Genomic DNA, 55,403 nt, shown 5'->3' on the forward strand with positions numbered 1-55,403 from the left:
TCAGGACTTGGGTCATGGTTCTATCATAACTTCCGCATTCCTCCCGACACTGACCCTACGGGTACAGTGCGGGGCTCCTGCGATTTCTAGCTGAGTTGCCTGAATGGCAGAGGAAATCCGTCAAGCAGATCCTTGCACCTGGAGTTAATCTGGAAGCCGTGGCGCTTCCGTTCCTGTCTCGAGGTCTGGCCTTAGTGTGGGCGGTTTATCCCGGAGGCTTATGTACACCAATCCCGATGAAGTCTTCCGCAAAGATGTCTGGTTGGCCCTCTTCACGTGGGGGATCCTAGAGTTGGCTTGTTTCGTGATTATCCCCTTTACCGGAGCCTACGCATTCTCGCAAGTGGAGGCTTGGCTGTGGCCCTCTTTGGTTTTGGGGCCGGTGGGGGCGGTGGTGGTGGCTTTTTGTTCTAAAGTGGTGCTGGCTGCCAACAACATCCCGGATCCCAGGAGAAAACAAGCCCAGCGGCAAGTGGCTCAGGTGGTCAGTCTTTTTGGCTTTCTGGGCTTGGCATTGCCCCTCCTTCTGGCAGGATGGGTATTTGGCCGAGAGATTTTGACGACCGACTGGCAGAATAAGTTCACCAACACCAATAAGTAGAAGCTAATCTCCGACGCCCTTGCCCTCTGGGGTCGCGTCGCCCCGTCAGCGTTGCGGTTCCTCTGCACAGGCCTAGCAAGAGCGCTGCGGAACACGATACATTGGGATGCAATCACGTCAACGTTGCGCAGCAGTCGTGCTCTGGCTTTCGTAAATCCCCGGTTTTGACGGGGATCCCATCTTCTCTGGGGATTCTTGCCTGCAGCATTGCGGGAAGGTATTTCGGATGGCTAACTACCCGATGCGAGGCCGTTCTTCTCCTACTTCTGGCGGTTTTCCCTTGGGCACCTTGGTGGTGGTGAGTGTCTCGGTTGGGGCTCTGGCCGCCTTGGGTTGGCAGTTGTGGCAGCTCGTCGCCCCCATGTTGGCCCCCCCTGCCCCGCCTCAATTTCCGCAGGCCGTGCGCTTGGATCCCTTGCCCCGCCCAGCCAGTTTTCCCTCTCCCCCCTCTGGCCCTGCTGCAGGCACTGTTGACCCTGAGGGATTTCCCCCCGGCAGCCGTGGGCGGGTGATCGAGCCAATTGGCCTGGCAATCCGCAGCCAACCTTCTGCCGATGGAGCCTACCAAGGGGGAATTGTGGTGGGGGAAACGGTGACGGTGTTGGAGTACAGCGCCGATGGTCGTTGGCAGCGGGTGCGGCGGGAGTTGAACGGACAAGAGGGCTGGGTGCGCGCCGGCAATTTGGGCCCTGTGGATGGTGTTTCAGCCTCAACTTCTCCAGCTCCCACGGTTGAACCCAACCCTGAATCAACTCCTTTGCCGACTCGACCCCCCACGGCAGCAGTGGTTTCCCCAGGTGAGCGGGGACGGGTGATCGAGCCCATTGGCCTGGCGCTGCGGGCCACTCCAGAGCGGGAGGGAACCTACATTGGCGGTGTGCCTATGAACGAGGTGGTGACGGTGCTGGGCCTCAGCGAAGATGGCCGTTGGCAGCGCATCCGCCGTCAGAATGGGCAGGAAGGTTGGGTGCGGGCGGGGAATCTGGCGCAGGAGTAGCCCTTGCCATAGGCATAGCCCTACAGATGCCCTGGTGGGGGATTGTAACACCAGGGAAGCCTGTGTTTCGGTAGAGCAGTGCCGTTTGCGTCATCGGGACCGAGTCCTTGGCAGGGGAACTGGTGAAACACACTCCATTTCGGCTTAGTGCTTCAACAAGGGATCCCTGGGGCAAGGGGTTAGCTTTACCCTTTCTGGCCCTTGGGTTGGCCTTCTCTCTAGGCGCCTGCCGACCGGCTTCTAACGCTGGAGCGGAAAAGGTCAGGCAGGAAGCACCCCTAGCCCAAGCAAAGGCAGAGATGGGTACTCTGGAGTTTTGGGCCAACGGCGAGGACTTCATTCGGGAGGGGTTTGTCTCCAAAGACGGCTGGGAACTGAGCTTTGAGCACGTGTACGTGACGCTGGCGGACATAACCGCCTACCAAACCGATCCGCCCTTTGATCCGGAAGGAAATGCAGATTTGCTGGCACGGGCATTGGTCAGCCTCTCCGGCCCCATCACGGTTGATTTGATCACGGCTCCCCCGGCGGAGCGGGCCTTACTGGGATCCCTAGAGGCACCCCCTGGCCACTACAACGCCCTGGGGTGGCGGCTGGTGCCAGCACTGGAGGGGCCGGCAAAGGGCTATTCCCTCTGGATCGAAGGCCAAGCCCGACCGATAAAGGAAGGGGCTGGGGAGATGCCGTTTGTGCTCAAGTTCAGCCCTGAGGTGGCCTTCACCTGCGGAGAGTATGTGGGGGAGGAGCGCAAAGGCTTTGTGCGCGTCGGCCAGGTGGCAGATCTGGAGGTCACCTTCCATTTCGACCACCTGTTTGGAGATGGAAGCTTGCCCCCCAACGACAGCCTCAATCAAGCAGCTCTGGGGTTTGCCCCTTTGGTGAAGTTGGATCCTGTCTCCCTGGAGCAGCGGCTGGCCACGTCAGCGGCGCGGAGCACTGGGGGGGGATCCGACCTTCTGGAAGTGGACTGGGGGGATCTGCAGGAGGGATCCCCTGCGGCTAAGGCCGTATTGGAGATCCTGCACCACTTGGGCCATGTGGGGGAAGGCCACTGCCGCGCTGCCTCTGGCCCTGCCCAGACAGAGTCTTCGCCCTGAAGTCTTGGCTTTTCTAAGACCGGTCGCCTGCAGAGCGTAGAGATTGTCGTCTGTCCTCAGCTAACCAATGAACCGAGTCTGGCCAAAACTTTGGATCCCTTCCTGCCGACTGAGCCTGATTGCGGCGTCGCGTCAGCGATGCGGAGCACGGTTGAGCTTGCTGGCTTTCGGCCTGCTCCTGTCTGCTCCCGCTTGGGGCCACGGGGTGGAGGCCTCTTGGCGGGCAGTTCCCGCTTTTGAGATCCAGGCCCGCTACGATTCTGGGGAACCGATGGGATCCGCCCGGGTGACGGTATTTGCGCCAACGGATCCCACTACCCCTTGGCAGGAGGGACAGACGGATGCGCGGGGACGATTTCTGCTGCAGCCGGATCCCAACCTGACGGGCCTCTGGCAGGTGCGGATTCGCCAGGCGGGGCATGGGGTGTTGGTCAACGTGCCGGTGGGCGAGGAGTTCCCTCAGACAGAAGGGATCCCCAGCGCTTCCCCACCCTTTGGGCCTTTGCAGCGGGGGGTTATGGCCGCCTGTGTCATTTGGGGCTGTCTGGGCACAGCTCTGTTCTTCTCCAGGCCCCGTCAATCTGGTTACGCAGCGGTGGAGAGCCCACCGGTTTCGGGATCTCCAGGGTCAGGAATCTCAGGCTCCCAGGCTGGCTCCTCTGCTCTGGAGTAGGACTGACCATGCACATCAGCGATGGCATTTTGCCAGCACCGCTTTGGCTAGGGGGTTATGGCATCACCGCCCTGATCACCAGCTACAGCTTGCGGCTTCTCCGTCGCGCCGGCGTTGCCGAGCAATGTCCTTGGTGGGAACGGGATCCCCGCCATATTGCTACGCAACGCTGTCGCGACCAGTTGCCCAAAGCGGCTTTGCTCACGGCTGTCTTTTTTGTGGCCTCTTCGATTCACCTGCCCTTTCCCCCGGCCAGCCTGCATCTGGTGCTGAACGGGTTGATGGGTCTGATGTTGGGGGCTTTGGCCTATCCGGCGATTGTAGTGGGCTTGTTTTTTCAGGCGGTGGCCTTTGGCCATGGGGGCCTGACCACATTGGGCATCAACGCCGCCATTATGGGGATCCCGGCGCTCCTGGCCGGTGGGATTTTTCGGGCAGGCCGTCGGGTGATGGGGGCCGGAGTGTCTGCCTTCTTGGCGGGAGCGGTTGGGGTGGGTCTAGCAGTGCTGTTGTTTTACGGGGTGGTCATGGCTGCTGTGGTTGACGCTGGCAGCGGGATCCTCTCCACAGAAGCCGGTCGTCTGGCTCTTGGGAGCTTGGTGGTGGCCCACATCCCCCTGATGGTGGTGGAGGGGTTGTTCGCCAGTTGGGTGGTGCTGTTTTTGCAGCGGGTACAACCGGCGCTGCTGGGAGAGTATGGCAAGAGATGAAGCCGGCTCAGGGATCCCTTGCTGCTGGCGCGGTCAACAATCCCATCCTCACCCCTCCAAACCCCTTTCCTGGCTGCACCGGTGGCAACCTCTGCCCAAGGTGCTGGGCCTGATGGCGCTGATGGCGGCTTTCGCCTCGGTGAGGTGCCTGGCCCTCTTGCCGCTCATCTGGGCGCTGGTGGCTGGACTGTGGAGCCTGTCGGGATTGCCTTGGAGCCTCGGGCTGAGGCGGCTGGCAGCCCCAGGGCTGTTGGTGGCAGGGTTGATGGGGATCCTTCCCTTCTGGGCGGGGGAAACCATCCTGTGGCGCTGGGGATCCCTGGCTCTGCGTTGGGAGGGGCTGCAGATGGCGCTTCGCATTGGGGGGAGAGGGCTGGCCCTATTTGCCCTCACGATGCTGCTGCTGGAGACCACCCCCACATCGGAACTGTTGGCAGCTTTGCGGGCCCTGGGGATCCCAGACCTCCTGCTGGAACTGGCCTGGCTCACCCAGCGCTATTTGCAGGAGGTGGCCGCTCAGTGGCAGCAGATGCAACGGGCAGCCCGGCTGAGGGGTTGGCGACCGCGGGGATCCCTGTGGCGTCCTGGGCCGTCTCTAAGACAAGATCTACCCTTCCTGGCTGCTTCGGTGGGCACCCTGTTGGTGCGCAGCTACGAGCGCTCGCAGAGGGTTTATCAGGCTTTGCGCCTGCGGGGCTATGGACAAGCGCCTCTGTTTCCGACGGCGGCTGGCGGGGATCCCTGGAGCTGGGCGGCCAGCGGCCTGGCAGTGGTGGTGTCGGTGGGCTTGGTGTGGACGCAATTTTAGGACTAGCCGCTTGGGCTTAGAAACAGAGGGCCATCTGCTGCCCCCCTGCAAAAGCGAGGGGAAATCCAACTGGGACTAGAATAGGAAAGCCCCATCGATTGTTGTCCGTTTCTGCCAGCTTCTTGGCCTCCTGATGAACCGGTTAGAAAGCACCCTGCCTACGCCCTTCCGCAGCCCCTCCCGTTTGGCGCCGGAGGCCCCGGCCGTTGCCATCTTGCACCTGGGCTGTGAGAAAAACCGGGTGGACACCGAGCACATGCTGGGCCTGCTGGCCCAAGCGGGCTACCGGGTGGATGGGGACGAAGAGAGCGCTAACTATGTGATTGTCAACACCTGTAGCTTCATCGAGGCAGCGCGACGGGAGTCGGTCAGCACCCTGATGGAGCTGGCGGTACAAGGCAAAAAGATCATCATTGCCGGCTGCCTGGCGCAGCACTTCCAGGAGGAGCTGCTGCAGGAGATCCCGGAGGCGGTGGCTATCGTGGGTACGGGCGACTATCACCAGATCGTCCAAATCATCGAGCGGGTGGAGCGGGGAGAGCGGGTCAATGCCGTTACTTCTAGCCTGGATTACATTGCCGACGAGACCGTACCTCGCTATCGCACCACCCATGCGCCGGTGGCCTACCTGCGGGTAGCTGAGGGCTGTAACTACCGCTGCTCCTTCTGCATCATTCCCCACTTGCGGGGCGACCAACGCTCTCGCTCCATCGAGTCCATCCTCCGGGAAGCAGAACAACTGGCCGAAGAGGGGGTGCAGGAGCTGATTTTAATTTCCCAGATCACCACCCACTACGGGATCGACCTCTACGGGGAGCCGCGGCTGGCAGATCTCATTCGCGCCCTGGGCCAGATCCCCATCCCCTGGATCCGCATGCTCTACGCCTACCCCACCGGCATCACGCCTGCAGTGGTGGAGGCCATCCAAGAAACTCCCAATTTCTTGCCTTACCTGGATTTGCCCCTACAGCACAGCCATCCTGAGATCCTCAAGGCCATGAATCGCCCCTGGCAAGGGCAGGTCAACGACCGGGTGATCGAGCGGCTGCGCCAGGCGTTGCCCAATGCCGTGCTGCGCACCAGCTTTATCGTCGGCTTTCCTGGGGAGACGGAGGAGCACTTCCAGCATCTATTAGACTTTGTCCAGCGCCATCAGTTTGACCATGTGGGGGTGTTTACCTTTTCTCCCGAAGAGGGCACCCCTGCCTACCACCTCCCCCATCAGGTTCCAGAGGCTGTCAAACAAGAGCGCCGCGCCCGTCTAATGCAACTGCAGCAAGGCATTGCCTTCCGCCGCAACCGCGAGCAAGTGGGCCGAGTGGTACCTGTACTTTTGGAGCAGGAAAACCCCAGAACCGGCGAGTGGATTGGCCGCTCCCCTCGCTTTGCCCCCGAAGTGGACGGGGTGGTGTACGTGCGTGGGGAGGGCTCTCTGGGATCCCTGGTGCCGGTGCAGATCACCCACGCCGAGCCCTATGATCTCTTCGGTCGGGTGGTGGCAGCGCCGGAGGGTTTTAGCTGGAGCGGGCGGTAGCGGTGCAAAGCACTTTGGTAGGATCTTCATCCACGGGAGAGGAGCTGGGAATGACTACCCTTGGCGGCAGCGGGACCGAGTCTTTAGATGAGCTGAAACAGGCGGCAGCCCGAGCTGCAGTTCAAAAGGTGCAGTCGGGAATGGTGGTGGGGCTGGGCACGGGATCCACAGCCGCCTTTGCTGTCAGCGCCCTAGCAGAGCGGATGCAAAGCGAGGGTCTGCAGATCCTCGGTGTGCCCACCTCCGAGCGCACGGCTGAACAGGCCCGCTCCCTGGGGATCCCGCTGGCCACCCTGGAGGAGCAGCCCCGCCTGGATCTGGCCATCGATGGGGCCGACGAGATTGAAGTGGGATCCCTGAACCTGATCAAAGGGGCAGGAGGGGCCCTGTTGCGGGAAAAATTGGTGGAGGCCAGCGCTGCCGAGCTGATCATCATCGCCGATGCCTCTAAAAAAGTCCCGCAGTTGGGCATTCGCTTCCCGGTGCCGGTAGAGGTGGTGCGCTTTGGCTGGAAAACCACCTTGGCGCGGGTAGAGGCTCTGGGGTGCACAGCCACCTTACGGCGGAATGCCAACGGGGATCCCTACTTGACGGACGAGCAGCACTACATCCTCGACTGCCAATTCGGCCCCATGGCGGATCCTGCCAAGATCGCCGATCAACTCAAAGGGACGGTGGGGGTTGTGGAACATGGCCTGTTCATCGGCATGGCCAAAGAGGCCATCATCGCCCTCCCGACTGGGATCGAAACGCTGCAGCCAGGCTGTGAGGAGAGAGGAGTGAGGAGAGAGAAGTGAGGAGTGAGGATACTTCATACTTCCTTCTCACCACTCGCTGCTCTTTTCTCGTTTCTCTTTTCTCACTTCTCACTGTGGGCTCTAGACCAACCTTCTGCCCCATGCTGACTCTACAAACTGTGGCCGACCTGCTGCAAACTCCTCTGCAGGGGGATCCCTGTCTGCTGCGGTTTCCCATTCGGGCCATTTGCACCGACAGCCGCCAACTCCAGCCAGGCTCAGTCTTTGTGGCGCTGCGGGGGGAACGGTTTGATGGACACAACTTTATTCCACAAGCTTTGGCAAGGGGGGCCGTTGCCGTCATCAGCCAGCGTCCGGTGGCTGGGCCCCATTTTCAAGTCTCAGATACCCTAGCTGCCTACCAGCGCATTGCCAGAGGCTGGCGGGAGCAGTTTCCCCCCTCCGTAGTAGCCATCACGGGCTCAGCAGGCAAAACCACCACCAAGGAAATGCTGGCGGCTGCCCTATCCCGCTACGGCACAGTTCTCAAAAGTGAGGCCAACCACAACAACGACATCGGGGTTGCTCAAACCCTGCTCCAGATGCGACCGGAGCATCAGTTTGTGGTTCTGGAAATGGCCATGCGAGGCCCCGGAGAAATTCGCCGCCTGGCTCAGATGGCTCAGCCCACCCACGCCTTGATCACCCATATTGGCACCGCCCACATCGGCAGACTGGGATCCCGCGCGGCCATTGCTGCTGCCAAGTGCGAGCTGCTGCAGGAGCTAGGGCAGGGGGTGGCTCTGCTGAATGGAGAAGATCCCTTGCTGTTGTCTACCGCCGCCAGCCTGTGGTCGGGACAAACCCTTACCTATGGTCTGGATCGGGGGGACTTACGAGGAGAATGGGATCCCCAAGCCCAAACGGTAACCGTGGAGGGCCTAACGCTGCCGGTGCCCTTGCCGGGAAGACACCATGCCCTCAACTGGATGGGGGTGCTGGCTGCTTTGCGCAGCTTGGGGCTGGATTGGGAGCGGCTCCGAGAACCCATCGCCTTGCCTACCCCTCTGGAGGGGCGCAACCGCCATCTCAAGCTGGCAGGAGATGTGGAAATCTGGGACGAAACCTACAACGCCTCGCCGGAAGCGATGATCGCGGCTCTACACCTGCTGGCCCAAACCCCGGGAAAACGGCGCTGGGCCATTCTCGGCCCGATGCGGGAGTTGGGAGAGCATGCGCCTCAGCTCTATGCAGAGGTGGGTCGGGCGGCTGCCCCTCTGGGGCTGGATCGGATCTTGCTCTTGGATCCCGAAGGAGAAATGCAACCGCTGCTCGACCAAAAACCGGCAGCCCAGACAGAACGCTGCGAGGAGGTATCCGAACTGCTGGAAATCTTGCTCCATCACGTGCAAGCCGGGGATCGGCTGCTGTTCAAGGCAGCGCGGGCTGTTGAACTGGAGCGGGTGCTGCGCCGCTTTTTGCAGGAGTGGCAGGCATAGGCTAAACTGAGGGATATATCGATGGAAAGCCCGCGTCCCTCGGTTGAGAGGAGATCAATCCAAGCCGAGTTCATTCCTCGTCGATAACTGCCCTTTTTCCGTACGGCATGTACTACCACAATCCCTCTCTGCGCGAAGAGCCCCGCGATCAACCGCCAACGGTGGTGCCCTCCCCCAGCAGCCTTTCCATTCTCGATTGGTTGCGCAAAGAGGGCCGGTTGATTGAGCAGCCTATTGAAGTCCCTGAGATGGCTTTGGAAGAAGATATCGATGATATCGACGATTTGATCGGGGACGACTACGACGAAGACTTCGAGCCGGAAGAAGAGTAAGCACAACTGCCAGGATTATTACGAGCTCGTTAACTCATTTATCCCTTTGCTCGGCACCGTGAGGGTGTTATTTTTTGTGCTGCCGCTGGATAGACAGCTCGAGCAAACAAAACAGTACAGTCGTTTCAGGTTAGAGTGAGACGCCTGAGCTACCAAGAAAAGTCTTCCAGCCCCGCGCATTCAACGCTTCAGGTGTGGGTGCAGCGTTTTAGTTTGAATCAGAATGACTATAGATGCAGACAAACGTAACTGATCCCTCAGCCTCAAGGGATCCTTTTTCAGCCTGTTTTGGATTGCTCACCACCACCCTGCGATGATTGTTGCAAATCTAACCTTAGTGGAAGATACCCCCGCAGCCTTTGTAAGAAAGCATCTTGGGGCAGTAGAAACATCTTTTTCGGGGACTTTTTTCGATTTCTCACTTACCATGCAGTGCCCGGCAAAGTTCTCTCCACCTCTTTGGAAGCTGGGGAAGTGGTTACGGTCGAGGGATCCCCTGTGGAAATCTCTTTGGCTGATGGTGTCAAGGTCAACGATGCTAATGTGGTAACAGCCGACATTGAAGCTTCCAACGGTGTCATCCACGTGATCGACAAGGTGATCTTGCCTCCACAAGGGCGACCTACCAACGCCATGGATTCTAGGCCCTTCAGGGTCTAGCCCTCTGGCAGCCCCTGCTCTGGTGGCGGGGGTTTTGTATTGGGATCCCCAGCTATTCCGTTCTTTGGGCAAGGGATCCCCAATTTCATAGGTCGATGCCAACGCTGGAAGCGTAGATCGCCTCCACCGACACGCCGGACACCCGTTGAGGACGCACGATCATGTACTCATTGTCCATTTGCTTGGGCAAGGTGATGAACTCTTCGCCGCCCACCATGAGGTTGTTGATCAACTCCGTGTATTCTCTGGCTTCTTTGACCCGTACCTGCATGGTTTGTCCACCTTCCAGCATGATGTGGACAAGATATCCGTCGGGTTTTCTGGCCATGGATGCTCCTGCTGGGTGAACCGAAGGACGAGACGAGGGGTGTTCTTATGAACATTATTCCCCCTTTTGAGACCCCTAACCAACCCCTGACTCTTCCGTGAAATCTGGAATTGAGCTGCGCCAAACCGAATTCCAAGCCGTAGCATAGTGAAAGTGAAATGTGCTCATTTTAATCTTCCTCGCGCTCCATGCCCCATTTGCCTGATGTTTCTGCCGCCCACCGTGAGCTGGAGTGGAATGGAGTTCCTTCCACGCCGACAAACGACGCCCAACCCCTAAGCCGCCCTACTGTGAAGGATCCCATCACCGCCCGTTCCGACATCATCGCCGTCGGGGGAGCAGAGGACAAGGAAAATGAGCGCCACATCCTTTGGGAATTCTTCCGCCGAGCGGGGGGAAAGTCTGCCCACATCACCATCGTGCCCGCGGCTTCTGGGATCCCGGCGGTGCTGGGGGAGATCTACGCCAACATTTTTCAGCAGATGGGGGCAGCCAGCCTCCAAGTTCTGGATATCCGCAGCCCGATGGAGGCAAGGGATCCCGATAACGTTGAGAAAATCCGCTTCTCCACCGGCATCTACTTTACGGGTGGGGATCAGGAGCGGCTGGCGGAGGTGCTGGCCCACAGCGAGCTGATGGAGGCCATTCGACAGCAGTGGCAGCGGGGGCAGACGGTAATTGCCGGAACCAGTGCCGGAGCTTCTGCGTTGGGGCAGCAGATGATCTCCCGCGGCTACAGCGGAGAACCGCCCACGCCGGCAATTGTAACGGTGAAGACAGGCCTGGGCCTTTTGCCTCGCGTCATCATCGATCAACATTTCCATCAGCGCAATCGCCTGGTGCGGCTGGTCACGGCGGTGGCCCACTATCCCCAATGTTTGGGTATCGGCATTGATGAGAATACGGCGGTGGTGATCCAGGCCGACGATGTGATGGAGGTGATCGGCTTGGGGACGGTGACGATTGTGGACGGGACGCAACTGTACTCGACCGTTCAGGAGGCGGCAGCGGATGAGTATTTTCGGCTGCACAATGCCCGCATTCACTTTTTGCCGCCGGGATCCCGATTCGATCTCAACACCTTGTCTCCGCTGTGACCGGTGAAAACTTTGTCCTGCCGAGGCGGCTGGACTGGCGCAACCTCAACACCCTCTGGGGATCCCTATTGGCCGAAACCTTGAGTCGGCTGGGTTGCCGTTTAGCGGTGGTGTCTCCGGGATCCCGCTCAGCCCCCCTGACCTACGCCCTGGCCCAGCACCCCAACATCGAGGCGATCCCGGTGCTGGATGAGCGGTCGGCAGCCTTTTTTGCTCTGGGGTTGGCCCAGCAAACCCGGCAGCCCATCCCCCTGGTGTGTACTTCCGGCAGCGCTGGCGCTCACTTTTTCCCAGCTCTCATCGAGGCGGCAGAAAGTGGCTGGCCGCTTTTGGTTTTGACGGCGGATCGGCCCCCGGAGATGCGCCACTGCCGCGCCGGCCAAGCGATTGACCAGGTGAAGCTCTACGGCCATTACCCCAACTGGCAGGCGGAGTTGGCCCTGCCCAGCGCGGATCCAGAAGCCCTGGCCTACTTGCGCCAGACCCTGGTTCACGCCTGGGAGCGCACCCTTTACCCCTTCCCCGGCCCTGTGCATTTGAATGTGCCCTTCCGGGATCCCCTGGCTCCCATTGCTGACGGCAGCACTGCGCCGCTGCTCCATCTACAGGAAGATCCGGAGTTTGAGAAGACCTTTTTTCGTGGAGTTGTTCCGCCATGCACCGGCTCTTCCTTGCAGGCGGTGCGGAGCCCTTTTCAGACGGAGACGGTTTCTTTTTGGCAGGAGTGGCGCAGCTGTGAGCGGGGGGTGATCTTGGCGGGGCCGGCTCAACCGGCGGATCCCCAGCGTTATGTGGAGGCAGTGGCCCGTTTGGCGACGGCTTTGGGGTGGCCGGTTCTGGCCGAGGGGCTCTCTCCCCTGCGCAACTACGCTTCCCTCAACCCCTATCTCATCACCACCTACGATCTCATCCTGCAGCGGGATCGGCCCCAGCTTTGGCCGGAGCAAGTCATCCAACTGGGATCCCTGCCCACCAGCAAAGCGCTGCGGCAAACCCTGGCCAAGGTTGCTCCCCGCGTTTGGCGGTTGGATCCCCGCCCTGAGAATGGGGATCCCCTGCACAACCCCACCACCCACTTGCCTTTCGCCGTAGAGGAGTGGGTCGCCGGGATCCCGGAAGCGCCGGCCAAGCGAACAACTTTTCTGCAGGGCTGGCTGACAGCCGAAGCGCAAATCCGTGCTGCCCTAGACCAGGCCATGACTGACCTATCGGAGTGGTTTGAAGGCAAGGTTGCCTGGTGGCTGGCCCGCCACCTGCCGCCAGAGACGCCGCTATTCATTGCCAACAGCACGCCGGTGCGGGATGTGGAGTGGTTTTGGCCCCCCAACGACCGCCGCATCCGGCCCTACTTCAACCGCGGCACCAACGGCATCGATGGCATTCTCTCTACCGCCCTTGGGGTGGCCCACGGCTCTCACAAACGCCCAACGGTGCTGCTAACCGGGGATCTGGCCTTTTTGCACGACTGCGGCGGCCTGCGGCTTGGCCCTCACCTGCAGGGATCCCTGACCATTCTCCTCATCAACAACCAGGGGGGTGGGATTTTCGAGCTGCTGCCCATTGCTGAAGTGGGCCGTCAAGGGCCAGATCCGCCCTTTGAGCCCTACTTTGCTACTCCCCAGTCGGTGGATCTTGCCCTCCTCTGCCAAGCCCACGGCATTCCCCACCGGCGGGTGGAAAGCTGGCAGGAGCTGGCCGAAGCTCTGGATCCCTTACCTGCCCAAGGGGTGCGGGTGTTGGAGATCCTTACGGATCGAAAAGCCGATGCTCAGCGGCGGCGGGACTGGTTTCAACAGTGGTCGGAGCTGCCATCCAAGCCTTGACCTGCTTCCAGATCTGCTCCGGCAAATCCTCAGCTTCGCAGTCCAGCCACTGGATCCCTGGCAGGGCCCGGAACCAGGTCATCTGCCGCTTGGCAAATTGGCGGGTGCGCCGCACAATCAGGGGCTGCAGCTCGGCTTCCGGGATCCGCCCCTCCAGATAAGCGCCGATTTCCGCGTAGCCCAAAGTATTCAAAAGGGGCAGGTGGGGCCCATAGCGCTCCCGCAGGGTTTTCACCTCCTCGATCCACCCCCGCTCCATCATCTCCGCCGTGCGCCGGGCAATGCGTTGTTCCAAACGGGGCATTGGGCAGCGCAGCCCCAGGATCAAGATGGGGTAATGGGGGGGATGAGCCCGCCTTAGGCTGGAAGCCGGCTTCCCAGTGGCGTAAACGATCTCCAAAGCCCGCAGCGTGCGCACCGCGTCATGGGGATGAATGTGCTGGGCGGCAACGGGATCCAACTGCTGCAGCCAGGCGTAGCGGATCTCAGGGGGCCAAGTTTCCAGTTGTCTTCTCAGTTGGGGCTGCGGGGGTACAGCAGGGATCCCCAGGCCGGAGGTTACCGACTGGATGTAGAGACCGGTGCCCCCCACCAGGATGGGAGTCTGTCCCTGCCGATGGGCCTCGGCGATGCGGGCTTGGGCCGCCTGCTGAAACTCGGCCACCGTGTAGGTGTGGCGGGGATCCACAAAGTCAATCAGCTCGTGGGGCCAGAGAGCCCGCTCAGCAGGGGTAGGCTTGGCTGTGCCGATGTCGAACTCGCGGTAGACCTGGCGAGAGTCCGCATTCAACAACGGGGATCCCAGCCGTTCGGCCAAAAGCAGTGCCTGTCGAGATTTCCCGGTGGCCGTGGGGCCGGCAATGACGATCAATCCCGGCCATTCTGTCCGGTCAGAAGCTGCTGCAGCGGGAATGCCATTCTCGAGGGTAATGCGCATTCGCTACCCAAACCATCGGCAGGGCAGACTGGCAAGCAACTTTCCTCAGAGACCAGATTAAGATTCTCGAAGAACCTTGTCTCTTTGGGTTAGGATCGGTTACTTGCTACCCTGCTTTTTTGCTGTGCTGATCTCATCCTACATTCCTGCTTCGACGGTTTTGAGGGGCAATGGGCCACAGCCGCAGCCAGTGGCGCAGTTTTTACCTCTCCGGCTAGAGCTGTTCGCAAGGCGCGGCCTCAGCCAGATTGGACGGGCAATTGGAACAGGGTTGCTGATGGCTATGCTCATAGGTGTCCCTTGCCCGGCGCTGGGGGAAACCTTGGTGCTCAAGCAGGGAGAAGTGCGCACTCTGCCCCTGTTGCAAACCCGGGCTCGGCTGCCCTTGCAAATGGAAATGCTCTATCTGGGCATGGTCGAGGAGCGCTTCTTGAGCTACGCCCGCGCCAACAATTGGGAGACCCTTTCTAGCGAGCGGGAGGATCCCCGCTGGAGCCGCTGGCAACTGCGCCCTGGGGGGGAGGCTCTTTATCTGCCCGATTCTCCCCCGTCCCAGAATTCCTCGGAGCCGCCCATCTACGCCCGTGGGTTTTATGTGCAAGCCTATTTTGTCGGCGGGCGCCTGGCGGGAATGCACCTGATTCGCAACCCTGAAGAGCCGGGCTTCAACTTGAAGGCCCTGCAAAGGCTTATCCGCGCCTGGTTTCCCGATAATCGCCTGATGTTGCATTACCAAATACTGCCAGAGGATCCCGAGCAGCAGGTGCTGGGCGCCTATCTGGGCACCATTCCTCCCCCCTACCTTGCCGATATTCGGCGCAACCGCGTGCCTTTTTGTCAGACTTTTCTCAGCCCCACTTTGCCCCAGCCGATCCTCCCCCCCTCCGTCGATGGGCCTCCCCATTGCCTGGGCACAACTGCCGTCAACAGCGGGACGGGGCCTTACGCTGCCCAGAAAGGGGCTGCTGCTTTGCGCTAAAGGCACGTGAGGAGTTGGCTCAGCGCAGCGCTGGGGTCAAGCCGGATTTCAGTAAGGGAGCAGTTTCCTTCAAAATGAACTGTCACCTTAAACTGTCACCAGCTCGGGACGGCGGCTGTTGCGAATGCTGCGAATGGTTTCGGCATAGTCTTTGGCTTTGAACACTGCCGAACCGGCCACAATGGCGTTGGCTCCTGCTTCAATCACCTGCCAAGCGTTGCTGGCTTTGATGCCGCCATCCACCTCGATCCAGGGATCCAGGCCCCGCTCATCGCACATGGCCCGCAACTGACGAATTTTGGGCACCACTGCCGGAATGAAGCTTTGCCCGCCAAATCCGGGGTTGACGCTCATGATCAGCACCAGATCCACCAGCTCCAGCACGTATTGGATCAGCTCCAGGGGGCTGGCCGGATTGAGCACCACGCCCGCTTGCTTGCCCAGATCCTTGATTTGGCTGAGGGTGCGATGCAGGTGGATGGTGGAGCTGGACTCTGCGTGCACGGAAATAATGTCGGCCCCTGCTTTGGCAAAATCCGCCACATAGTTCTCCGGCTCTACAATCATCAGGTGGACGTCCAGGGGCTTGGACGTCACCGGGCGCAGCGCTTCCACCACCAACGGGCCGATGGTGATGTTGGGCACAAAGCGGCCATCCATCACATCCACATGGATCCAGTCGGCCCCCGCCTCATCCACTGCCCGTACTTCCTCCCCCAACCGGCTGAAATCGGCTGAAAGGATGGAAGGGGCGATCACAATCGGCTTTTGCCCAGAGGTCGCTGACGGCTGCACCATGGTGAGTCCTGGGGATTGAAAACAGAGAAACGGAGAAACCTGCTCCTCTATGGTACGGGGTTTGATCCCCTTTGCAAAGCGTCATATCCCCTCTCAGCTTGGCACTCAAGGCTCCAGGGGGGACGTGGACTCTGGCGACAGGATCCCGTTCGCGTTGGCGGAACGGAGTCCTTTCAAGCTCGCATCGCCGGGCCACAGACCCTGCAAGACTTGGGCAACACGACGCCAGGGATCCAGCCGTTCCGCTCGCGGAAGCAGGACGGAGTCCTGGCTGCTTTGAGGCTCTGGAGAAGACTGCTCAGAGGGGGCGGGATCCCTTTCCTCCAGCCTCAGGGAAAGCTGCTGCAACTGCATGTAGATGCTGTTCACGGCCAACATGGCCAAGACCGTGCCGAAAAACTTGGTGCGGGATCCCATAGGTCAACCCCTGTGCGAAAACAAAGATACGGTTGTCGCGGGTGCGCTAGCTCCACCTTAGCTTACGGGTTTGGCTTGCCGTTCGGAGAAAATATTGATGTTCGCGTCGGCCTTGCAAAGCCCCACGGTCAAGATTTCCCAACAAGACAATGACTGCCCCCCAAAAGCCAACCTATCATCACCTGCACACCGCCCTTTGGGTGAGCGATCTGGCCAGAGCCGAACATTTTTACGGAACGGTGCTTGGGATCCCCAAGGTGGAACGGTTTGCGTTTAACTTTCCCGGCGCTTGGTATCAAGTAGGTTCCTCCCAAATTCATTTAATCGTGGCCGAGGAGCTGATGGATCCACGGCAGCGAAGCGGAACGGGATCCTCAAAGTGGGGGCGTAATCCCCATGTGGCGCTGGGGGTAGATGACTTGGAAGCGGTGAAGGCTCGCCTGCGGCAGGAAGGGTATGAGGTGCAACCGAGCGCTTCCGGGCGGGCGGCTGTGTTTGTCCGGGATCCGGATGGGAATGTGATAGAGCTAAGCTCGATTAGCGCAACTTAGCCATGAGCCATCTCCCCTCAGCAATGCCGCCGGTTGCAACAGCGTTGCGTAGCGATATGGGTTCTCGTTGCCAGTTCGATCCGGCCATCAGCTTGGTTAGTTCCGCGCAGATGCAGCGCATTGAGGAGCAGATCTTCTCTGCCGGCATGCCCGTTGCCGCTCTGATGGAGAAGGTGGGGCTGGCCGTTGTTGCTCAGTTGCAGAAGGATTTTCCGCAAGCCCAGCGCATTGGCATCCTCTGTGGGACAGGGCACAACGGTGGCGATGGGTTGGTGGTCGGGCGGGAGCTATGGCTGGCCCAAAAGTCGGTGAAGGTGTGGCTGGGCAAGCCGGATCTCAAACCCCTGACGGCAGACCACGCCCGCTATCTCAAGGCGCTGGGGGCAGAGTTTGTGGAGAGTCTTGAAGAGCTGGCCGATTGCGATTTGTTAATTGATGCCCTGTTTGGGATCGGTCTGAACCGGCCTTTGGGGGAGCCTTGGGCGGGGGCGGTGGGGTGGGCCAATGGCAGTGGGATCCCCATCCTCAGCCTGGATTTGCCGTCTGGCCTCAACGACCAAACCGGGGAAGTCTGGGGCTGCTGCATTCGCGCCAGCCATACCTATGCCCTTGGCCTTTGGAAACGGGGGCTGTGGCAGGAAGCGGCTCTGCCTTGGGTGGGACGGCTGCGCCGCATCGAGTTCGGGATCCCCCCTTGGGCCTACCCAGAGGTGGAGGTTCCCCGGTTGTTGCTGCGGCCTTGGCAGCACTTTCCCGCGGATCCCCCTTTGGATACCCACAAATACCGCCAGGGATCCCTGCTAGGGGTGGCAGGCTCGGCGGCCTATGCCGGGGCGGCCCTGTTGGCGGGGCTGGGATCCCGCGCCAGTGGGGTGGGTATGGTGACGATGGCGGTGCCGGCGGAGTTGAAAGGAGTGATCCACAGCGCCCTGCCGGAAGTCTTGGTCTATGCCTGGGAGGGGATCCCCGCTTTGCCCCAGGTGGCTGATCGCGACAGCGGGACGAAGTCCTTGAAACCCTTTCAGGCGGTGGCCGTGGGGCCGGGCTTGGGAGAAACCCGCTTACCGCTGCTGGAACTCCTGCTGCGGGATTGGGCCGGGATCCCCTGGGTTATCGATGCCGATGGCCTCAATGCTCTGGCGGAGATGGGGGTAGAGCGCCTGCCAGAAAACGGGATCCAGGCCATCCTCACCCCCCACCTGGGGGAATTTCGGCGGCTTTTTCCGGGGATCCCGCTTGGGGATCGCATCGAGGCAGCCCAAAGGGCGGCAGCCCAGAGTGGAGCAGTGGTGGTTTTGAAAGGGGCGCGGACGGTGATCGCCTCTCCCACTGGGGAATGCTGGGTGAACCCGGAAAGCACACCGGCTTTGGCCCGCGGTGGCAGCGGCGATGTCTTGACCGGTTTGATCGGGGGCCTAGTGGCGCGAAGAAGAGCTCAAGCCGGTCAACCTTTGGACGCTCCCGCCCTGCTCAGTTGCGCCTGTGCGGGGGTGTGGTGGCATGCTCAGGCGGCTGTCCATCTGGCGCAAGAACGCGGCCTAACGGGAGTGGATCCGGCACGGCTGGCGGAGCATTTGCCCCAGGCGCTGCAAGCTCTTCAACAGGAGGAAGTTGTTCATACCGTGTCGCAGGCGGGTGAATAAATACTCTAAGTCATAGCCCAAGCCTTCCTGCTTGCTCCTACCCTCCACTAGGGGTCACCCGGTAAAGGGCACAGGAATAGAATTCTGGCTGGTTACTCGAAAGCCTTGGACAGGCCACCAAACCAAAGCCCGCATCCTCCACCACTATCTTCTCCGGCTGCAAGCTAAAATCCTGCGGGATCCGGAAAATCGGACTCAGGGATCCCTGAGGGGACACCCGTGCCAACCCACTGCGCCAAGACCCTTCTGCATCTTCCAAAAGACGACTCTGCCCCAACAAAGCCACTAAGTTGGCTCCTTGTAGGTCAATATCCCGGATGGGTACAGAATCTCCACCATTTTGTTCTCGTATCACCCGCCCATCCACCACTACCGCTAGCCCCTGACTGGGATTGGCCTTGAGAATACTTGGATCCCCTTGGTTATTGGCCAGAAAATAATACTCCTGCCCGACGAGCTTGGTTGCGGAGTCATCCGAGATAAGCGAAAACCCAGGCGGGAAAAAAGCACTCAAATCCATCACCTGAGTGGTTTGCCCTGTGGCATCCACCTGCAGCAACTCCTGACCACAACAGGAACGCAGCCAATCCCGACTTTGCCGAGCCGTAATCACCGGGAAGCTATACCGGGTGAAAACGACGCTATTGCCCACCTGAACGAGGTTGGATAGGTATTCTACAGTTCCTCTTCCGAAGGCCCCAAATGGGAGATCATCCACAAACGTCGAGACTTGGCCCTGGGCATTCACTTTGTTCAAAACCCCCACATTCCGGGTTCCAACCCCTGCATCAAAGCTCCGAGTGCCTTTCAGCAGCATCACCCCATCTTCAAATGCACCGATTCTGCGGAACCACTCTGAATAGCCTGGCCATTCATTTTTTTCTGCCTCCAGCACTGGAATTACCCCTCCAAAAGGGGTGATACGACTCACTCTCTCCCTCCTATCCACACATGTATTGAATGAAAATTGATTACAAACTTCTTCCAGTACCCAATAATCGGAGCCAGATTTCACCAAGTCTCTGACTCGCCCGACACTGGCCAAGGGAGTGAAGGTATAGCCATCGGCCTCAGTGGTTCGATAAGTGCCCCCATACCCGGCCACTGCCTCTCCACCCATAATGGCAACATCAAAAATGCAATCTTCCAAGCTGAATCTTGGGTGCAACTGGATCCCAGAATCCCGACAGATGCGCTCTGCTCCTATGCGTTGGCTTGGGCTAATCTCCGCAAAGCCACTGGGAAAAGACCGGTTACTCAGGCTCTCGCTGCTCTCTCCGGGGCCATAGTCAAACAAAGACTCAGCAGGACTGACCCGCCAACTGTCACCGAAGACTGGGTAAAGCCCGTTAAAGTCCGTCTCGGAGACTAGCTGTCCACTGCGGCTTTGCAGGTCATTGCTGGGGTTGTAGTCGTAGTTGCCCAACAGGCCGCGTACTCGTCCCAAGTATTGGGGGGGTAGCTCCAAGGTAAAACTCAGGTGAGCAAAGGCTGCAGAGTTGGGGAAGTAGGGTTGAACGGTGAGTGTTTCTCCTTCTGGCCAGTTGAGGATGTACTCACCCTGATGGCCACGGAAGAGTTCGTAGCCGTAGCAGCCGCCGGGGGTACAGTTGGGGTCGGGGGTTTCCCATGCAGAGTCTTCGTCTTCTGGGTCTTGGGGCGGGCGTTCGGCTAAGGCGAGGAGCAGGTAGCCACCGGGGGGTAAGTCGGTGAGTTGGCCATCTATTCTCAGTTCCGGGGCAGGGGTGGTGTAGATGGCAACACGATGGGATCCCATTTGGGTGGCGATGGCACGAGTCATGCTGGCGACAGTGCTGCTGCCGAAGGGGCGGAAGCGCGCTTGCAGTTGAAAGTCCAGTTCGGGTACGACACTCTGGCTCAGGATATATTCTCCTACCCCGTGGAAGTCGTAGCGCAACCGGTCCAGGGTGTACAAATGCGGATCCCCTACCCCATCTGCTTTGCCGGCATCAGGATTCGCCTGGGAGGGATCCGGATCGCAATTGGCCCCCGGAGGACAGTATCCCCCGCCTGAGCCACCAGAACCCCCTGAGCCACTAGAGCCGGAACCAGAACCGCCTGTGTAGTTCAACTGTTTGCTGTCTGTGGCAACAAGGGGATCCCCGATGGGCCGACCTTGTGCATCCTTAATTTGGTATTCGGCCCGCGCATCAACTTGCATGTAGACCCGTCCTCCCTGGATGGGCCTGTCCAGGTTGAGGATGGTGGCTTGGGTGGTGAACTCGCCTTTTTCATCCGTTTCCCCTTCTGCGGGGTCAAGCTCACCATTGGTGATGCTAGGGAAGGTGATCTGCACGGGAGGTCGTTTGCCGGAGGCATCTTCTACAACTCGACCGCGGGCATCCAGCAAGCGGACTTTCAGTTTCAAGTTGGCTTGCCCTGTAGAGGTTGCAGGAGGAATGAATTCCATTTCCTCAATCTCAAGGTCTAAGCACTGATTGCTTGTGGGATTGAGAGTTTCTGCTGCATCCCCCAGCATTTGGAATATTTTCCGGCGAGCCTCGAAGTTCCGATTGAGGTAAAAGTTGTCAAATCTATGACCGTCAAGAGGTAGAGCATCAGGGCCAAGAGGAGGCACAAGCCTAACATTCCAGTCCAAAGGTTCAAGTAAAGATCTGGATAAGACTGGATTACCCTGAGCATCAGAGATTCCACCAGAGGCTCGAGCAACCTCTCTAACCAAATTGACCACTCTATCTTCATCAAAGGTGACATACAGAGGAATGTCATTGAGGCTAGAGATTGTGGATCCCATCATGTGGGCAACTTGAACCCCACCAAAGAAACAACCTGCAATCTTCTGAGAGGTTGCATTTGCAATTGTCCGCTTGGCAGCATCGACAAATATTGTTCCCTGAGAATTAGAGATAGTTAAGACATGATAACCATCTCTGGCATCATCCAAGGCTGGCCAAATGAAATTGTCGTAGAGAGAAGCTATAGTATTTCTTCGAATCATATCCAGATGTTGGTCGGCAATTCTATCCCGAATTTTTGACCAAGAAGATTAATTAGAGTTTCTTGGACATTAAACCTTTGCAATAGTGGCCTTAGAATATCATTTGCATTTGGGGCTTTTAGAAGAACACGAGCATATTGCCACGCTTGAGGGTCTGACAGTTCTGGCAGTGCTTCCCGAATCTTGAGTGCAATGGATGCAACGATTTGAAAGGTTGGGTTGTCTGCTGCTTGAGTTACATTTCCAGACGCAGTTATTCCTCCCAAAGCCATGTTGTAAGCAAGCCGATAGTTTGCGATGTCTTGCTCGAACCCAATGTTGTCTTTGAGTCGGCTCAATACATTCTCTTCGTTTCCTCCAATGGCAGCAATGATTCTATCACGATTATCCTCAGCGTCACGTATTTCAGTTGCCAGTCCGTTAATATAGTAAATTTTAGACTTGAGGACAAGTGCAGCGGTATTGAAGCTGAAATTGGGAGAAATAACTGAGTGAATATTTGGTCTGTTTGGTAATGAGCAAGACTTGAGAATCAGTACAGACAGGCAACAGCACAATAAAACAACAAGACGAACAGTATTTCGACCGAACATCCATTTATCCTCACTAATCTAGCGAATTGGGTCAGTACATGTCGATTCTTCTGCGCCAACGACTTGTCCAGAGAACTTGGCATCAACAGTTAAATCTGCAATAACTCTTTCCTGGGTGTTAAGCATTTGAAATTGCACTTCCCTTCTTGCTTCAGCAACTTCATCAATCAGGTCGAATTCATTTGCCCCGCCAAATGCTAACCGCGCACATCGAATTGCTCGGAAAACATCAAGCACTCTTGCACGCACCTGGTCTCGACTATCCCTGTCAACATTCACGATGCTTGCCTGTAAAGCTTTGGCGTATCGCAGCATGGCCTTCCGCTTCAGCTCATCATTGGGATACCGGCGGTAAATCCAGCGCTGCACATCATCACGCACGCCATCTCCATCGGCATCAATCCCCTCCAAAGTTTGCTTGCCCGCCTCCCCTGGATCCGGTGGCAAATTCGGAAACAATCTATCCAGTTCATCGACCGGGATCATATCTGGAGAGGGATCCTCACCCGGATTTTCTGGCACAAATCCAGTAGTGGGATCAAGATTGGGCTCTTCTTCTGCACTGGGGGCAGAACCTCCCCCGCCACTGCACCCACACAGCAACACCAACACAGAAGAGAGCATCAACATAAGCAGTATCCTGAGGCCGTTCATAATCGCCTTGGTTCTAGCAGTTCAAGTGGCACAAGTGACCCCCACAGGGATCCGGCAATCCTTCTATTGGAGCTACAAGCAACACAAAATTAGGGCAGGGATCCCTAGAAGGAACTCTCTCAGGAGGATCTACCGTTCATCACCCGACAAGAGCAAGACTGGATTTGCAGCCTGATGCTCAAGCAGAAACTAACATCTGCTTCAACAAAGTGCAAGTGCGCTGCAACACACGGGCTCAATCTTTAGATTCGTCAGCGTATGATACGGAGCCCTTTTTTGAAGGGGAGAACCTTTAATGGCTGAATCCATCAAGCCAGGTGGTGAGGTCAATCAACGACTGGAACTCCAGCAAGGCTAGACCCAGCTCTTCTAAGCGTTCCACTGGCAACGCGCGAATCTGACTTTCCACCTCCTCAGGCAGGGATCCCATTTTGCCAATCTTCTCAGTGGGAAAAGCAGCCAGAAAGGAGTGACCACCTCAGGGATCCCCGTGGATTGTAGTTGACTGAGCTTGATTAGGGTCTTAGGAACCCCAGCGCTAAACCCAAGATGATAAACAAGCCAAAGCCAATCCGATAAAAGATGAACAGCCAAGTGCTGCTGCGCTGCAAAAACTTAATCAGCCAATCGATAGAGAGATAAGAAAAAACAAAAGCAGAGAGAGTGCCCAACCCTTGCGGCAGCAAAGCCTCCACCTCAAAATCCGAGACAAACTCCAGTACCCCAGCCAAAAATAAAGCCGGGATCCCCAGCAAGAAGGAGTAGCGGGCAGCAACCGAGCGCTGCAAATTGAGGAACAAACCGGCAGTAATGGTGGATCCCGATCGCGATACCCCCGGAATCAGGGACAAAGCTTGGGCCAGCCCTACCCAGATCCCATCCCAAATACCTAAGCTGTGAAGGTCTCGCTGGCGTTTGCCCGTTTGCTCTGCCCAGCCCAACAACAAAGCCAAGCCAATGGCTGCAGTGGCGATCACCCACAACTGGCGGGGTGGGGATCCCCAAATGGCCTTGATGGCCCAGCCGGCAACCACAATTGGCACTGTTCCCACCAAGATCCCGACCGACAGCCGCCAAGGCTCCTGCTGAAAATCTCGTTCTCGCCAAGCCTTCCAAGAGCCGAGGATCAACTGGCGCAGGTCAGAGGCAAAGTAGATCAGCACCGCCCCCAAACTGCCCAACTGGATCACCGCCGTAAACGAAGCGCCCGCATCCGGCCACCCCACCAAAGCCGGAAACACCCGCAGATGGGCCGTGCTGCTAATGGGCAGAAATTCGGTGATCCCTTGCACCATGCCCAAAATCAGAGCTTGCCACCAATTGGGATACCAGGTGTCAGCAAGCAACAAGGTAAACACTCCCCCACCCAAACTTGCCGGATTTGCACAATCCCCATTCTTAGAAAAACTCAGAACTCCGGCTTTTTCCAGCAGCCCATACCACGGCGAACAAACACTTGCAGAGGGATCCCACCCCAACTGGCCGGGAACTTGGGTGTCGCTGTCCCAGACCCGCAAAAGGGCTGTGCCTATAGGATCGCCGCAAAGATCAACAGTAGGTCAGATCATCGGGTCAATAGATCAGAAGCCAATCCGCTCTGGGTCTTCAATGGTAATCAGCCAGTTGCCCACATTCCGGAAGAGGGGGTTGGGTTCCGTACCCCGTACCCGCGCCTCCACACGGTAGATACCGGCAGATGAAGGGTTGCGCACGTTGGAGAGCACCAGACGGATCTCCTGACCGGCAGCAATGGGTTGACGGGCCACCACCTCTAGAGAGCGAAACTCCTCGTTCCAGTACACTTGATCCAGCTCTACAGGCCGGCCTTCTACCTCCAGGCGGACACTTTCCGGATCGATGCGGCCATCGAAATTCCTGTCCCCGTTGATCTGCACTTCTGCCACCGCCACATTCTGGGGGGGAATGGTCAGGCGATAGCGATCCAAACGACTGCGAACCCCGCCAAAATCGAGCCGATAGCTGAGGACAGGTACCCCTTCACTGCCGGTGATCACCAAACCCGACTGCGCCTCTGCAGAATGGGGCACCATCAGGGATCCCAGGCTCCCCATCACCAGAACCGCCAAGGCCAGCCTCATGCCTCGCCGGGCAAGGCCAAGTTCCTGCGAACATTTCCCTGCTCTCAACACCCAAACCTCCGCTGGTTGAAACACCTCAGCACCTTCAAAGCTCACTAGCGCGGCCTGTAGACAGCCTGACCGATGGCAAGCAAGGCCGACGCCTCGCCGTCCATTGTAGAGGATGGGATCCTCTCTATCGAGAGAGCCTAGGGCTCACCGGGGTGCGCAAGTACGCAGTTCTGGCAGAGATCTCAACAAGAACTTTGGGCCACCATACCCACAGTGCAGCCCCCCACAGCGCCGATTGTAACGGCAAGATGCCCCTGCCCTTCTACTGCTTCTTCACTTGAGGAAACTCAGCACCCCCACCCCGATCACCATCAGCACCCAGAGCAGGGATCCCACCAAAATCACATTCTTGGCCCGGCTCCAGTCGCTGGCTGAGCTGTAGAGCACTGGCACCGCCACCACCAAGAGCAAGCTGTAAAGCACCAACACCAACAAAGCAATTTGGAAAACGAGCATCATCTTTCGGATCCCTCACAAAAGTCTTGTCTTGGATAAAAGCTCCCGGTAACACCGGATGGCAGCAGGATAAATAGGATGACGCTCTGACTATACCAAAATAGGATCCCTCCCAAGGCCAGATCCGTTGAGGCGGCTGATGGATTCATCTAGACACAGGCTGGAGGCGGAAGGGGTTAAAGTCGGTTGCCACATCGAAGTAGTCTTCTTGTTCTTGCTGCTTTAGCCAGCCGGTAATGGCATAGGTCAGGGGCGTGAACGCCGCCTCAACGGCACACTTGAACACATAGTTGGAGAGTATTAAGCTGCCCAGGCCAGGGAACACCCCCCAGAAGGCCAAAGTGACAAACAGACCCGTATCCACCGCTTGGCCCACCAGGGTAGAGCCGATGGTGCGTGTCCACAGCCACCGTCCCCGCGTCCACACCTTCATGCGGGCCAGTACATAGGCGTTGGCAAAGCTGCCTCCCCAATAGGCGATTAAGCTGGCCAGCACAAGGCGGGGCGTCAGGCCCAGAATCTGGTCGTAGGCTTCTTGATAGGGCCAGTCGGGGGCGGCCGGCAGGGATCCCACGATCATGAATGTCACCGACATGAGGGCCGCCGAGAGAAATCCCAGCCAGATCACCCGTCGCGAGCGGGCATAGCCATAGACCTCCGTGAGGATGTCGCCAAAGATATAGCTGAGGGGGAAGAGAATGGTGCCCCCGTCAAAGGTAAAGGGCCCCAGAAGAACGATCTTGGTCGAGGCGATGTTGGAAATCAGCAGCACGGCCACAAATAGAGCCGTCACCGCATCTAGGTGTCGATAAGCTCGCTCAAAAACCCTCTCAGACATCAGGATCCCCCCAACAACTTACGGATGTGCCGCAGCTCCTTGACGATCAAGGCCAAGCCTTGGCTATGCCGTTCCACTTCGCCGGCGAGCTTACGGATTTGTTCTTCCAGGTTAGCGCTGTGGGATTCCTGACGGTCTAGACGCTGGCTGAGGCTGGAAAGCCGCGTCACCACCTCCCGCTGGATCAGGTTTTCCGTGCCTTGAATCAGCAGCGTCTCGATAGCAGTGAGCTTGTTCAAGAGCAATTGGGTGTTGGTTTCCCCTCCAGCCTCCGGGGCAGCTACGGGGGCCACTTGCAGAGCCTTTTGAATTTGTGCAAGGAGAGCCTCCGCCTCAAACGGTTTTTCGATAAAGTCGAAATCGACAAAAGGCTCAGGGATGCGGGCCGTCACCTGCTCCTTCATCCCCGACATCATGATGATGGGGGTATTTTTCAAACTGTCTTCGCGGCGAATAGCCTGCAACGTGTCATAGCCATCCATCTTGGGCATGACAAAATCCAGCAAGATCAGGTCGGGGTGATGTTTTTTGGCCGCTTCCAGCCCTGTCAACCCGTCTTTGGCCTCCACCACTTGGAACTGATCGGCCAAGATGCTGGCCACCATCTTGCGAATCATGATGCTATCGTCAATGACCAACACCGTCTTGGTTGTCATGCTGAGGCGCTCCCTCTTCCCATTGACTCGACCTGATCGGCCCTTTCCTCCAGCCCATGAGGCGAGCGGGGAAATTTTTCTAGGACACCACTAGAGTACTCTCCTGTTCGGCCAGATGGAGCGTGCCTACGAATCCCCTTCCGCCAGGTTTCCCCTGATCCCAGTGGCTGCCAGCTCGGCGCGGCCGCCTTGCTATAATTAAGTGTAAACAAACGTTAAGCCTTCATTCTTCATTCGCACCTTGCAGGGTTATGAGCCTACAACTAAGTCCTGAGCTGTCGCTGCCGATCCCATCTCCAGTCGGAGAAGCTGCCTACCGCGCTTTTCAGTGGGGCAAAAACATCTTCGGCTTTGCCCACAAAGCGCTCTCCACCCAAGCTTCAGATCTGATGCTCTCGGTGCTCAGGGATCTGCAAAGCTTCTCCTCCGGAAGAACCCCGCCGCCGCGGGCCAAGGTGCGGGTGAGCGCTGACACGCTACAGGTGTTGCGGGCCCGTTATGAACAACTCCTGCAAGCGGACTGGCAAGATGCTGAGGCAGGGTACTACCCGCACGCGCTCTTGTTCGACAACCCCTGGCTGGACTTTGCCCGCTATTACCCGCAGGTGTGGTTGGATTTGCCGCAGATTACTCGGCGGGTTCACAGCAAGCGTTACCAAGAGTTTTCTCAAGACATCTCCACCGAGGGCTATCCGAAATACTACCTGCAAAATTTTCATTACCAAACCAACGGCTATCTGAGCGACAGCTCGGCTGAGCTTTATGACCTGCAGGTGGAGCTGCTGTTTGGGGGCACAGCGGATGCAATGCGCCGTCGGGTGATTCGCCTGCTCAAAGATGCCTTGGATCCCACCTTGGTCAGCCCCCACATCCTCGATGTAGCCTGTGGCACGGGGCGGATGCTGCGCTTGCTGCGGGGATCCCTGCCCAAAGCGGCTTTGTACGGTCTGGATCTTTCCCCCGCCTATCTGCGCAAGGCCAACCGACTGTTGCAGGAGCTGCCGGGGGAGCTGCCCCAGCTTATCCGCGCCAACGCCGAGGCCATGCCCTATGCCGACGCCACCTTTGACGCCGTCATCAGCGTTTTTCTCTTTCATGAGCTGCCTGGCCCGGCCAGACAAAATGTCATCAACGAGATGAGTCGGGTGGTGAAGCCAGGGGGCGTGGTGGTCATCTGCGACTCGGTGCAACTGCTGGATTCGCCAGAGCTGAAGGAGACGATGGAAGCCTTTATGCAAACCTTCCACGAACCCTACTACCGCGACTACATCCACGACGATCTGGGGGTGCGCCTGCAACAGGCAGGCTGTGCGGTGCTGCGCCGAGAAACTCACTATGTCAGCGCCTACACCCTAGCCCGTAAAGGTTGAGCGCCCTTTCCACAAGCTTAAGAGGAAGAGTAAATCGGCGGTCACTTGTCCAGAGGGTGTATAGTAGTTTTAGACACGAAACCTTGGATGAGAAGACGGGCCACTAACTGGATAACCCTTGGGTGCAAGTCCGTCTAAGATCTTTTTCTTGTACTTAGGCTCATGTCCCACCCCCATGGATCCCTCCGCGCCGGTATCACTGCTCTCAAGCAGGAGCGCTACCTGGAGGCGATCAACCTTCTCGAGTCGTTCTGCTACTGCTGTTCCATCCAAGAAAGACAAGAGAGTTTGTCCCGCCGCCTGAGCGAGCGCAATGGCTCGAGGGCAGATCCGGAAGAATGCGTTTTGGCTCGTGTAGCTCTGATCATGGCATATCAGGGCAGTGGTGACTTGGAGCGCTCAACTGCCCTTTGCCAAGAGCTGTTGGAGGAGAAGGAAACTCCTGAGTCCGCTTCCTGGGCTCGGGAATGGGCAGCTCAGGCTCTACCTACCCTCAAGCAGGCTTCAGAACACTCCATGCCCCCTGAGGAAGTCATGGCGCGACTACCCGTTCTCCGGCAGTTGGAAGACTGTCAGCCGCTGTGTAGCTCCCGCAATCCGGCTCCGCATCTGCTCAAATCTGCCTCTCTCTGAGGGAGAGGATCTGCAAGGAGCGGTGGACGCCCGGCTCTAGCCTTTATTCTCAACACAGTTCCACAGCAATCTTATGTCTGCTGCCGAACCGACTACCTATCATTTTGTCGTTGCCAGCCTGTCTTTCTTACGTTCTGAGCCTCTGGAAGAGGTGCTGGAGGAGCGTCGTCGATACTGCGAGGAGCGCCATTGCCCTGTCGATTTCTTCTGGGTGCCCCAGCCGGCCTTCATGGAAGCTCCAGAGTTAAAGCCCCTGCGGGACAAGTTGAAGGAGCCCCTGGGGGCAGTGGTATCCACCAACGCGGATTTTATTCGTTGGCTGAGCCTGCGCTTAACCTTTGTAGAGAAGGGCAGCTTTGTGGCTCCAAGCGAGTCGATCCCGGATCCCTTGCGCTCCTTGTCTGCCGCAGGAAGCTAGGCCTGCCGATTCCCAAGATTTGGGTTGGTGGATTGGAAGGCGGGCCAAGATAAGATCAGGGCACCCCATTTCCACTTTTGTTTGCTGACGGGATCCCATTCTGTTGTGGGGCCGACGTCGGGGAAATGGGCAGGTCACCTGGGGAGCATCATGACTTGGGAGCAACGATGGGGCTGGCCGGAGGGAGGGGCAGGGATCTGCCACCCCAGTTCCCCTCTCCGGGATCTACCTGCATCAACGCCAAGTTGGGGACTGAAGTCAGAAGCTCTCTCGCCTGAGCCGACAGCAAGCCCCGCCCTCAGCTCGCCGGAGTGTTCTCCTGGGGATCCCCTGCCGGAGCCACCTCCTGAGGATCCCGAAAAAGGGCAAAAGGAAGAGGAAGATCAAGGTCTGGCTGAGCCGGGCCTGAGAAACTTTCTTGCCGTGCTGCGCCGACGCAATTTCCTGCTGCTGTGGATGGGGCAGGTGTGTTCGCAGTTGGCGGACAAGGTGTTATTGGTGCTGCTGATCGGCTTGGTTGCCCGCGAATTTCAACCCGAAGGGGCTTCCATCAGCGGTCAGGTTTCGGCCATCATGCTGGCTTTTACGCTGCCGGCGATGCTATTGGGCAGCCTGGCAGGGGTATTTGTGGATCGCTGGCTGAAAAAAGGGGTGTTGGTGCTCTCCAACCTGGGGCGCGGGATCCTGGTGCTGCTGTTGCCGCCGCTGCTTTGGCTCACTGCCGGGCGCGACCTTTGGCCGGGGATCCCCTTGGGGTTTGCGGGGCTGTTGCTGGTGAGCTTTGCCGTCTCGGTTCTAACCCAGTTTTTTGCTCCTGCCGAGCAGGCGACTTTGCCGCTGATCCTGCCGAAAGGAGAGTTGCTGGCGGCCAACTCCCTGTACACCACCACGATGATGGCTTCGCTGATCGTCGGGTTTGCTGTGGGGGAGCCGCTGTTAACCCTGGCGGATCGTTGGATACGCCATTGGTTGCCGGGCTGGGAAGTGGGGCCGGAGCTGTTGGTGGGAGGAGCCTACCTCTTGGCGGGATCCCTGCTGTTGCTGCTACAACCCCACGAGAAGCTGGAGCCCCGGCGTTGGGAAGTCCCCCACCTCTGGGAAGATCTCCGCTTGGGCCTGCACTATGTCGGCCAGATGCCCCTGATCCGAGCTGCCTTGGTGCAGGTGGTGGTGCTTTACTCGCTGTTTGCGGCGCTGGCAGTTTTGGCGGTGCGCATGGCCGAAGTGATGGCAGAGCTGAAGCCGGATCAGTTCGGGGTGTTGTTGGCCGCTGCTGGCCTAGGCATGGGGATCGGCGCCTTTTGGGTGGGCCATACGGGCCGACGGGTGAGCCGCCGCGCCTGGGTTGGCCTGGGATCCCTGCTGCTCTGTGGGGCTCTGGCAGCCCTCTCCTGGACGACCCACTGGCTGCTGCCCAGCTTGGGCTGGATTGCCCTGTTGGGCTGTGGCGGGGCTCTGGTGGCGGTGCCGATGCAAACCTTGATCCAAGAGGAAACGCCCGACCATCTGCGGGGCAAGATTTTTGGGCTCCAGAACAACGCCGCCAACATTGCCCTCAGTTTGCCGCTGGTGTTTACGGGATTGGCGGAAGCTTGCTTTGGCCTTCCCTGGATGTTTGTGGCCCTGGCTGTTCTGACGGGGCTGGCGGGGCTGTACACCTGGAGCTTATTGGGCAGAGAGGCCCCCTAAATCCTGCCGCAGCGCCAGGCTGGATACCCTCTTCTGGGGGAACGGGCCAAGGCAGGAGCCAACTCTGCTACTCTTGTAGAGGTTTAAGAATCGAGACTCCCTTTGCAGCTCAGCGTTTCAGCTCCGCGGGGATCCGCCCATGCACATCGCCTGGATAGGCAAAAAGACACCTTTCTGTGGCAACGTCACCTATAGCCGCGAGATGACCAACGGCCTTTTGGATCGAGGGCATCAAGTGAGCTTTTTTCACTTCACCAACGACGGCCAACCGCCCGCCCTGGATCCTGGAGGTGAAGGCTGGAGGGCGGAGCTGGATCGTCGAGACGTTTCCCTCCCCTGTCTGTACAAATCGCAGATTTACACGATCCCGGCCCCCAACGCCAAGCGGTTGCTCACCCAGGCCCTCAAGGAATTGCAGCCGGATCTGGTACATGCCTCCTTGACCATTTCTCCCATCGACTTTGTGCTGCCGGAGATCTGTGCTGAGCTCAACCAGCCGCTGGTGGCCACCTTCCACCCGGCCTTCGACCGGCGGCGGCGCAACATCGCCTCTCGCACCCAATACTTGGCCTACCAGCTCTACGCCCCGTGTTTGGCCAACTATCACCGCACCATTGTCTTCTCGGAAACGCAGCGGGAGATCTTGGTCAAGCTGGGGGTGCGCCCCCAACAGGTGGTGGTCATTCCCAATGGTGTGGATGTGGACAAGTACGCGCCTGGGCCCTCCACCCTCAAACAGCGGTTGGGACTGGAGCGGATCTTCGTCTATCAGGGGCGGGTTTCGCCGGAGAAAAACCTGGAGGCCCTGCTCAAGGCTTGGAAACACTCCCAAATGGGGGAGAAGTGTGGTCTGCTGATCGTGGGGGATGGGCCGCTGCTCAACACCCTCAAGCCCTGCTACACCCTTCAACATGGGATCCACTGGCTGGGCTATATTGCCGACGAGCAGCAGCGCATCGAGATCTTGCGAGGAGCCGATGTGTTTATTTTGCCCTCTTTAATCGAGGGGCTCTCTTTGTCCCTGTTGGAGGCGATGGCCTGTGGGCTGGCAGCAGTGGCCACCGATGTGGGTGCCGATGGCGAGGTTTTGGCCGATGGAGCCGGGATCCCGCTGGATCCGACACGGGTGACAGCAGAGCTGCAAACGCTGCTGCCTTTGCTGCGGGATCAACGGGAGTTTACCCAACTGCTGGGGATGAAGGCCCGCCAGCGGGTGCTGGAGCGCTATACCCTCAGCCACAACCTCAGCCAGGTGGAACAGCTCTACCGAGAGCTGTGCCAGGGATCCCGTCAGCATCGCTGGGTGTGAGGGATGAGTGTGATGAAGCTTGTGATATTTTTGCTAAGCTGTTTCGTTACGTTTCCAAGGGATTAACGCCAGTCTTCCCGATGGATGATCACAGCCCCCAAAAGGCCGTTTTAGGGCAGCCCCCTGCCGGGCTGTCAGATTCTTTGTGGTCAGAGTCCTTGCTGGCCCAGGATTCGGGCAAAAATCCCCTCCCCCCCAATGCTCCGTCGCTGTCGCCCACGGACAATTCGGGGGACTTGCGCTCAGCTCAGACCGGCCAGGATGAGGATCCCACCTCTTCAGGTGCCGTTGCGTCCGATGATAGAGAGCTGCCGGAGGTCAAGCCGGCCATTGTGCCTGCCCCTGCAATGCCGGATCGGGTGGCAGAACTGGAGAGAGAACACCATCGGATGCAGTATCTGCTGGCGTGGCTGGCTTTTGCTCTGCGCTCTTTTAACAACTTGAACCAGATCCTGGAGCTGACGGCTTTTGTGGCCAGCCAACTGACCGATGCCGAAGGCGGAGCCCTGGTTTTGTTCAATCCCAACGGCACCATCCAGTTGGATCAACTGCATTGCTCTGATCTCAATCACCGCGAGCAGATTCGGGCTGAGATGGAGCAAATTACCCAGACCCTCTCGGCTCAAGAGCCCATTCTCAAAACGGAGGGATCCCTGTCTGTTAAGATCCCTGCCCTTGAACACCTCTTGGACGAACGGTTCCGCCAGAGCTTGGGGCCGGATGTACGCCTTTTCGGCACGCCGCTGCTGATTCGCAACTCTGTCCAGGGTCGCTTGTACGTCTTCAGCCGTCAGCCTGGCTACCACTGGGATGAACGTCGCCAACAACTGTTGCGCTTGGTCGCCGATCAGGCAGGGGTGGCCATCGAAAATGACCGCTTGACGGCAGCCTTGCGCCGCAAGATGGCCCTGGAAAAAGAAATGGAGATTGGCTCTTACATCCAGACCCAACTGCTACCTCGGGAGTGCCCTCAAGTCAAGGGGATTCGCTTGGCAGCCCGTTGCCGGGTGGCCAGCAAAGTGGGGGGCGACTACTATGACTTCATCAAGATTCCCGGCGAACGCCTGGAAACATCCGACTCATCTGAAGAAACGGCAGGCTTTCGCTTGGCCATCGTCATTGGGGATGTGATGGGCAAAGGGGTGCCCGCCGGCCTGTTGATGACCATGACCCGCGCCATGGTGCGGGCGGAGGCCCTCAACCGCCATTCGCCGGCCCGTGTTCTGCAACATCTGAACCGGGCCATGTACAGTGACCTGGAAAACTCCAATCGCTTCATCAGCCTGTTTTATTCGGAGTACGATCCCCGCTCCCATCGCCTCTGCTTCAGCAACGCGGCCCACAACCCCACCCTGTGGTGGCAGGCCCGCACCCGAGAAATTCAACCCCTGGACACAGAGGGGGCGCTGATCGGCTTGGAAGAAAACAGCCACTACTCGGAAAGCTGCGTGCAACTGCAACCCGGGGATGTGGTGGTGTACTACACCGATGGCTACACGGAGACAGCCAACACCCGCGGCGAGCGCTTGGAAACCTCTGGGCTGATGGACGCCATCCAGTACGCTGCCCGTCGCTACGACTCCCCCGAAGACATCTTGGAGAGCTTGTTTGAGCAGATGGATGCCTTCCGAGGCCGTCGGGGATCCCACCCTCTTCCCCTATGGCTGCCCGAGGATCCAGAGCTTCTGTTGCAGGACGAGATTTCCCTGCGGCCTGAGCCCGTGGACGACACAACGCTGGTGGTGTTGAAGGTGTTGCCCGACTCCGAGCCAGCCTAGCTAAAAAAGTTCAAACTCAGGGTTAATGACAGCAGGCCGCAACGCTCACAATAGCTCAAGCAAGCTACTCAACGCTACTGGGCTGGGCAGCAACGGTGGGTTGGTTGACGTGGTTTTGCCGGACTACTAGGCTAGTTGGTTAGTTCTGGCATGCGTTCTGCATGGGCTAAAGCCTGCTCCAGCTTTAGTCTGTGTGGCTCTCTCAGAGAGCAAGGAGCGGCTACCTGCAGCTTGCGGGGAAGTCACGCCTGTGGAGATCCCTCTGGCGGGGCAGTGGGGGTGATCTCTGCTGCCAGCCATAGTTCGTTAAGGCAGGAAGAAAGCAGAAGCGCGGCAGACGCTGAGCACTCCGCGCCGCCGGTGCGAGTGGAAGTGTTTGTTGGCGTTTCGTAGGTCTTTCAGAGCGGTACGCTCTAGCTGGCGGAGCTACCAGGTTGGCTGCACTGTGTTATCTACACCTGAGGTACAACCATGAACTTCTCTCCTTCTGGGTCTGAGACCGCTTCGGTTTACTTGCCGGCCCCCGCGGCTTTCCAGACGGAAATGATTGTCGGGCAGGTGTTCCGACAGGATGTGCTGGGCGATATCCGCAAGGGTTGGAATGGCTTTGTGGAATCGGGCCAAATTTGGGCGCTTTTGATAGGGATCGTAGTGGGCTACATGCTCAAGAGCATCACCAGCTCCCACTAGGGCCTTGTCGCCATTGCTCTAGCTGGATCCAGTTGGGCTGAGCCGGCGGGGTTTTGGCCGTCGGTATTTGGTTTTTGTGCTTTTTCTTCTGCAGCGGGGTCTTTCTTCCCATTCTCCCAGTTCCCAGCCGATGTCTGAGCCGACGGTAACTTCCACCCCTCGCCCCTGGAGCCAACGCTTCGAGGGATCCCTGCACCCTGCCATTGCCCGCTTCAACGCCAGTATCGGCTTCGACATCCGCCTGCTGCCCTACGATGTGGCCGGATCCCTGGCTCATGTGCAGATGTTGGCCGCTTGTGGCATCCTGACCCAGCAAGAGGCCGACCAGATCCGGTGGGGATTGGAGCAGATCCAACAGGAAGCGGCTGCCGGCACCTTCCGGCCCGATCCAGAGGCAGAGGATGTCCACTATGCCGTCGAGCGTCGTTTGGTGGCTTTGGTGGGGGAAGTGGGAAAAAAACTGCATACCGGGCGCTCCCGCAACGACCAAGTGGCCACCGATCTGCGCCTCTATCTGCGAGATCAGATCGATCACCTTCGTCAAGCCCTCTGGGAGCTGCGCGGAGTTTTGTTGGACTTGGCTGAGCGGCATCTGGAGACAATCCTGCCCGGCTACACCCATCTGCAACGGGCTCAGCCGATTAGCTTGGCCCACCACCTCTTGGCCTATGAAGAAATGCTCTGGCGAGACTGGCAACGGCTGGGGCGGGTGCGGGAAGAGGTGAATGTCTGCCCCCTCGGATCCGGAGCTTTGGCCGGCACTTCCCTGCCCATTGATCGGCAGCTCACCGCCCATCTGCTGGGATTTGAGCGGATCAGCGCCAACAGCTTGGATGCCGTCAGCGACCGGGACTACCTGGTGGAGTTCCACGCTGCCGCCAGCTTGATTTTGGTGCATCTCAGCCGCCTCTCGGAAGAGATGATCCTCTGGGCTTCCCAGGAGTTCGGCTTTGTCACCCTCACCGATGCCTGTGCCACCGGCTCCAGCCTCATGCCCCAGAAGAAAAATCCCGATGTGCCGGAGTTGGTGCGCGGCAAGGCGGGGCGGGTGTTTGGCCATCTCCAGGCTTTGTTGGTCACCTTGAAGGGGCTGCCGCTGGCCTACAACAAAGATCTCCAAGAAGACAAAGAGGGACTATTCGACACGGTCGATACCCTGAAAGCCTGCCTAGAGGCGATGACCCTTCTGCTGCGGGAAGGGATCCAATTTCAACCTGAGCGCATGGCCGCTGCTGTGCAGGAAGATTTCTCCAACGCCACCGATGTGGCCGACTACTTGGTGCGCAAAGGGATCCCCTTTCGCACAGCCCATGATTTGGTGGGGCAGATTGTGCGCATTTGTTTGGCAGAGGGGATCCTGCTGCGGGATCTGCCCTTGGAGCGCTGGAAAACCTTCCACCCGGCCTTTGAGGCGGACATTTTGACGGCCATTGAGCCCCGCCAGGTGGTGGCCACGCGGCTCAGCGCCGGGGGAACGGGCTTTGCTGTGGTGCGAGAAGCCCTGCAACAGGCCCAGGCCCGCCACCAGCAGCCAGAGCCATCGGAAGAAACTCCACAAACTTAACAAACTTAAACTGAACTCAAGGAGAGTTTGCAATTCTTGGGTTCTTCTCGCCAGTCTGTGCCATCCTGAGGTTCTCAGCCATCCAACGCAACTCCCAGCCTGTTGGCCTCTTCCCTGGGTATCGTTCCATGTTGGATAACCTCACCGCCCACGTCCTCGAAAATGCGGCCAAGCGTCGCTGGCGGGAACGCGCCTACAGCCGATTTTTGCAAGATTGGCGACGGCAAGTGGTGCTGCTGCGCCGTCAACGGGCCGGCGAATTTGGCCCACCCCTGGGGGATCCCTCTTGTGTTTTCAGTGCCCACTCGGCTTGGTTGCGCTGTGCCGTCCATCCCCAAGGGCCGTGCCAGGGTTGCCCCCACTATGCCCCCGTCACCCCTCCAAAGCCAGAGCCACCTCTGGGTTCACTCGATGGACGGGTCTGACCGCGCCACACTGGTGGCCGAACATTTTCAGCAGCGGCGGCCTCTGCGGAACGGCCTGCCCGTTGCGCCCCAATGGCATCCGCTGTAGCTAAGTTGAGGGATCCCCGGCCAACTTGTGCCAGAATAAAAGAACGGTAACTCCATCGGCAAAGGCGAGATTCATGGCCCTCTACCTCTCGGCAGACCACCTTCACAGCATCCGCCAGCACGGCGAACAAGCCTTTCCCCACGAGAGCTGCGGCATTTTAATTGGGGAAATCCGGGGATCCGACAAGATCATCCACGAGCTTTGGTCGGTGACCAACACCTGGGATCAAGCGGAAAACCCTCTGGCAGACGGGGAATCCAGCCGCCGCCGCTTTTTGATCGATCCGGCGGATTTCAAGCGGGCCAACGACCACGCGGTGCGCAAAGGGCTGGGGATCCTGGGCACCTATCATTCCCATCCCAACCATGCGGCCATTCCCTCCGAGTTTGATCGGCAGCATGCTTTTCCTTGGGGCTTTTCCTGTGTGATCGTCAGTGTGCGCGAGGGCAAGGCAGAAGAGGTGGTGAGCTGGGTTTTGGATGAGCAGGAGCAGCCCCAACGGGAGCCGATGCAGATGCTGGAAGACATTCGCATCCCCCCGCTCCCGGCTTTGGCAAGCTAGAGTCGTTTGGGCTTTGCCGCTGTTTGAGGCTGAAGTTCACGGCTAAGTTCAGTTGGGATCCTTGAAAGCTGGGATGGGCGCCACCGGAAAAAGCGGTAGTCTAGTGCTGAACCTTATCTGTAACATAGCTGAATCCTCAAAGTCAGTGGACAGCCCCAACAAGATCGACAAACGGATAGGTCAGCCCAGATCCTCTGGATCCTCAAAAGTCTCCAGTAGATACCCAAGATCTCTCCCCGAACTCCCATGGCAACCAAAGTTCTGATCCCCTCTCCCCTGCGCCCCTACACCGACAACCTGGAAGCTGTCGAGATCGAGGGCAGCAATGTTGGCGAAGTGATGGGCAACCTCATCGCCCGCTATGGCGAGCTGAAGCGCCACCTCTACACCGAGGATGGGAAGCTGCGCAATTTTGTCAATGTCTACCTCAACGACGAGGATGTGCGCACGTTGCCCCAAGGCGACAGCACCCCCGTGGGAGAGCAAGCCGTTATCAGCATCGTTCCTGCTATTGCCGGAGGGTTGTGAGCATGTTGAACCTGGACACCAGCCAAGTCAGCCTCTCCCGCGAGGAGATGGAGCGGTTTTCTCGGCATTTGATCCTGCCCGAGGTGGGCCTGGAAGGACAGAAGCGGCTGAAAGCGGGCAAAGTGCTGTGCATTGGCACCGGCGGGCTTGGCTCGCCCCTGTTGCTGTACTTGGCGGCAGCCGGCGTGGGGCGGATCGGCATTGTCGATTTTGATGTGGTGGATGTGTCCAACCTGCAGCGGCAGGTGATCCACGGCACCTCCTGGGTGGGCAAGCCGAAGGTGGAATCGGCCAAGAACCGCATCCTGGAGATCAACCCCCACTGTCAAGTGGATGTTTACAACACCGCCCTGAAGGCCCACAACGCACTGGAGCTGTTTGCCAACTATGACGTGATTGTGGATGGCACCGATAACTTCCCCACCCGTTACCTGGTGAACGATGCCTGTGTGTTGACGGGCAAGCCCAATGTCTACGGCTCGATCTTCCGCTTCGAGGGACAAGCGACGGTCTTCAACTACGAAGATGGGCCCAACTACCGGGATCTCTACCCCGAGCCGCCCCCACCAGGACTGGTGCCCTCCTGCGCCGAAGGGGGAGTGTTGGGGATCCTCCCTGGCATCATCGGTGTTATTCAAGCTACCGAAACCGTGAAGATCCTGCTGGGCGTGGGCACAACCCTGAGCGGGCGGCTGCTGCTTTACGATGCCCTGAACATGAGCTTCCGGGAGCTGAAGCTGCGCAAAAACCCGGCTACTCCGCCCATCACTGAGCTGATCGACTACGAACAGTTCTGCGGGATCCCACAAGCCCAAGCTGCCGAACAGGCTGGCCAAGCGGAGATCCCGGAGATCACTGTGGCCGAGCTGAAAGCGCGGATGGATGCTCACCAAGACTTTGTGTTGGTCGATGTGCGCAACCCAAATGAGTGGGAGATAGGCCGGATCCCTGGTGCTCACCTGATCCCCCTGCCCCAAATTGAAAACGGCGACGGGGTGGAGCAGGTGCGTCGCCTCCTTAACGGCTCAGAGCTGATCGTCCACTGCAAGAGTGGGGCACGCTCGGCCAAAGCCCTGAAGATCCTGCAAGCTGCTGGGATCCAAGGAAAAAACCTGCGCGGGGGGATCCTCGCCTGGGCAGAGGCTTACGATCCCTCGATTCCCAAGTACTGACCCTGTCTCAGGATCCCTAGCTGTTGCCCGGTTTGCTCTAGCATAGATCCGGCAGATCCGGTGCCCAGAGCCGGCTGTGCCAGGTTTTCCCTTTTTGCGTCCCCTTTTCCATGAGTGCCATCCCGCAGGCCGAGACAGAAACGATCTTCCACTCCATCCCCGAAGCCCTCGAAGACCTCAAGTGTGGTCGCATGGTCATCGTGGTCGATGACGAAAACCGAGAAAACGAAGGGGATCTGGTCTGTGCTGCCCAGTTTGCCACGCCCCAAGCTATCAACTTCATGGCCACCTACGGGCGGGGCCTTATCTGCCTGGCCATGCAGGGATCCCGCCTCGATGAGCTGAAGATCCCGCTGATGGTGGGGCAGAACACCGACAGCAACCAAACTGCCTTCACCGTCAGCATTGATGCTGGGCCAGAGGCTGGAGTTTCCACCGGCATTTCCGCTGCCGATCGCTCTCGCACCATTCAGGCGGCCATTCACCCGCACACGCGACCGGAAGATCTGCGCCGGCCTGGGCATGTCTTTCCGCTGCGGGCACGGGAGGGCGGAGTACTCAAACGGGCTGGCCATACGGAAGCAGCGGTGGATCTGGCGATGTTGGCCGGGCTGTATCCGGCAGGGGTGATTTGCGAGATCCAAAACCCGGATGGCTCCATGGCCCGCCTGCCCCAGTTGATCGAATATGCCCGTCAGCACGATTTGAAGATCATCACCATCGCCCACCTCATCGAGTACCGCTTGCGCACCGAACAACTGGTTCACCGAGAGGCTGCCGCCACCCTGCCAACGGAGTTTGGCCAGTTTCGGGTTTACGGCTACCGCGATAGCCTCAACCAAGTCGAGCACCTGGCCCTGGTGAAAGGGGATCCGGCCCAATTTGCCTCTGAGCCCGTCTTGGTGCGCGTCCATGTGGAGTGTCCCCTAGGGGATGCGCTGGGATCCCTGCGCTGCGATTGTCGCCGCCAATTGACCGCCGCCCTGAAAATGATCGACCACCAAGGCAAGGGGGTACTGGTGTACCTGCGCCGGCAAGAGCAGGAGCTGAGTCTCATCGAGCAAATCAAGTCCTACGCCCGGCAAGATCTGGGACTTTCTGAAACCGCGCCACCGGTGGCGATGGACTTGCGCGATTACGGCATCGGCGCCCAGATCCTACGGGATGTAGGGGTGCGCAAAATGCGCCTGATCAGCAACACCTCTCGCCACATCAGCGGCTTGAAAGGATTTGGCCTGGAAGTGGCCGAGCGCGTGCCCCTGCTGGTGGAAGAGCCGGATCTCAATTTGCATGTGGAGCCGTCCTGTTCCCTGAAACTGTTGCTGCACGACGCTGGCGCAACCGATTCCGGCTCAAGCCTGTAGCGCGTTGTAGGGCCGAGGGCTATGGTGGAACAAAGACTGGGGTGCAGCCGGCTCGCCATCCACCACATAAGCCTTGGATCCCCAGCCCCAGAAAGACCAGAAAGGACGTTCGGGCCCCGATGGAGCCGTCATTGCTATGCGACGCTTCCGCGCTGGTGACAGGGGTGCGGAGCACTGGCGCGCCGGCGAGACGGAGTCCCTGGCTGTGGGGCTCAAGAGTTGCTTCGGCAGGACAGGAATGTCGGATCCCACCTGTGACCACACCTCATAGCTCCGAGGGCGCACCACCACCAGGCTGATCAGGGATCCGTGATCCATGTCGTAGCGGCAACTGGCGATGGCCTCTTGCAGCTGAGAAAAGCCCCGGTTGAAGACGTAAAAATGGTCTTGGAAGCGGATGGCCTCCCAGAAACCTTCCCGGCTGACCGCCACATGGTCATGATCGGCGGAGGCGTAGTCGAGGATCACCATGCGTGTAAAGACTGATCAGCGATGAATCAAAGTGAGTAAGCTTTTACCGTATTTCCACTTAAACACGATATCGGGCAGCCTGTCATCCGCAAAATGGCTCACCTGCAACAAGGCTTAATGGGTTTCTTTGCCTTGCAAACTGCTACTGCTTGCGTCCCCATCTCCTCCGGCTCCAGGGATCCCACCCAGTTCCCGTCGCAGCTCGGCCATGGCTGCTTCTCCGATGTGGGGGGTGGCGCAGACTAGGTTGGGTGTGCGGATTAGATCGGCTCGGGCTTGGCGCACCAAGACCCGCAGGGTGGGGTAGCTGGCCTCATCGCAAATCAGCGTATGGGCGCGGCGGATTAGGGATCCCACCCGTTCCGTATCCGAGATCACTGCCGTCAGCACCAGCAGGTCTCCCCGCAGACTGTAGACAATCACCTCGGCAACCTCCAGCAGGGCAGTGCTGATGCTCACCAGCCCCAGACAGGCGTAGGAAGGCAATTGGCGGATCAGGGCAATTTCGCGGGCGTAGTCGGACACCTCCACTGTCAGAACACGGGCCTCCCGGGGTTGAGCAATGGCCTCGACGGCGCTGAGAAAATAGCGGAGCGTCACCACGGTGCCGGACTGGATCTGATCCAGGACGGTGGCCAGATCCTCCAGGGGCACCAACTGGACCCGGATGCCCAAAGTCTGCTGGATTTGCTGGGCCATCAGTTGTCCTGTACCCAAATCCCGGTTGGGCACACACACCAGCACTTGGGCACTGCAGCGCAATCGCCAATCGATCTCCGCTAGCAGCAGATCCCGCACCTGCTCCAAAGAAAACCCCTGCTGCAGCAGCTGGTCGATGCCCTGGCGCACCTGCTCCAGGACCTGTCGGGATCGATCCAGGTTTTCCCCCAGGCCGCGAGAGTAGTTAACCACCTGGCGGGCGGAGCGGCTCACGTAAATGCCAGATCCAGCGCGGGTTTCCACCAGGCCCATAGCCTCGAGTTGGTGGTAGACCTTGTGGATGGTATTGCGGTGCAGGCCTGTTTGCATAGCCAATTGACGGGTGCTGGGCAGGCGGCAGCCGGGAGGAAACTGCCCACAGGCAATGGCAAAGCAGAGCAAATTAAAAAGCTGTACGGAGCCAGGGATCCCACTCTCCGGCTGGATGGAAATGCGCATCATGGCCCGTTTTTCTCCCTTTGACAACGCCGTTGCGAGCCCGTTTCTGGGCTACGTAAGAATCCCTCGACTTCAGTCGGCGGGAGTGTCAACTGCCTGCAAGATAGCGCCGACGCCGGATAGACAAGCTCCAGAGGAGATCGGGATTGAGAGCCCTATTCGGGGATGCGGTGCATCCGGCTGGGATCCCAACTTAAAGTCACCTCCGTCCCTTCCGGCAACTGCTGCAAATTCAGGCCGGGGTTGGGTTGCACAGCCAAAAGTTTCACCTCACAGCCCGACACCCATACCTGATAGCGAATGAAAGCCCCTAGATAAGCAGTGTCGCAAATCCGTCCCCGCAAGCGGCAGTGGCCATCGGGGATCCCTTCTTCAGATAAGTCAATCCGAATGTGCTCCGGGCGCAAAGCAAACAGGGCCGCTTCTCCCACGCATCGTTCCGCCAGGGATCCCTCGATCAAGTTGGTTTGGCCGATAAAACCGGCTACAAACCGGGTGGCAGGTCGCTCGTAGAGCTCTGCCGGGGATCCCACCTGTTCGATGCGCCCGCGATTGAACACGGCAATACGATCGCTCATGGTCAGGGCCTCTTCTTGGTCGTGGGTGACGTACAAAAAGGTGAGACCAAGGCGGTGTTGTAGGGCCTTGAGTTCAAACTGCATCTGTTGGCGCAACTTCAAATCCAGCGCCCCCAAAGGTTCATCCAGCAAGAGCACCTGCGGTCGGCCAACCAAAGCCCGCGCCAAGGCCACCCGTTGCCGTTGCCCCCCTGAAAGTTGGCTGGGTTTACGGGATCCCAGATCGGGCAGTTGTACCAGCTCCAGCGCCTCTTGCACTCGCTTTTGGCGCTCCTTCGGCGGTATGCCGCGGATCATCAAGCTGTAGCCAACGTTCTCCGCCACCGTCATGTGGGGGAAGAGAGCATAGTCCTGAAACACCGTGTTCACAGGCCGTCGGTAGGGCGGCAGACCCAAAACATTCTGGCCGTTCAATTCGATCTGCCCCTCATCCGGACGCTCAAAGCCCGCGATCATCCGCAAACAGGTGGTTTTGCCCGAACCCGACGGCCCCAACAACGTAAAAAACTCCCCCTGCTGCACCTCCAAATCCACCCCGTCCACCGCTTGGATCCCGGAAAAGTTGCGGCTGACCCTCCGCAAACGAATGGCAGGCGGGGATCCCTCCTCTCTCCCGGCTTGGGCTTTGGCGGAGCTGACATCAGAGGCGAGGACAGATTCGGCAACCATATCGACACAGGCAGCAAATGAACCCATTATGAGGGATCCATTTACAGAGGTTGACAGGTCTCAGCAAGGCCGGAAAAGTCCCAGGCCAAGAGCAGAGATAGTGTGGCGCAATCGCCTGCGGTGAAAGCTCGCCGGAAACCCACCCGACCGGTCGCGAAAGCGGGCCGGAGACCTTGTTTCTGGATGGGATCCCTTGACCACTGGGGATCTGAGTCCCACCCTTGTTACAGAAATTTAGAATCGTTACAATAAGTTAGAATCCTTGCTCATCTTTGCATCGCAGGTTTTATCCTATGGCACTCACTCAGCAGTTTCCCGTGCTACTCGCCTCAGCTTTGCGTCACGACAGCGTAACTCCGCGCTGGTCTCAAGTGGCGTGGACCGTTTTGCGGGTGGTGGCAGGGCTATTCATGATTCACAACGGCCTTGACAAGCTGGCAGATATCGAAGGGTTTGCGACGGCTTATGTAGAAGTGATCGGGTTGCCCTTCCCGATCTTCTTCGCTTATGTGGCTGCCTATACCGAGCTGATTGCAGCCCCCATGGTGGCGCTGGGTTTGTTGACCCGAGGGGCAGCACTGGGCTTGTTCGCCACGATGGCGGTGGCCATGTTCCATCACATTAAGGTGGCCGGCTTCAGCGTTCCCTACTTGGAGCTATCCGCCATCTACGCAGCGATCTTCCTGGCCTTTGCGGTGAATGGGGGGGGCTGGTTCTCTGTGGATCAGCTCTTGGTGAATGCAATCGAGTCGTGGCTGAACCGCGCCAGCCGGGAAAAGTTGGAGAGCTTGCAGTCTTCGTTGCAGGCCACGGAACGGGTAATTGCGCTGGGCGAGGAAGAGGCCGAGGCCGCCAAGACCACCGGATCCTGAGCTTTGGTGGCCATTCCCGATAGCGGCGAGGCTGCTCCTCTCTCCCTCTGAGAGAGAGGTTAGCAGTGAGAGTCATCCTGCTAAATGCGGCTGGCGGCCCGCTCCATCAGGCGTTGGTGGGTGGAGCGCACAGGCTCTCCTGGCTTGGGTTGCCGCTGCACGTAGGTGCCATCAGGGCGCAACTCCCAGGCCTGCCGGTTGTCCGTCAGGCAGATGTCCAAGATCGCCTTGAGCTCCCGCTGCAACGCGGGATCCTCCACAGGGGTAACCACCTCAACGCGCCGATCCAGGTTGCGGGTCATGTAGTCGGCACTGCCGATGAAGTACTCTTCCTGGCCGCCATTGTAGAAGTAGAAGATGCGGGAGTGCTCCAGGAAGCGCCCGATGATGCTGATCACGCGGATGCGTTCGCTCAGGCCTGGGATCCCAGGCTTGAGGCAGCACATGCCCCGCACGATGAGATCGATCTCCACCCCGGCTTGGCTGGCCTCGTAGAGCAGCCGGATCATTTCCGGGTCGGTGAGAGAGTTGATCTTGACGATGATACGCCCCTGGCCCCCCGCTTGGGCATGGCGGATCTCTCTGCGGATCAGGGCTTCCATGCCCTGGCGCAGGGTTCTGGGGGCCACCAAGAGCTTGCGGAATTGCCGTTGCCGCGAGTAGCCCGTCAGCAGGTTAAACAACTCCGTAACGTCGTTGCAGAGGGTCTCATCGCAAGTGAACAGCCCTAGGTCGGTATAGATACGGGCGGTTTTGGGGTTGTAGTTGCCGGTACCGATGTGGACGTAGCGGCGCAGGGATCCCTCCTCTTCCCGCACCACCAAAGCCAGTTTGCAGTGGATTTTCAGCCCCGGCAGGCCGTAGGCCACGTGGACCCCGGCTTTCTCCAGCTTTTTGGCCCAGAGGATGTTGTTTTCTTCGTCGAAACGGGCTTTGAGCTCCACCAGAGCGGCCACCTGCTTGCCGTTTTCGGCGGCCTGAATGAGGGATTTCACCACCGTCGAGTCGCCGGAGGTGCGGTAGAGGGTTTGCTTAATGGTGAGCACCTGCGGATCGTTGGCGGCCTCCTCCAAAAACCGTTCCACGCTGGCGGCAAAAGAATCGTAGGGGTGATGCACCAACAGATCCCCTTCCCGGATGACGGCAAAGATATCCACCGGCTCATCGCTGACCGAGGCAGTGCGCAGGCGGGGCGGGGTGACCGGCCCCCAAGGGGGATCCTTCAAATCGGGCCGATTCAGGCTGAGAAACGCCATCACCCCCCCCATACTCAAGAGGCCATCCACTTCGTACACCGAGTCACTGTTGAGGCGCATCTCTTCGCTGAGCCGTTGTCGGATGGCTGCCGGAGTTTGGCTGGCAATCTCCATGCGCACCACTGAGCCGAAGCGGCGCTTGCGCAGCTCTTCTTGAATGGCAGCCAGCAGATCGTCGGCCTCGTCCTCTTGGATTTCCAGATCGGCATCCCGGGTGATGCGGAAGGGGTAGTACTCCAGCACCTGCATGCCGACAAACAGCGCTTCCAGATGGTGGGCAATCACCTGATCCAGCGGCACAAAGCTCACCCCATCCCGCAGCGGCACAAAGCGGGGCAAGGTGTTGGGCACCTTCACGCGAGCAAAATGCTCCTTGCCAGTCTCTGGATCCCGCACCACCACCGCCAAGCTGAGGCTGAGGTTGGAGATGTAGGGAAAAGGATGGCCTGGATCCACCGCCAAGGGGGTGAGCACTGGAAACAAACGCCTCTCAAAGTAGTCCCGCAGCTCCTGCCGTTCCAGCTCGTCCAGCTCGGAAAAATCGCGGATGTGAATGCCCTGTTCCGCCAGCTTGGGCACCAGTTCCTGCCGGAAGCAAGTGTGCAATTTGCGAATCAGGGGGCGCAGGTGGCTCGAGATCTGCTGCAACTGCTGCTGCGGTGTAAGGCCATCCGGGGTTAGCACCAACACGCCCGTTTCCAACTGACGGCGGATCACCGCCACCCGCACCATGAAAAACTCGTCCAGGTTGCTCTCGAAGATGGCCAGAAACTTCAGCCGCTCCAGCAGCGGTGTGCGCTCATCCAGGGCCTCGTGCAAAACCCGGGCATTGAATTCAATCCAGCTCAGCTCCCGGTTGAAATACTGCTCCGGCAGAGCATAGCCCTCTTGGATGGGTGTAGTCCGGATCCCTGGTTGTCCGGCATCCGGGGGGCAGCCCGTCGTGTCGGGGTTGCAGGGTGGCCAGGAAGGGTCAGTTTCCTTGGGACGCGGAGTCATGACGACAGAGGGCTGGGTTATCTCAAACACGTCAACAACAGCTGGAGCCGACCCAATCCTATCCTGCGGGGTTCTGCTTAGGCGAAGGAGAAGTGCCCAAGACGGGCTTGGGCGGACGTTCAGGCAACAATCCTTGAGAGCGCGTCAGAAGAATCACCTGGAGCAGGATCCCGATCAACAAAATGCGCAAAGGGCCAGCCCGGGTGGCCCACTGGGGCGGCAAACGGTTGGTGAGCCACTCGCTGCCCGACCACACCCCCCAAATTACCAGCGCTCCCAGCAAGGCGCCGCGATTGTTGCCACTGCCCCCCGCGATCAGCATTACCCAAACGATAAAGGTGGCAAACTCCGGTTGAAAGGCTTCTGGGCTGATGAAATTGACAAAATGGGCGTAGAGGGCCCCCGCCAACCCCATCAGCATGGATCCCAGCACAAACGCCTGCAGGCGAAACTGGAGCACATCTTTGCCGGCGGCCATGGTTGCCGGTTCATCCTCGCGAATGGCCCGCAGCACCCGCCCCCAAGGGGAGCGATAGGCCCGCTCCGCAGCCCAATAGACCACCGCCAAAATGACCAGCACCAAGCCCAAGTAGAGAAGAGTATCCTGACCTGGGATCCAGCCGCGAAAGGGTCGCGGAATGCGGGTAATTCCCCGTACGCCATTGGTCAGCCAGCCCTCATTCCTCAGGATTTGGCTGATGATCTCGGCAATGCCGATGGTAGCGATGGCCAGGTAGTCGGAACGCAGCTTCAGGGTAATCAAGCCGATCAAAAAGGCAATCGCTCCGGCGACAGCCACAGCTATGGCAAAACCCACCCAAAAGGGCAGATTGAAGCCGCCCAAATGCTCGGCGCTTGGGGGTGTGGTGACAATGGCGCTGGCATAGGCTCCCACGGCAAAAAAAGCCCCCACCCCGATGTTGAACATGCCGGCGTAGCCCCACTGGATATTGAGGCCCAGCACCAGCACGCCGTAGATCCCCACCAAAATCAAAAAGAAAATGCCGTAGCTCAACATCAGACATCCCCCCCACCCGGGGATCCCAGTAATCCTGTGGGTCGGAAGATCAGCAGCAGTACCAAAATGGCGAAGGCCACCCCGGTTTTATAGGCAGGGTTCATCACCAAGGTGGAAAACTCTTCCGCCAGGCCAATCACCAGCCCTCCAGCAATGGCCCCGTAAGGGCGACCAATGCCGCCGAGAATGGCCGCTGCAAAAATGGGCAGCAATAGCCGCCAGCCCATGGTGGGGTGCAGCCGGGTATCCATGCCCAGGAACACACCTGCTGCGCAGGCCAAGGCTGCGCCGATGGCCCAAGTCCAGAGGACGATCCGCTCTGTATCAATGCCGGTAACCTTGGCCAGCTCAAAATTGTCGGCCATGGCCCGCATCGCTTTGCCCACCCGCGTGCGTTGTAAGAAGAGATGCAGTGCCACCACCAACAGGGCTGTTCCCGCCAGGATTACCGCCCAATCGGGCTTAATGCGCAGCTCCCCAAGCCGCCACGGCAACTGGATCCCGCTGCGGTACACCTGATTGTTGGGCCCCCAGATGATCTGCACCAGGCTGCGCAGAATCAGGGCGGTGCCAAAAGAAGAAATGAGCAAGATCACTGGTGCCTCCCGGCGCAGGCGGCGATAAATGAGTTGGTCGATCCCAACTGCACAAAGTACCGTGGCCAAAGCTGCCGGGATCAGGCTCACCCCAATCGGCCAACCCAGCCCGACCAACGTCAGGCCGAAGTAGGCCCCCAGGGTCATCAGATCCCCGTGGGCAAAGTTGGCAAAGCGCAAAATGCCAAAGGTCAGCGACACCCCAATTGCTCCCAGGGCGTAGATGCTGCCCAAGACAAGGCCGTAGATGAAAAGTTGCAACAGTTGGGTCACGCTTGCCCCCAAAAACACTTTGCCCTGATAATGCCACGGGTTTGCCGAGAGCGGGATCCGGCTCAGCGCAGCGGAAGGATACGGCTGATCGCGCCAGCGGGACGGAGTCCTAAGAAAGCTAGGGTAGGGGAGAAAGCCCCCAAGGAAGATCCATGCAGTCCAGGTCTTTGTCTGTCCTCCGTTTCCTGGCCGTTTTGGCCCTGCTGAGCGCGGGCTGTGGCGGGCCGGAGTGGGATCCCGATGCGCCTTCCGAGCCCATCTCCACCCCCCAGTTGATCTACGAAGACATCACCCTCACCCAGGCCAGACCGGATGGTGCCATTCTCTGGCGCTTACAGGCTCGCCTGGCCGAATATGAGTCCCCCCCAGAAAATGGTGCCGCTCCTGTGCAGTTGGGATCCGCCCATTTGCAGGCCGTTCAGGGGGAATTCTTCGACGAAGACAACCGCGCCATCCGCACCCGCGCCGAGCAAGGCTCTGCCTACCCCGGCGAACGACGTCTGGAATTGACGGGTCAAGTCGAGGTGGAATCGGAGCGAGACAACCTGCGTCTGGAGGCCCAGCGGGTGGAATGGCTGCCGGAACAGCGCCTCCTCCAAGCTGAGGGCCAGGTGAAAGTGGAGCTGTTGGAGGGCCAGGGATCCCTGCAGGGGGAGCGGCTGCTCGTCGACTTTGGCCAAGCCCAGATGCAGTTGGAGAACTGGGATCCCACTCAGCCGGTGCGGGCAGAGTACCGGGATCCGGATCTGGAGCTGGCTGCCAGCCGTTTTCTGTGGCAATTTGGCGTCGGGGAAGTGCAGGCAGTAGGGTCTGTAGAGGTTTACGCTCCCTTACAAGCTTTGCGCCTCAGGGGCGAGCAGTTGCGGGCTCCCCTGCCTCTAACCGAGTTGCGCATATTGGGCAACGGGCAAGCCAAAGCCGAGCAAACCGGTCAAGAGCTGCAGGCCCAGGAGATCCGCTGGCGCATCGGCTCCACCCAGCTGCAGGCCCAGGGCAACGTGCGCTACCGCCAGCCCGGCCAGGCTTTGACTGTCAGAGGCAACCAAGGGATCCTGGATTGGCAGGCCAACACTGCTCGGATCCAGGGCAACAGCCAAACCCAGCTCACTTTGCCCTAAGGGGGGCTGGGGGGAAGCAGAAAGCTGGCCGAGAGCATGGCAGGATAGGGATACCTTTAAGGAAAAGTATCGGGTGAGTTGTGGTGAGCTTTGAGGACTCCGTCCGAGTGGCGCAAACAGGACATTCCCCCGCAAGGGCCGGCGCTGCTGCCGTAGAACGCCCCAACATCCTGCTGATCGTGCTGGATACCCAGCGGGCGGATCGTCTCTCCTGCTATTGGTCAGAAGCGGAGCGTGCCCGCCAACTGCCCACCAGCCCCAACCTGGATCGGCTGGCCGCCGAATCCACCCTCTTCGAGCGGGCCATCGCCCCTGCCCAATGGACCATCCCCTCCCACGCTTCCCTGTTTACGGGGGAATACCCCAGCACCCACCAGACCGTCCAAGCAGATCTGGAGCTGAGCCCCGCCTTGCCCACCCTGGCAGAGCTGTTGCAGCTGAGCGGCTATACCACTGTGGGCTTTTGCAACAACCCTCTGGTGGGGATCCTGAAAAACGGCTTGCGGCGCGGCTTTGAAACCTTTTACAACTACGGTGGCGCTCTGCCCACCCGCCCCCCCGAAGGCACCCCCTTGCCCGCCCCCTTGAACCGCTGGCTGGCCGCCTACACCCAATTTTGGCGGCGGCTCTCCTATCCGGTGCAAAACGCCTTTGCCCGCTCCGACGCCCTCTTCCAGCTGGCGCTGCACCCCTGGTTTGCCTCCCTCTGGACCCGCCTGCTCAACTTCAAAGGCAACACCGCCGCCTCGATTGCCGACCTCAACCGCTACCTGCAGCAGATGGCCCGCCGCCGGTCGGATCCCGGAGCACGGCCCTTCTTTTGCTTTGTCAACCTGATGGAGCCCCATCTGCCCTACTGGCCGCCGGAGCCCTTTGTGCAGAAATACGCCCCCTATTTCAAAAGCAACCGCGAGGCCCGCGACTTTTTGCGCCAATACAACGCCCAGCCCTACCGCTGGATGGCGCCCCTGCCGCAGCCCCTTTCTCCACTGCAAGCGCAGGTGCTGCGGGATATCTACGATGCTGAGGTGGCCTACCAAGATCACCTACTGGGATCCGTCTTCGACACCCTGCGCCACACCGGCCTGGAGCAGAACACGCTGGTGGCCATCGTCGCCGATCACGGCGAAGGCCTGGGAGAACACGACTTCGTCGGCCACGCCTTTGTGGTCTACGAAGAGCTGATCCGCGTGCCCCTCATCCTGCGCTATCCCGGCCACTTCCCGGCAGGAAAACGCATTGCCACCCCCGTTTCCACCCGCCGCCTCTTCCATACCCTCCTGGAAGCTGCCGGCTTTAGCCCCAACCTTTCCCCCAACGGTGCCCCCTGTGTCAGCCTCAAGCTCCGCCGCGAGGTCGCCCGCCTCAGCTTGGCCCGCACCTTGGCAGGGGAAGATCCCGAGCAGGGAACAGTGCTCAGCGAAGCCTTCCCGCCCCACCTCCTCATTCGGGCTATGGAAAGCCGTAACGACAGCCTGCTGCGGGCGCGTGCCTGTTACGACATCCGCCGTGCCCTCTATGAGGGGATGACCAAGCTCATCCAAACGGGGGATCGTCCCAGCCTCTACAACTTGGAGCAGGATCCGGCGGAGCTGCGGGATCTGCTCTGGGTCGGCGACGGGGATCCCGTGTCCTCTCTCCCTGATGCTGATCCGCAACGCTGTCACGACGGGTCGGCGGTGGAGACCGGCTGGCCCCAGGCTTGGCTGGCTCGCCTACAGCATGGGCTGAGAGCCTGGGTGAGCTGGGCAGAGTCCCGGCGGCCTAGCACGGCTCCTCGCAAGGTGAATGTGGAAAGCGATGCCGACTTGGTGCGGCAGATGCAAGAGCTGGGCTACTTGGAGTAGGCAGGGATCCCGCTATTCCAGCCCTCCTTCCTCCTCCCTGTGATCCCGCACATAGCCGTTTAGATCGTAGTCATCCATGTCATCCATCTCCTCCGGATCCGCCGTTGGCCAATCCTCATTTTGCCCGCCGATAATCACGCGGCTGAGGCCGATGTATTCCAGGCTGAGGGTGCGCAGGGCGTTGATCAACACATCCAGCGCCATCGCATCGGCGGTGCCCAGATCAAACCAGCAGCGGGCCCAGTTGTCCTTCTCTTCCAGGGATCCCATGTTGTGCATTAGGGAAGGCAAGGGCTCCGATTCGTTGGGATACTCCAGATAGCTCAGATCCACCTCGGCCTCTTGGGCCACCAGACGCTCGGCGTTAAATCCCCCCAGCTTGCCCAACACGTACCACGACTCCAGCACCTCGTTGAGGTACTCCAGCTCAGCTTCGACCGGCGGCTCGGCAAACTCAAACCAGATCCACAGATTTCCCGGATCGCACTCGCGAAACTCCACTTGCATGGACAGTTCCTCTGCAAGGCCTACGGCCCGCTGACGCGATGGGGCCCAGCTTCTGATCTTAATCTGGCTCTGCTCACCCATTGGTGCAACGCCCAAAGCTCCTGCACTTTTGTGCCATGCGAATCCCTCCAGCAACAAGTCTTGCCGTCAGGGTGGCCGCTTGGAACCACGGGATCCCTCCTGCCGAGGCCATCGGCGGTTAGGACGGACATGGCGCAGGCGGTTGCCGGGAAGTCCGTGGCAGCCAGACGGCCCCAAAGCATCCTATACTGTTGCGGCTGTCCTAATCACGCTGTCCGAATCACGAGGAACCTGCCGCTTATGTCTGAGCTTCTCCCTTTGCCTTCCCTCCAAGACCGGGTGGCTGTGGTCACCGGAGCCAGCCGAGGTATTGGCCGGGCGATTGCCCTGCACCTGGGGGCCATTGGGGCAAAAGTGGCGATCAACTACGCCCGCTCCGCTGCCGAAGCCGAGTCTCTGGTGGAAGAGATCGCAGCCCTGGGGGGAGAAGGGATCCCTGTGGCCGCCGATGTGTCTTGCCCAGAGGCGGTGGAGAGCCTGTTTGCCCAGGTGATGGAGCGGTGGGGTCGGGTGGATGTGCTGGTGAACAATGCCGGCATGGCCCGCGACACCCTGCTGCTGCGCATGAAGCCAGAAGATTGGCAGGCGGTGCTGGATCTCAACCTGACGGGGGTCTTTCTCTGCCTGAAGGCAGCCGCCAAGATCATGGTGAAGCAGCGCCAGGGGCGCATCATCAACATCACCTCGGTGGTGGGCTTGGTGGGCAATGCCGGCCAGGCCAACTACAGCGCCGCCAAAGCAGGGGTGGTGGGCCTCACCAAGACAGCAGCTCGCGAGCTGGCCAGCCGCAACATCACCGTCAACGCCGTGGCACCGGGGTTCATCACCACCCAAATGACCGAAAAACTGGACCCCGGCCCGATTTTGGCGCAGATCCCCCTGGGGCGACTGGGATCCCCGGCAGAAGTGGCGGGGCTGGTGCGTTTTTTGGCGGCAGATCCGGCGGCGGCCTACATCACGGGACAGGTTTTTGCCATCGATGGTGGCATGGTGATGAGCTAGGCACTCTACCACGCCAGGGCTAGGCCATCGGCACGGGGTTCGGAAGCCGCAATGAAGTGATCCCCATCCCGCAAGAGGATCTGTCCCCGGCCAAAAAGACCGCAATCCTCTTCTGCGTCCACCACCTGCACTGCATGGCCGCGGGCGGAGAGTTCGCGCACCACCTGGGGCGGCACCGTGCTCTCCAGCGCCACCTGCGGGATCCCCTGATCCCACAGCACTCGCCAGCGGGGCGCATCCAGAGCCGCCTGGGGGTTCAGGCCGTAATCCACCAAATTCACCACCACCTGCACATGGCCTTGGGGCTGCATTGCCCCCCCCATGACACCAAAAGGGCCGAGGGGGATCCCTTCTTTAGATAGAAAGGCGGGGATAATCGTGTGGTAGGGGCGCTTGCGGGGGCCCACCTGGTTGGGATGGCCGGGCTCCAGGGTGAAACCCGTGCCGCGGTTGTGGAGAGCAATGCCCGTGCCCGGAACCAGCAGACCACTGCCGAAGCCATCGAAATTCGACTGAATCAAAGACACCATCAACTCACCATCAGCTGCAGCCAGGTAAACCGTTCCCCCCTCCGGCAGCCCTGGCTGGGCCAGGGGGATCGCCTCCCTCCCGATCAACTGCCGCCGCCGCTGTGCATAAGCCTTATCCAGCATCTGGGCAGGACTGACCCGCACATACTCCGGATCCGCCACCTGTCGGCTCACATCGGCAAAGGCCAGCTTCATTGCCTCAATCTGCAGGTGATAGCGCTCGCCGGCATCGTAGGAGATCCGACCCAGCTCAAAACCCTCCAAAAGGTTGAGCGCCATCAAAGCGGCAATGCCCTGCCCGTTGGGGGGGATCTCCCAGACGGTGTAGCCGCGGTAATCCGTATGGATGGGTTCCACCCAATCGGCCCGGTGCTCAGCCAAGTCGGCGGGGGACAGGAAGCCGCCCGTGGCCTCCGAGAAAGCCAGCAACTTCTCCGCCAGCTCCCCCCGGTAAAAACTCTCCCCACCGCTACGGGCAATCTCTTCTAGGGTTTGAGCATGCAGGGGGCTGCTCCAGCGCTCTCCAGCCCGTGGGGCACGCCCTTGGGGAAAGAAAACGGCCTTGAAGGCCTCGTGGCGCGGATCCGGCAGGGGCAAATAGATGGACTCCGCCGCCTGCCACAGTTGGGCCACCCGGGGAGAGACCGGAAATCCCTCTTGCGCCAGACGAAGGGCAGGCACAAACAGACGCTCGAACGGCAGCTTTCCCCAGCGCCGGTGCAAGGTCTGCCAAGCGGAAACTGCCCCCGGCACCGTCACCGCTAACCAATCGTAGGGGGGGATCCGCCCATGGTCCCGGTACCGCTCCGGCGTCAGGGCGGCTGGGCTGCGACCGGAAGCATTCAACCCGTACAGCTGACCCTCCTCCCCCCCCTCCCACACCAGAGCAAAGGCATCGCCGCCAATGCCATTGGAGGTTGGCTCCACCACCGTCAAAGCCACCGCCATTGCCACGGCTGCATCCACAGCATTGCCGCCCGCCCAGAACATCTCCATGCCCGCCATTGCCGCCAAAGGTTGGCTGGTGGCCACGGATCCCTGTCTGCCCATCACCACCCGTCGCCGCGAAGCAAACGGATAGCGATCCAGGGCCTGCCGCAAAAAAGTGGGTGCTGGCATATCGCTACGCGACGCTCTCGCGAATGGGCTGGGCTCCCTACACAGGCAGGTTATCGCTACGCGACGCTCTCGCGAACAGGAGTGTGGCCAACTCCGCAAAGCTGTCCACCACCACATCTGCCCCGGCGTGGCGCAGTTCCTCGGCGGTGAAAGCCGTGGTGAGGCCCACCGCAAAACAGCCAGCCCCCTTAGCGGCGCGGATCCCATGGGTAGAATCTTCAATCACCCAACACAACGCCGGATCCAACCCCACAGCGGCAGCCGTTTTCAGGTAAGGCTCTGGGTCGGGCTTGGCCCGCTGAATGTCTTCGGCGGTAATCACCGCGTCAAACCAGCGGTGCAGGTCGAAGCGCTGGAAAATCTGCGCTTGATCCCGGCGGATGGCCGAAGTGGTGACGGCCAGGGCAGAAAAGCGCTGGCGGCTGGCCGCCAAAAACTCCAGCACCCCCGGCACCAGGGGTACCTCTGCCAGCAGCTCGCCAAAAGCCTTGGCCTTTTCCTCGATCAAGCGCTGCACCAGCAGGGGCCGTTCTGCAGGTGGGGTGTCCGTCTGGTGTTGGACAAGGTACTCGAACATGTCGCGGTCGGTGCGCCCCTTGAACTGCAGGGAGATGGGGGCCAAATCCAGGGATAGGTGGCAGCGTTGCAGGGCAATGGCCCCGGCGCGGGCATGGATTGGTTCCGAATCCACAATCACCCCGTCCATATCGAAGAGCAAGCCGGCAGTCACGTCAGCCTTCCCCTGTTGTAGGCACAGCACTTTGGATTGCATAGACATTATCGCTACGCGACGCTTTCGCGAATGGGCAAGCACGGGACAGGGATCCCCTTTAACAACCCTACTGCCCCGTCTCCATCCCCCACCCGCAGAAGCGGCTGGTGATCTGCCAAATGGGATCCAACACATCGGTCAGGGCGTGGTCGCTCTCCACCGCCACCAGTTGGGCCCAGGGGCGACGGGCCACATAGTCTCGACTGGCTTGAATGGGGATGGTGTCGTCTTGGATCCCGTGCACAATTAGGGTGGGCACAGGCCGTCGTAACCCCCCATCCGGGTAGCGCTGGGCATCGGCGACAAAGCCGTACTCCAAAGGGAGAGGGCGGCCTTCTCCGTAGTGAAACACCATGAGTTGTCCGGTTCGCCGCCAAGTCTCCACCGCCTCTGCCCCCA

56 protein-coding genes (1 of these 56 running past the window's edge) are annotated in these 55,403 nt (G+C 59.4%); 33 read left to right on the forward strand and 23 right to left on the reverse strand.

All coding sequences use genetic code 11. From position 1 onward, the window contains the following. Positions 1-220 precede the first annotated feature (220 nt). The 11 genes from ACVWZU_RS05140 to ACVWZU_RS05190 all read left to right on the forward strand — a co-directional run bounded on the left by ACVWZU_RS05140 (position 221) and on the right by ACVWZU_RS05190 (position 9,648). Complete coding sequence (locus ACVWZU_RS05140; protein ID WP_414342412.1) at positions 221-601, forward strand: hypothetical protein; 381 nt, start codon at positions 221-223, stop codon at positions 599-601. Positions 602-827: 226 nt separating this feature from the next. After that, positions 828-1,598, forward strand: a complete 771-nt coding sequence (locus tag ACVWZU_RS05145) for an SH3 domain-containing protein (protein ID WP_457443706.1) — start codon at positions 828-830, stop codon at positions 1,596-1,598. A gap of 299 nt (positions 1,599-1,897) precedes the next feature. Beyond that, positions 1,898-2,695, forward strand: a complete 798-nt coding sequence (locus ACVWZU_RS05150) for a DUF4382 domain-containing protein (protein ID WP_457443708.1) — start codon at positions 1,898-1,900, stop codon at positions 2,693-2,695. Positions 2,696-2,846: 151 nt separating this feature from the next. Continuing rightward, positions 2,847-3,368: a hypothetical protein gene (locus ACVWZU_RS05155; protein ID WP_457443710.1), complete on the forward strand. Its 522-nt coding sequence runs from the start codon at positions 2,847-2,849 to the stop codon at positions 3,366-3,368. Between the two features lie 8 nt (positions 3,369-3,376). After that, complete coding sequence (gene cbiM / locus ACVWZU_RS05160) at positions 3,377-4,078, forward strand: cobalt transporter CbiM (RefSeq protein WP_414330636.1); 702 nt, start codon at positions 3,377-3,379, stop codon at positions 4,076-4,078. Further along, positions 4,065-4,886, forward strand: a complete 822-nt coding sequence (gene cbiQ, locus ACVWZU_RS05165; RefSeq protein ID WP_457443712.1) for a cobalt ECF transporter T component CbiQ — start codon at positions 4,065-4,067, stop codon at positions 4,884-4,886. Before cbiM ends, cbiQ begins: the two co-directional genes overlap by 14 nt. 133 nt (positions 4,887-5,019) lie before the next feature. Then, on the forward strand, positions 5,020-6,420 hold the full coding sequence (rimO, locus tag ACVWZU_RS05170) for a 30S ribosomal protein S12 methylthiotransferase RimO (RefSeq protein WP_457443714.1): 1,401 nt from the start codon (positions 5,020-5,022) through the stop codon (positions 6,418-6,420). 50 nt (positions 6,421-6,470) lie between these two features. Further along, the gene (gene rpiA / locus ACVWZU_RS05175) at positions 6,471-7,217 is read left to right on the forward strand and encodes a ribose 5-phosphate isomerase A (protein ID WP_414374597.1); all 747 of its coding nucleotides are present in this window, start codon (positions 6,471-6,473) and stop codon (positions 7,215-7,217) included. Positions 7,218-7,318: 101 nt separating this feature from the next. Further along, positions 7,319-8,656, forward strand: a complete 1,338-nt coding sequence (locus tag ACVWZU_RS05180; protein WP_457443716.1) for a UDP-N-acetylmuramoyl-tripeptide--D-alanyl-D-alanine ligase — start codon at positions 7,319-7,321, stop codon at positions 8,654-8,656. A 107-nt stretch (positions 8,657-8,763) separates the two neighbouring features. Further along, complete coding sequence (locus ACVWZU_RS05185) at positions 8,764-8,988, forward strand: DUF3134 family protein (protein WP_457443718.1); 225 nt, start codon at positions 8,764-8,766, stop codon at positions 8,986-8,988. Between the two features lie 288 nt (positions 8,989-9,276). After that, positions 9,277-9,648, forward strand: coding sequence for a fasciclin domain-containing protein (locus tag ACVWZU_RS05190; protein ID WP_457443720.1), 372 nt, complete (start codon positions 9,277-9,279; stop codon positions 9,646-9,648). A gap of 85 nt (positions 9,649-9,733) precedes the next feature. Here the strand turns inward: ACVWZU_RS05190 and ACVWZU_RS05195 are convergent, their stop codons facing one another. Further along, on the reverse strand, positions 9,734-9,976 hold the full coding sequence (locus tag ACVWZU_RS05195; protein WP_011433628.1) for a hypothetical protein: 243 nt from the start codon (positions 9,974-9,976) through the stop codon (positions 9,734-9,736). A gap of 188 nt (positions 9,977-10,164) precedes the next feature. Between ACVWZU_RS05195 and ACVWZU_RS05200 the strand changes: the two genes are divergently transcribed. Further along, positions 10,165-11,073, forward strand: coding sequence for a cyanophycinase (locus tag ACVWZU_RS05200; protein WP_414342426.1), 909 nt, complete (start codon positions 10,165-10,167; stop codon positions 11,071-11,073). After that, complete coding sequence (gene menD / locus ACVWZU_RS05205; RefSeq protein WP_457443722.1) at positions 11,070-12,896, forward strand: 2-succinyl-5-enolpyruvyl-6-hydroxy-3-cyclohexene-1-carboxylic-acid synthase; 1,827 nt, start codon at positions 11,070-11,072, stop codon at positions 12,894-12,896. The genes ACVWZU_RS05200 and menD overlap by 4 nt, the downstream gene beginning before the upstream one ends. On the opposite strand, the gene miaA is transcribed toward menD, so the two are convergent. After that, entirely contained in the window at positions 12,820-13,833 is a 1,014-nt protein-coding gene (gene miaA, locus ACVWZU_RS05210) for a tRNA (adenosine(37)-N6)-dimethylallyltransferase MiaA (RefSeq protein ID WP_457443724.1), read from the reverse strand. The genes menD and miaA overlap by 77 nt on opposite strands. Positions 13,834-14,110: 277 nt before the next feature. On the opposite strand from miaA, the gene ACVWZU_RS05215 reads away from it, so the two are divergent. After that, entirely contained in the window at positions 14,111-14,812 is a 702-nt protein-coding gene (locus tag ACVWZU_RS05215; protein WP_457443726.1) for a hypothetical protein, read from the forward strand. Between the two features lie 87 nt (positions 14,813-14,899). On the opposite strand, the gene rpe is transcribed toward ACVWZU_RS05215, so the two are convergent. Together rpe and ACVWZU_RS05225 are read right to left on the reverse strand one after the other, a co-directional pair. Beyond that, positions 14,900-15,610 carry a ribulose-phosphate 3-epimerase gene (gene rpe, locus ACVWZU_RS05220; RefSeq protein ID WP_457443728.1) on the reverse strand — a complete coding sequence of 237 codons (711 nt, stop codon included), beginning with the start codon at positions 15,608-15,610 and terminating at the stop codon, positions 14,900-14,902. A gap of 105 nt (positions 15,611-15,715) precedes the next feature. Then, positions 15,716-16,027 (reverse strand): hypothetical protein, encoded by a 312-nt coding sequence (locus ACVWZU_RS05225; protein ID WP_457411225.1) that lies wholly within the window; start codon positions 16,025-16,027, stop codon positions 15,716-15,718. A gap of 149 nt (positions 16,028-16,176) precedes the next feature. Between ACVWZU_RS05225 and ACVWZU_RS05230 the strand changes: the two genes are divergently transcribed. Both ACVWZU_RS05230 and ACVWZU_RS05235 read left to right on the forward strand, forming a co-directional pair. Then, positions 16,177-16,578: a VOC family protein gene (locus ACVWZU_RS05230; RefSeq protein ID WP_457443730.1), complete on the forward strand. Its 402-nt coding sequence runs from the start codon at positions 16,177-16,179 to the stop codon at positions 16,576-16,578. 56 nt (positions 16,579-16,634) lie between these two features. Then, positions 16,635-18,221, forward strand: a complete 1,587-nt coding sequence (locus ACVWZU_RS05235) for an NAD(P)H-hydrate dehydratase (RefSeq protein ID WP_457443732.1) — start codon at positions 16,635-16,637, stop codon at positions 18,219-18,221. Between the two features lie 37 nt (positions 18,222-18,258). On the opposite strand, the gene ACVWZU_RS05240 is transcribed toward ACVWZU_RS05235, so the two are convergent. From ACVWZU_RS05240 to ACVWZU_RS05280, 9 genes are all read right to left on the reverse strand, one after another. Continuing rightward, positions 18,259-20,652: a VWD domain-containing protein gene (locus ACVWZU_RS05240; RefSeq protein ID WP_457439557.1), complete on the reverse strand. Its 2,394-nt coding sequence runs from the start codon at positions 20,650-20,652 to the stop codon at positions 18,259-18,261. A 545-nt stretch (positions 20,653-21,197) separates the two neighbouring features. Continuing rightward, positions 21,198-21,794, reverse strand: a complete 597-nt coding sequence (locus ACVWZU_RS05245; protein ID WP_457439559.1) for a hypothetical protein — start codon at positions 21,792-21,794, stop codon at positions 21,198-21,200. An 18-nt stretch (positions 21,795-21,812) separates the two neighbouring features. Then, a complete protein-coding gene (locus ACVWZU_RS05250) occupies positions 21,813-22,424 on the reverse strand; it encodes a hypothetical protein (protein WP_457443734.1) in 612 nt (203 codons plus the stop codon). 316 nt (positions 22,425-22,740) lie between these two features. After that, positions 22,741-22,878, reverse strand: coding sequence for a DUF4351 domain-containing protein (locus ACVWZU_RS05255; RefSeq protein ID WP_011433640.1), 138 nt, complete (start codon positions 22,876-22,878; stop codon positions 22,741-22,743). An 85-nt stretch (positions 22,879-22,963) separates the two neighbouring features. Next, a complete protein-coding gene (locus ACVWZU_RS05260; protein WP_457443736.1) occupies positions 22,964-23,797 on the reverse strand; it encodes an undecaprenyl-diphosphate phosphatase in 834 nt (277 codons plus the stop codon). Between the two features lie 231 nt (positions 23,798-24,028). Beyond that, positions 24,029-24,547 carry a DUF2808 domain-containing protein gene (locus ACVWZU_RS05265; RefSeq protein WP_414418090.1) on the reverse strand — a complete coding sequence of 173 codons (519 nt, stop codon included), beginning with the start codon at positions 24,545-24,547 and terminating at the stop codon, positions 24,029-24,031. A 324-nt stretch (positions 24,548-24,871) separates the two neighbouring features. Further along, positions 24,872-25,057: a photosystem II reaction center protein PsbZ gene (gene psbZ / locus ACVWZU_RS05270; protein ID WP_011433643.1), complete on the reverse strand. Its 186-nt coding sequence runs from the start codon at positions 25,055-25,057 to the stop codon at positions 24,872-24,874. Between the two features lie 142 nt (positions 25,058-25,199). Further along, entirely contained in the window at positions 25,200-25,892 is a 693-nt protein-coding gene (locus ACVWZU_RS05275; protein ID WP_414329328.1) for a queuosine precursor transporter, read from the reverse strand. Beyond that, positions 25,892-26,548: a response regulator gene (locus tag ACVWZU_RS05280; protein ID WP_457384811.1), complete on the reverse strand. Its 657-nt coding sequence runs from the start codon at positions 26,546-26,548 to the stop codon at positions 25,892-25,894. Before ACVWZU_RS05280 ends, ACVWZU_RS05275 begins: the two co-directional genes overlap by 1 nt. A 251-nt stretch (positions 26,549-26,799) precedes the next feature. On the opposite strand from ACVWZU_RS05280, the gene ACVWZU_RS05285 reads away from it, so the two are divergent. The 13 genes from ACVWZU_RS05285 (at position 26,800) to ribB (ending at position 40,138) form a co-directional block, all read left to right on the forward strand. Continuing rightward, entirely contained in the window at positions 26,800-27,918 is a 1,119-nt protein-coding gene (locus ACVWZU_RS05285) for a class I SAM-dependent methyltransferase (protein ID WP_011433647.1), read from the forward strand. Positions 27,919-28,080: 162 nt separating this feature from the next. Further along, on the forward strand, positions 28,081-28,551 hold the full coding sequence (locus tag ACVWZU_RS05290) for a hypothetical protein (protein WP_457443739.1): 471 nt from the start codon (positions 28,081-28,083) through the stop codon (positions 28,549-28,551). Positions 28,552-28,624: 73 nt separating this feature from the next. Continuing rightward, a complete protein-coding gene (locus tag ACVWZU_RS05295; RefSeq protein ID WP_414329330.1) occupies positions 28,625-28,969 on the forward strand; it encodes an MgPME-cyclase complex family protein in 345 nt (114 codons plus the stop codon). A 150-nt stretch (positions 28,970-29,119) separates the two neighbouring features. Beyond that, entirely contained in the window at positions 29,120-30,658 is a 1,539-nt protein-coding gene (locus ACVWZU_RS05300; protein ID WP_457443741.1) for an MFS transporter, read from the forward strand. Positions 30,659-30,797: 139 nt separating this feature from the next. Beyond that, positions 30,798-31,967 (forward strand): glycosyltransferase family 4 protein, encoded by a 1,170-nt coding sequence (locus tag ACVWZU_RS05305; protein WP_457443743.1) that lies wholly within the window; start codon positions 30,798-30,800, stop codon positions 31,965-31,967. Positions 31,968-32,047: 80 nt separating this feature from the next. Next, the gene (locus tag ACVWZU_RS05310; RefSeq protein WP_238376753.1) at positions 32,048-33,745 is read left to right on the forward strand and encodes a PP2C family protein-serine/threonine phosphatase; all 1,698 of its coding nucleotides are present in this window, start codon (positions 32,048-32,050) and stop codon (positions 33,743-33,745) included. A gap of 471 nt (positions 33,746-34,216) precedes the next feature. Further along, the gene (locus ACVWZU_RS05315) at positions 34,217-34,435 is read left to right on the forward strand and encodes a hypothetical protein (protein WP_414418088.1); all 219 of its coding nucleotides are present in this window, start codon (positions 34,217-34,219) and stop codon (positions 34,433-34,435) included. A 130-nt stretch (positions 34,436-34,565) separates the two neighbouring features. After that, a complete protein-coding gene (gene argH / locus ACVWZU_RS05320) occupies positions 34,566-35,999 on the forward strand; it encodes an argininosuccinate lyase (RefSeq protein WP_457443745.1) in 1,434 nt (477 codons plus the stop codon). A 128-nt stretch (positions 36,000-36,127) separates the two neighbouring features. Continuing rightward, positions 36,128-36,424, forward strand: coding sequence for a DUF6464 family protein (locus ACVWZU_RS05325; RefSeq protein WP_414329336.1), 297 nt, complete (start codon positions 36,128-36,130; stop codon positions 36,422-36,424). Positions 36,425-36,585: 161 nt separating this feature from the next. Then, complete coding sequence (locus tag ACVWZU_RS05330) at positions 36,586-37,074, forward strand: M67 family metallopeptidase (protein ID WP_011433657.1); 489 nt, start codon at positions 36,586-36,588, stop codon at positions 37,072-37,074. A gap of 246 nt (positions 37,075-37,320) precedes the next feature. Further along, positions 37,321-37,602 (forward strand): MoaD/ThiS family protein, encoded by a 282-nt coding sequence (locus ACVWZU_RS05335; RefSeq protein ID WP_414329337.1) that lies wholly within the window; start codon positions 37,321-37,323, stop codon positions 37,600-37,602. 2 nt (positions 37,603-37,604) lie between these two features. After that, positions 37,605-38,774: a molybdopterin-synthase adenylyltransferase MoeB gene (moeB, locus tag ACVWZU_RS05340; RefSeq protein WP_414329338.1), complete on the forward strand. Its 1,170-nt coding sequence runs from the start codon at positions 37,605-37,607 to the stop codon at positions 38,772-38,774. Positions 38,775-38,884: 110 nt separating this feature from the next. Beyond that, positions 38,885-40,138 carry a 3,4-dihydroxy-2-butanone-4-phosphate synthase gene (gene ribB, locus ACVWZU_RS05345; protein WP_457443748.1) on the forward strand — a complete coding sequence of 418 codons (1,254 nt, stop codon included), beginning with the start codon at positions 38,885-38,887 and terminating at the stop codon, positions 40,136-40,138. On the opposite strand, the gene ACVWZU_RS05350 is transcribed toward ribB, so the two are convergent. From ACVWZU_RS05350 to ACVWZU_RS05360, 3 genes are all read right to left on the reverse strand, one after another. Next, complete coding sequence (locus ACVWZU_RS05350) at positions 40,127-40,609, reverse strand: hypothetical protein (protein ID WP_457443750.1); 483 nt, start codon at positions 40,607-40,609, stop codon at positions 40,127-40,129. The two genes, ribB and ACVWZU_RS05350, sit on opposite strands and share 12 nt — an antisense overlap. A gap of 114 nt (positions 40,610-40,723) precedes the next feature. After that, positions 40,724-41,767, reverse strand: a complete 1,044-nt coding sequence (locus ACVWZU_RS05355; protein ID WP_457443785.1) for a GntR family transcriptional regulator — start codon at positions 41,765-41,767, stop codon at positions 40,724-40,726. A 155-nt stretch (positions 41,768-41,922) separates the two neighbouring features. Continuing rightward, complete coding sequence (locus ACVWZU_RS05360; protein WP_011433663.1) at positions 41,923-43,041, reverse strand: ABC transporter ATP-binding protein; 1,119 nt, start codon at positions 43,039-43,041, stop codon at positions 41,923-41,925. Positions 43,042-43,307: 266 nt separating this feature from the next. Here ACVWZU_RS05360 and ACVWZU_RS05365 point away from each other — a divergent pair, with 266 nt between their 5' ends. Then, the gene (locus tag ACVWZU_RS05365) at positions 43,308-43,886 is read left to right on the forward strand and encodes a DoxX family protein (RefSeq protein ID WP_414329342.1); all 579 of its coding nucleotides are present in this window, start codon (positions 43,308-43,310) and stop codon (positions 43,884-43,886) included. A gap of 80 nt (positions 43,887-43,966) precedes the next feature. Here the strand turns inward: ACVWZU_RS05365 and ppk1 are convergent, their stop codons facing one another. The 3 genes from ppk1 to ACVWZU_RS05380 are packed head-to-tail and all read right to left on the reverse strand — an operon-like array spanning position 43,967 to position 48,028. Next, entirely contained in the window at positions 43,967-46,141 is a 2,175-nt protein-coding gene (ppk1, locus tag ACVWZU_RS05370) for a polyphosphate kinase 1 (protein ID WP_457443787.1), read from the reverse strand. Between the two features lie 58 nt (positions 46,142-46,199). Then, positions 46,200-47,159 (reverse strand): branched-chain amino acid ABC transporter permease, encoded by a 960-nt coding sequence (locus ACVWZU_RS05375; protein ID WP_414418731.1) that lies wholly within the window; start codon positions 47,157-47,159, stop codon positions 46,200-46,202. Then, positions 47,159-48,028, reverse strand: coding sequence for a branched-chain amino acid ABC transporter permease (locus ACVWZU_RS05380; RefSeq protein ID WP_457403614.1), 870 nt, complete (start codon positions 48,026-48,028; stop codon positions 47,159-47,161). Before ACVWZU_RS05380 ends, ACVWZU_RS05375 begins: the two co-directional genes overlap by 1 nt. A 152-nt stretch (positions 48,029-48,180) precedes the next feature. On the opposite strand from ACVWZU_RS05380, the gene lptC reads away from it, so the two are divergent. After that, a complete protein-coding gene (gene lptC, locus ACVWZU_RS05385) occupies positions 48,181-49,146 on the forward strand; it encodes an LPS export ABC transporter periplasmic protein LptC (RefSeq protein WP_457443752.1) in 966 nt (321 codons plus the stop codon). An 83-nt stretch (positions 49,147-49,229) separates the two neighbouring features. Further along, positions 49,230-50,993, forward strand: coding sequence for a sulfatase (locus tag ACVWZU_RS05390; protein ID WP_457443754.1), 1,764 nt, complete (start codon positions 49,230-49,232; stop codon positions 50,991-50,993). 12 nt (positions 50,994-51,005) lie between these two features. On the opposite strand, the gene ACVWZU_RS05395 is transcribed toward ACVWZU_RS05390, so the two are convergent. After that, the gene (locus ACVWZU_RS05395; RefSeq protein WP_414331319.1) at positions 51,006-51,500 is read right to left on the reverse strand and encodes a DUF3531 family protein; all 495 of its coding nucleotides are present in this window, start codon (positions 51,498-51,500) and stop codon (positions 51,006-51,008) included. 321 nt (positions 51,501-51,821) lie between these two features. Here ACVWZU_RS05395 and fabG point away from each other — a divergent pair, with 321 nt between their 5' ends. After that, positions 51,822-52,583: a 3-oxoacyl-[acyl-carrier-protein] reductase gene (gene fabG, locus ACVWZU_RS05400; protein ID WP_011433672.1), complete on the forward strand. Its 762-nt coding sequence runs from the start codon at positions 51,822-51,824 to the stop codon at positions 52,581-52,583. A 5-nt stretch (positions 52,584-52,588) separates the two neighbouring features. On the opposite strand, the gene ACVWZU_RS05405 is transcribed toward fabG, so the two are convergent. From ACVWZU_RS05405 to ACVWZU_RS05415, 3 genes are all read right to left on the reverse strand, one after another. After that, the gene (locus ACVWZU_RS05405) at positions 52,589-54,232 is read right to left on the reverse strand and encodes a gamma-glutamyltransferase family protein (RefSeq protein ID WP_011433673.1); all 1,644 of its coding nucleotides are present in this window, start codon (positions 54,230-54,232) and stop codon (positions 52,589-52,591) included. 37 nt (positions 54,233-54,269) lie between these two features. Next, positions 54,270-55,004 carry an HAD family hydrolase gene (locus ACVWZU_RS05410; RefSeq protein ID WP_238376756.1) on the reverse strand — a complete coding sequence of 245 codons (735 nt, stop codon included), beginning with the start codon at positions 55,002-55,004 and terminating at the stop codon, positions 54,270-54,272. A 67-nt stretch (positions 55,005-55,071) separates the two neighbouring features. Next, positions 55,072-55,403, reverse strand: partial view of a YqiA/YcfP family alpha/beta fold hydrolase gene (locus ACVWZU_RS05415; RefSeq protein WP_011433675.1) — the 3' portion only. It continues 322 nt past the right edge of the window; only the last 332 of its 654 coding nucleotides appear in the window; the start codon falls outside the window, past its right edge — the gene reads right to left on this strand; it ends in the stop codon at positions 55,072-55,074.

This window comes from Thermostichus sp. MS-CIW-26, from assembly GCF_054059115.1.

What these genes read in the sequence shown, in the direction of transcription:
- ACVWZU_RS05140 (WP_414342412.1), top strand. Translation starts at nt 221, where the DNA reads ATGTACACCAATCCCGATGAAGTCTTCCGCAAAGATGTCTGGTTGGCC.
- ACVWZU_RS05145 (WP_457443706.1), top strand. Translation starts at nt 828, where the DNA reads ATGGCTAACTACCCGATGCGAGGCCGTTCTTCTCCTACTTCTGGCGGT.
- ACVWZU_RS05150 (WP_457443708.1), top strand. Translation starts at nt 1,898, where the DNA reads ATGGGTACTCTGGAGTTTTGGGCCAACGGCGAGGACTTCATTCGGGAG.
- cbiM (WP_414330636.1), top strand. Translation starts at nt 3,377, where the DNA reads ATGCACATCAGCGATGGCATTTTGCCAGCACCGCTTTGGCTAGGGGGT.
- cbiQ (WP_457443712.1), top strand. Translation starts at nt 4,065, where the DNA reads ATGGCAAGAGATGAAGCCGGCTCAGGGATCCCTTGCTGCTGGCGCGGT.
- rimO (WP_457443714.1), top strand. Translation starts at nt 5,020, where the DNA reads ATGAACCGGTTAGAAAGCACCCTGCCTACGCCCTTCCGCAGCCCCTCC.
- rpiA (WP_414374597.1), top strand. Translation starts at nt 6,471, where the DNA reads ATGACTACCCTTGGCGGCAGCGGGACCGAGTCTTTAGATGAGCTGAAA.
- ACVWZU_RS05180 (WP_457443716.1), top strand. Translation starts at nt 7,319, where the DNA reads ATGCTGACTCTACAAACTGTGGCCGACCTGCTGCAAACTCCTCTGCAG.
- ACVWZU_RS05185 (WP_457443718.1), top strand. Translation starts at nt 8,764, where the DNA reads ATGTACTACCACAATCCCTCTCTGCGCGAAGAGCCCCGCGATCAACCG.
- ACVWZU_RS05195 (WP_011433628.1), bottom strand. Translation starts at nt 9,976, where the DNA reads ATGGCCAGAAAACCCGACGGATATCTTGTCCACATCATGCTGGAAGGT.
- ACVWZU_RS05200 (WP_414342426.1), top strand. Translation starts at nt 10,165, where the DNA reads ATGCCCCATTTGCCTGATGTTTCTGCCGCCCACCGTGAGCTGGAGTGG.
- miaA (WP_457443724.1), bottom strand. Translation starts at nt 13,833, where the DNA reads ATGCGCATTACCCTCGAGAATGGCATTCCCGCTGCAGCAGCTTCTGAC.
- ACVWZU_RS05215 (WP_457443726.1), top strand. Translation starts at nt 14,111, where the DNA reads ATGGCTATGCTCATAGGTGTCCCTTGCCCGGCGCTGGGGGAAACCTTG.
- rpe (WP_457443728.1), bottom strand. Translation starts at nt 15,610, where the DNA reads ATGGTGCAGCCGTCAGCGACCTCTGGGCAAAAGCCGATTGTGATCGCC.
- ACVWZU_RS05225 (WP_457411225.1), bottom strand. Translation starts at nt 16,027, where the DNA reads ATGGGATCCCGCACCAAGTTTTTCGGCACGGTCTTGGCCATGTTGGCC.
- ACVWZU_RS05230 (WP_457443730.1), top strand. Translation starts at nt 16,177, where the DNA reads ATGACTGCCCCCCAAAAGCCAACCTATCATCACCTGCACACCGCCCTT.
- ACVWZU_RS05235 (WP_457443732.1), top strand. Translation starts at nt 16,635, where the DNA reads ATGGGTTCTCGTTGCCAGTTCGATCCGGCCATCAGCTTGGTTAGTTCC.
- ACVWZU_RS05240 (WP_457439557.1), bottom strand. Translation starts at nt 20,652, where the DNA reads ATGGAATTCATTCCTCCTGCAACCTCTACAGGGCAAGCCAACTTGAAA.
- ACVWZU_RS05245 (WP_457439559.1), bottom strand. Translation starts at nt 21,794, where the DNA reads ATGTTCGGTCGAAATACTGTTCGTCTTGTTGTTTTATTGTGCTGTTGC.
- ACVWZU_RS05250 (WP_457443734.1), bottom strand. Translation starts at nt 22,424, where the DNA reads ATGTTGATGCTCTCTTCTGTGTTGGTGTTGCTGTGTGGGTGCAGTGGC.
- ACVWZU_RS05255 (WP_011433640.1), bottom strand. Translation starts at nt 22,878, where the DNA reads ATGGGATCCCTGCCTGAGGAGGTGGAAAGTCAGATTCGCGCGTTGCCA.
- ACVWZU_RS05265 (WP_414418090.1), bottom strand. Translation starts at nt 24,547, where the DNA reads ATGAGGCTGGCCTTGGCGGTTCTGGTGATGGGGAGCCTGGGATCCCTG.
- psbZ (WP_011433643.1), bottom strand. Translation starts at nt 25,057, where the DNA reads ATGATGCTCGTTTTCCAAATTGCTTTGTTGGTGTTGGTGCTTTACAGC.
- ACVWZU_RS05275 (WP_414329328.1), bottom strand. Translation starts at nt 25,892, where the DNA reads ATGTCTGAGAGGGTTTTTGAGCGAGCTTATCGACACCTAGATGCGGTG.
- ACVWZU_RS05280 (WP_457384811.1), bottom strand. Translation starts at nt 26,548, where the DNA reads ATGACAACCAAGACGGTGTTGGTCATTGACGATAGCATCATGATTCGC.
- ACVWZU_RS05285 (WP_011433647.1), top strand. Translation starts at nt 26,800, where the DNA reads ATGAGCCTACAACTAAGTCCTGAGCTGTCGCTGCCGATCCCATCTCCA.
- ACVWZU_RS05290 (WP_457443739.1), top strand. Translation starts at nt 28,081, where the DNA reads ATGTCCCACCCCCATGGATCCCTCCGCGCCGGTATCACTGCTCTCAAG.
- ACVWZU_RS05295 (WP_414329330.1), top strand. Translation starts at nt 28,625, where the DNA reads ATGTCTGCTGCCGAACCGACTACCTATCATTTTGTCGTTGCCAGCCTG.
- ACVWZU_RS05300 (WP_457443741.1), top strand. Translation starts at nt 29,120, where the DNA reads ATGACTTGGGAGCAACGATGGGGCTGGCCGGAGGGAGGGGCAGGGATC.
- ACVWZU_RS05305 (WP_457443743.1), top strand. Translation starts at nt 30,798, where the DNA reads ATGCACATCGCCTGGATAGGCAAAAAGACACCTTTCTGTGGCAACGTC.
- ACVWZU_RS05310 (WP_238376753.1), top strand. Translation starts at nt 32,048, where the DNA reads ATGGATGATCACAGCCCCCAAAAGGCCGTTTTAGGGCAGCCCCCTGCC.
- ACVWZU_RS05315 (WP_414418088.1), top strand. Translation starts at nt 34,217, where the DNA reads ATGAACTTCTCTCCTTCTGGGTCTGAGACCGCTTCGGTTTACTTGCCG.
- argH (WP_457443745.1), top strand. Translation starts at nt 34,566, where the DNA reads ATGTCTGAGCCGACGGTAACTTCCACCCCTCGCCCCTGGAGCCAACGC.
- ACVWZU_RS05325 (WP_414329336.1), top strand. Translation starts at nt 36,128, where the DNA reads ATGTTGGATAACCTCACCGCCCACGTCCTCGAAAATGCGGCCAAGCGT.
- ACVWZU_RS05330 (WP_011433657.1), top strand. Translation starts at nt 36,586, where the DNA reads ATGGCCCTCTACCTCTCGGCAGACCACCTTCACAGCATCCGCCAGCAC.
- ACVWZU_RS05335 (WP_414329337.1), top strand. Translation starts at nt 37,321, where the DNA reads ATGGCAACCAAAGTTCTGATCCCCTCTCCCCTGCGCCCCTACACCGAC.
- moeB (WP_414329338.1), top strand. Translation starts at nt 37,605, where the DNA reads ATGTTGAACCTGGACACCAGCCAAGTCAGCCTCTCCCGCGAGGAGATG.
- ribB (WP_457443748.1), top strand. Translation starts at nt 38,885, where the DNA reads ATGAGTGCCATCCCGCAGGCCGAGACAGAAACGATCTTCCACTCCATC.
- ACVWZU_RS05350 (WP_457443750.1), bottom strand. Translation starts at nt 40,609, where the DNA reads ATGGTGATCCTCGACTACGCCTCCGCCGATCATGACCATGTGGCGGTC.
- ACVWZU_RS05355 (WP_457443785.1), bottom strand. Translation starts at nt 41,767, where the DNA reads ATGCGCATTTCCATCCAGCCGGAGAGTGGGATCCCTGGCTCCGTACAG.
- ACVWZU_RS05360 (WP_011433663.1), bottom strand. Translation starts at nt 43,041, where the DNA reads ATGGGTTCATTTGCTGCCTGTGTCGATATGGTTGCCGAATCTGTCCTC.
- ACVWZU_RS05365 (WP_414329342.1), top strand. Translation starts at nt 43,308, where the DNA reads ATGGCACTCACTCAGCAGTTTCCCGTGCTACTCGCCTCAGCTTTGCGT.
- ppk1 (WP_457443787.1), bottom strand. Translation starts at nt 46,141, where the DNA reads ATGACTCCGCGTCCCAAGGAAACTGACCCTTCCTGGCCACCCTGCAAC.
- ACVWZU_RS05375 (WP_414418731.1), bottom strand. Translation starts at nt 47,159, where the DNA reads ATGTTGAGCTACGGCATTTTCTTTTTGATTTTGGTGGGGATCTACGGC.
- lptC (WP_457443752.1), top strand. Translation starts at nt 48,181, where the DNA reads ATGCAGTCCAGGTCTTTGTCTGTCCTCCGTTTCCTGGCCGTTTTGGCC.
- ACVWZU_RS05395 (WP_414331319.1), bottom strand. Translation starts at nt 51,500, where the DNA reads ATGCAAGTGGAGTTTCGCGAGTGCGATCCGGGAAATCTGTGGATCTGG.
- fabG (WP_011433672.1), top strand. Translation starts at nt 51,822, where the DNA reads ATGTCTGAGCTTCTCCCTTTGCCTTCCCTCCAAGACCGGGTGGCTGTG.
- ACVWZU_RS05405 (WP_011433673.1), bottom strand. Translation starts at nt 54,232, where the DNA reads ATGCCAGCACCCACTTTTTTGCGGCAGGCCCTGGATCGCTATCCGTTT.
- ACVWZU_RS05410 (WP_238376756.1), bottom strand. Translation starts at nt 55,004, where the DNA reads ATGCAATCCAAAGTGCTGTGCCTACAACAGGGGAAGGCTGACGTGACT.